The sequence below is a fragment of the Snodgrassella alvi genome, from assembly GCF_002777745.1.
GTDB classification, from domain to species: Bacteria; Pseudomonadota; Gammaproteobacteria; order Burkholderiales; family Neisseriaceae; genus Snodgrassella; species Snodgrassella alvi_D.
This window is the reverse complement of sequence record NZ_MEIO01000066.1, coordinates 57,672-98,746: the sequence shown is the minus strand read 5'-3', so window position 1 is coordinate 98,746 and position 41,075 is coordinate 57,672. Positions and strand designations below refer to the sequence as shown.

The 41,075-nt window shown below is 41.6% G+C and carries 32 protein-coding genes and 12 tRNA genes (1 of these 44 only partly in view); 27 read left to right on the top strand and 17 right to left on the bottom strand.

Annotation, left to right across the window (positions count from 1 at the left end; translation table 11 throughout):
• The 3 genes from BHC51_RS12320 to BHC51_RS12310 form a co-directional block, all read right to left on the bottom strand.
• A partial coding sequence (locus BHC51_RS12320) for an IS3 family transposase (RefSeq protein ID WP_100154161.1) occupies positions 1 to 766 on the bottom strand: 766 nt, incomplete at its 3' end.
• Entirely contained in the window at positions 766 to 1,023 is a 258-nt protein-coding gene (locus BHC51_RS12315; protein WP_100098913.1) for a transposase, read from the bottom strand. The genes BHC51_RS12320 and BHC51_RS12315, both read right to left, overlap by 1 nt.
• 341 nt (positions 1,024 to 1,364) lie before the next feature.
• Positions 1,365 to 1,547, bottom strand: coding sequence for a hypothetical protein (locus BHC51_RS12310; protein WP_100154160.1), 183 nt, complete (start codon positions 1,545 to 1,547; stop codon positions 1,365 to 1,367).
• A 418-nt stretch (positions 1,548 to 1,965) separates the two neighbouring features.
• Here BHC51_RS12310 and BHC51_RS12305 point away from each other — a divergent pair, with 418 nt between their 5' ends.
• Together BHC51_RS12305 and ribA are read left to right on the top strand one after the other, a co-directional pair.
• The gene (locus BHC51_RS12305; protein WP_100154159.1) at positions 1,966 to 2,670 is read left to right on the top strand and encodes a hypothetical protein; all 705 of its coding nucleotides are present in this window, start codon (positions 1,966 to 1,968) and stop codon (positions 2,668 to 2,670) included.
• A 5-nt stretch (positions 2,671 to 2,675) separates the two neighbouring features.
• Positions 2,676 to 3,299, top strand: coding sequence for a GTP cyclohydrolase II (ribA, locus tag BHC51_RS12300; RefSeq protein WP_100124396.1), 624 nt, complete (start codon positions 2,676 to 2,678; stop codon positions 3,297 to 3,299).
• 84 nt (positions 3,300 to 3,383) lie between these two features.
• On the opposite strand, the gene BHC51_RS12295 is transcribed toward ribA, so the two are convergent.
• Both BHC51_RS12295 and BHC51_RS12290 read right to left on the bottom strand, forming a co-directional pair.
• On the bottom strand, positions 3,384 to 6,878 hold the full coding sequence (locus tag BHC51_RS12295; RefSeq protein WP_100154158.1) for a PilC/PilY family type IV pilus protein: 3,495 nt from the start codon (positions 6,876 to 6,878) through the stop codon (positions 3,384 to 3,386).
• A 653-nt stretch (positions 6,879 to 7,531) separates the two neighbouring features.
• Positions 7,532 to 10,888 carry a PilC/PilY family type IV pilus protein gene (locus BHC51_RS12290; protein ID WP_100154157.1) on the bottom strand — a complete coding sequence of 1,119 codons (3,357 nt, stop codon included), beginning with the start codon at positions 10,886 to 10,888 and terminating at the stop codon, positions 7,532 to 7,534.
• A gap of 3,031 nt (positions 10,889 to 13,919) precedes the next feature.
• Here BHC51_RS12290 and BHC51_RS12285 point away from each other — a divergent pair.
• From BHC51_RS12285 to BHC51_RS12230, 12 genes are all read left to right on the top strand, one after another.
• Positions 13,920 to 13,995 (top strand) — tRNA-Val (locus BHC51_RS12285).
• A 32-nt stretch (positions 13,996 to 14,027) separates the two neighbouring features.
• Positions 14,028 to 14,104 (top strand) — tRNA-Asp (locus BHC51_RS12280).
• 26 nt (positions 14,105 to 14,130) lie between these two features.
• Positions 14,131 to 14,206: transfer RNA gene (locus BHC51_RS12275), tRNA-Val, on the top strand.
• Positions 14,207 to 14,238: 32 nt separating this feature from the next.
• Positions 14,239 to 14,315, top strand: a tRNA-Asp gene (locus tag BHC51_RS12270).
• A gap of 26 nt (positions 14,316 to 14,341) precedes the next feature.
• Positions 14,342 to 14,417, top strand: a tRNA-Val gene (locus tag BHC51_RS12265).
• Between the two features lie 32 nt (positions 14,418 to 14,449).
• A tRNA-Asp gene (locus BHC51_RS12260) sits at positions 14,450 to 14,526 on the top strand.
• 26 nt (positions 14,527 to 14,552) lie between these two features.
• Positions 14,553 to 14,628, top strand: a tRNA-Val gene (locus BHC51_RS12255).
• Between the two features lie 32 nt (positions 14,629 to 14,660).
• A tRNA-Asp gene (locus BHC51_RS12250) sits at positions 14,661 to 14,737 on the top strand.
• Positions 14,738 to 14,763: 26 nt separating this feature from the next.
• A tRNA-Val gene (locus tag BHC51_RS12245) sits at positions 14,764 to 14,839 on the top strand.
• Between the two features lie 32 nt (positions 14,840 to 14,871).
• Positions 14,872 to 14,948, top strand: a tRNA-Asp gene (locus tag BHC51_RS12240).
• Positions 14,949 to 14,974: 26 nt separating this feature from the next.
• Positions 14,975 to 15,050, top strand: a tRNA-Val gene (locus tag BHC51_RS12235).
• Between the two features lie 281 nt (positions 15,051 to 15,331).
• Positions 15,332 to 15,416, top strand: a tRNA-Leu gene (locus tag BHC51_RS12230).
• A gap of 561 nt (positions 15,417 to 15,977) precedes the next feature.
• On the opposite strand, the gene argS is transcribed toward BHC51_RS12230, so the two are convergent.
• The 3 genes from argS to metX all read right to left on the bottom strand — a co-directional run bounded on the left by argS (position 15,978) and on the right by metX (position 19,676).
• Positions 15,978 to 17,699 (bottom strand): arginine--tRNA ligase, encoded by a 1,722-nt coding sequence (gene argS / locus BHC51_RS12225; RefSeq protein ID WP_100099931.1) that lies wholly within the window; start codon positions 17,697 to 17,699, stop codon positions 15,978 to 15,980.
• A 244-nt stretch (positions 17,700 to 17,943) separates the two neighbouring features.
• The gene (metW, locus tag BHC51_RS12220; protein WP_100099932.1) at positions 17,944 to 18,540 is read right to left on the bottom strand and encodes a methionine biosynthesis protein MetW; all 597 of its coding nucleotides are present in this window, start codon (positions 18,538 to 18,540) and stop codon (positions 17,944 to 17,946) included.
• On the bottom strand, positions 18,537 to 19,676 hold the full coding sequence (gene metX / locus BHC51_RS12215; protein WP_100154156.1) for a homoserine O-succinyltransferase MetX: 1,140 nt from the start codon (positions 19,674 to 19,676) through the stop codon (positions 18,537 to 18,539). Before metX ends, metW begins: the two co-directional genes overlap by 4 nt.
• Before the next feature lie 81 nt (positions 19,677 to 19,757).
• Between metX and BHC51_RS13460 the strand changes: the two genes are divergently transcribed.
• Positions 19,758 to 19,940, top strand: a complete 183-nt coding sequence (locus BHC51_RS13460) for a protein MIGRI (RefSeq protein WP_100154155.1) — start codon at positions 19,758 to 19,760, stop codon at positions 19,938 to 19,940.
• Between the two features lie 88 nt (positions 19,941 to 20,028).
• Here the strand turns inward: BHC51_RS13460 and BHC51_RS12205 are convergent, their stop codons facing one another.
• Positions 20,029 to 21,006, bottom strand: coding sequence for a malate dehydrogenase (locus tag BHC51_RS12205; RefSeq protein WP_100099934.1), 978 nt, complete (start codon positions 21,004 to 21,006; stop codon positions 20,029 to 20,031).
• A 186-nt stretch (positions 21,007 to 21,192) separates the two neighbouring features.
• On the opposite strand from BHC51_RS12205, the gene BHC51_RS12200 reads away from it, so the two are divergent.
• The 11 genes from BHC51_RS12200 to BHC51_RS12145 all read left to right on the top strand — a co-directional run bounded on the left by BHC51_RS12200 (position 21,193) and on the right by BHC51_RS12145 (position 33,571).
• Positions 21,193 to 21,993 (top strand): GntR family transcriptional regulator, encoded by an 801-nt coding sequence (locus tag BHC51_RS12200; protein WP_100124403.1) that lies wholly within the window; start codon positions 21,193 to 21,195, stop codon positions 21,991 to 21,993.
• Positions 21,994 to 22,134: 141 nt separating this feature from the next.
• A complete protein-coding gene (sdhC, locus tag BHC51_RS12195; protein WP_100099936.1) occupies positions 22,135 to 22,515 on the top strand; it encodes a succinate dehydrogenase, cytochrome b556 subunit in 381 nt (126 codons plus the stop codon).
• On the top strand, positions 22,512 to 22,859 hold the full coding sequence (gene sdhD, locus BHC51_RS12190; RefSeq protein WP_100154154.1) for a succinate dehydrogenase, hydrophobic membrane anchor protein: 348 nt from the start codon (positions 22,512 to 22,514) through the stop codon (positions 22,857 to 22,859). Before sdhC ends, sdhD begins: the two co-directional genes overlap by 4 nt.
• A gap of 2 nt (positions 22,860 to 22,861) precedes the next feature.
• The gene (gene sdhA / locus BHC51_RS12185) at positions 22,862 to 24,631 is read left to right on the top strand and encodes a succinate dehydrogenase flavoprotein subunit (RefSeq protein WP_100099938.1); all 1,770 of its coding nucleotides are present in this window, start codon (positions 22,862 to 22,864) and stop codon (positions 24,629 to 24,631) included.
• Between the two features lie 12 nt (positions 24,632 to 24,643).
• Positions 24,644 to 25,348, top strand: a complete 705-nt coding sequence (locus BHC51_RS12180) for a succinate dehydrogenase iron-sulfur subunit (protein WP_100154153.1) — start codon at positions 24,644 to 24,646, stop codon at positions 25,346 to 25,348.
• Positions 25,348 to 25,605, top strand: a complete 258-nt coding sequence (locus tag BHC51_RS12175; RefSeq protein ID WP_100099940.1) for an FAD assembly factor SdhE — start codon at positions 25,348 to 25,350, stop codon at positions 25,603 to 25,605. The genes BHC51_RS12180 and BHC51_RS12175 overlap by 1 nt, the downstream gene beginning before the upstream one ends.
• A 73-nt stretch (positions 25,606 to 25,678) precedes the next feature.
• On the top strand, positions 25,679 to 26,962 hold the full coding sequence (gene gltA, locus BHC51_RS12170) for a citrate synthase (protein ID WP_100099941.1): 1,284 nt from the start codon (positions 25,679 to 25,681) through the stop codon (positions 26,960 to 26,962).
• 196 nt (positions 26,963 to 27,158) lie between these two features.
• Positions 27,159 to 29,984, top strand: coding sequence for a 2-oxoglutarate dehydrogenase E1 component (locus BHC51_RS12160; protein WP_100124405.1), 2,826 nt, complete (start codon positions 27,159 to 27,161; stop codon positions 29,982 to 29,984).
• A 65-nt stretch (positions 29,985 to 30,049) separates the two neighbouring features.
• Entirely contained in the window at positions 30,050 to 31,270 is a 1,221-nt protein-coding gene (odhB, locus tag BHC51_RS12155; RefSeq protein WP_100154152.1) for a 2-oxoglutarate dehydrogenase complex dihydrolipoyllysine-residue succinyltransferase, read from the top strand.
• A gap of 151 nt (positions 31,271 to 31,421) precedes the next feature.
• On the top strand, positions 31,422 to 32,834 hold the full coding sequence (gene lpdA, locus BHC51_RS12150; RefSeq protein ID WP_100154151.1) for a dihydrolipoyl dehydrogenase: 1,413 nt from the start codon (positions 31,422 to 31,424) through the stop codon (positions 32,832 to 32,834).
• 176 nt (positions 32,835 to 33,010) lie between these two features.
• A complete protein-coding gene (locus tag BHC51_RS12145; protein WP_100154150.1) occupies positions 33,011 to 33,571 on the top strand; it encodes a TIR domain-containing protein in 561 nt (186 codons plus the stop codon).
• A gap of 142 nt (positions 33,572 to 33,713) precedes the next feature.
• Here BHC51_RS12145 and BHC51_RS12140 read toward each other — a convergent pair whose 3' ends face one another.
• From BHC51_RS12140 to BHC51_RS12115, 6 genes are all read right to left on the bottom strand, one after another.
• A complete protein-coding gene (locus BHC51_RS12140; protein WP_180296510.1) occupies positions 33,714 to 34,124 on the bottom strand; it encodes an RNA-binding S4 domain-containing protein in 411 nt (136 codons plus the stop codon).
• 108 nt (positions 34,125 to 34,232) lie between these two features.
• Positions 34,233 to 35,471, bottom strand: coding sequence for a nicotinate phosphoribosyltransferase (gene pncB / locus BHC51_RS12135; protein ID WP_100154149.1), 1,239 nt, complete (start codon positions 35,469 to 35,471; stop codon positions 34,233 to 34,235).
• A 96-nt stretch (positions 35,472 to 35,567) separates the two neighbouring features.
• Entirely contained in the window at positions 35,568 to 36,005 is a 438-nt protein-coding gene (locus BHC51_RS12130) for a PaaI family thioesterase (protein ID WP_100099948.1), read from the bottom strand.
• Positions 36,002 to 36,481 carry a PaaI family thioesterase gene (locus tag BHC51_RS12125; RefSeq protein WP_100099949.1) on the bottom strand — a complete coding sequence of 160 codons (480 nt, stop codon included), beginning with the start codon at positions 36,479 to 36,481 and terminating at the stop codon, positions 36,002 to 36,004. Before BHC51_RS12125 ends, BHC51_RS12130 begins: the two co-directional genes overlap by 4 nt.
• Before the next feature lie 58 nt (positions 36,482 to 36,539).
• The gene (locus BHC51_RS12120) at positions 36,540 to 37,373 is read right to left on the bottom strand and encodes a segregation and condensation protein A (protein ID WP_100124412.1); all 834 of its coding nucleotides are present in this window, start codon (positions 37,371 to 37,373) and stop codon (positions 36,540 to 36,542) included.
• A gap of 8 nt (positions 37,374 to 37,381) precedes the next feature.
• Positions 37,382 to 38,155, bottom strand: coding sequence for a tRNA threonylcarbamoyladenosine dehydratase (locus BHC51_RS12115; protein ID WP_373885696.1), 774 nt, complete (start codon positions 38,153 to 38,155; stop codon positions 37,382 to 37,384).
• Between the two features lie 103 nt (positions 38,156 to 38,258).
• Here BHC51_RS12115 and BHC51_RS12110 point away from each other — a divergent pair, with 103 nt between their 5' ends.
• On the top strand, positions 38,259 to 38,723 hold the full coding sequence (locus BHC51_RS12110) for a universal stress protein (protein WP_100154148.1): 465 nt from the start codon (positions 38,259 to 38,261) through the stop codon (positions 38,721 to 38,723).
• A gap of 172 nt (positions 38,724 to 38,895) precedes the next feature.
• Here the strand turns inward: BHC51_RS12110 and BHC51_RS12105 are convergent, their stop codons facing one another.
• Together BHC51_RS12105 and BHC51_RS12100 are read right to left on the bottom strand one after the other, a co-directional pair.
• A complete protein-coding gene (locus BHC51_RS12105; RefSeq protein ID WP_100154147.1) occupies positions 38,896 to 39,438 on the bottom strand; it encodes an isochorismatase family protein in 543 nt (180 codons plus the stop codon).
• A gap of 107 nt (positions 39,439 to 39,545) precedes the next feature.
• A protein-coding gene (locus BHC51_RS12100) for a lytic transglycosylase domain-containing protein (protein ID WP_100154146.1) crosses the window boundary here: on the bottom strand, positions 39,546 to 41,075 show its 3' portion. Its footprint extends 339 nt past the window's final position; only the last 1,530 of its 1,869 coding nucleotides appear in the window; its start codon lies off the right edge, out of view — the gene reads right to left on this strand; it ends in the stop codon at positions 39,546 to 39,548.

Below are 41,075 nucleotides of genomic sequence, written 5' to 3'. Positions count from 1 at the left end.
GAGGCCTTTCCGTGTTATAAATGGTTAGCCATTCTTCGGTTACCTTTCTTGCTTGTTCCAGATTATTAAATAGATATAAATCTAGTACCTCTGTGCGATAGGTGCGATTAAATCGTTCAATATATCCGTTTTGATATGGGCTACCTGGTTGAATATAATCTATGGTTATACCATGTGACTTTGCCCAGTCGATGAATGTTTTTCCGGTAAATTCCGGTCCATTATCCACTCGTATTTTGAGTGGATAGCCATGATATTCGGCCAGTTTATCTAGGTAACGGGTAATCCTGCCAGCAGGTAAACTAACCGCAATATCAATGCCTAACGCCTCACGATTAAAGTCATCTATCACATTGAAGGTTCTAAAACGCTGTTGATTGCGACTGCTGTCACTCATAAAATCCATTGACCAGCATTCACCTTGTTTATTGGGTACTGATAGCCTTTCTGGGCTTCGTGGAGGAATGCGTTGTTTACGCTTTACCCTGAGATTAAGCTTTAATTCACAATACACCCGATACACACGTTTATGATTCCATTTATAGCCGAGCTTGCTGATGCGATTAAAACATTTAGGAAAGCCCCAGCGTAAATGCTTATCGGTAATAGCACTTAGTACCGACATAATCACTGAATCATCCGGTAATTTAGGTTGATAATAGTAAGCGCAGCGACTTAAGCTAACAATAGCGCAGCTCATGGCAATAGTAACAGAATGACTTTCTTGCAGTTGTACAGCCCAAGCTTTACGTGTTTGAGTAGGCACTATAGCTTTTTTATGATTTCCTCCTGAAGCTGAGATTTTAAACTCAGCTCAGCAAACATCTGCTTAAGCTTACGGTTTTCAGCCTCTAGCTCCTTTAAACGTTTGATATCGGACGTTTCCATACCACCGTATTTATCACGCCATTTATAAAAAGTTGAATTGCCGATGCCATATTTACGGCAGAGTTCTTTGACGGGGATACCGGCTTCAGCTTCTTTTAAAATAGATACGATTTGATGTTCAGTCATTTTTTTCATGCTTAAATCCTCAATGGGTTAATAAAGAGAATTTTCTACTTTTATGCTGTACTATTTTAGGGGATAGTTACAATAATATTGATTAGAAATAATGAACTGCTCGAATATTAATTAGCTTATTTAAAAATCGGTGTAATCTCAGACAAAGAAAAGAGGATGGAATATTATGAGAAATGCAGCCAATGATAACCAGAAGCTTAAGCGATGTTAAAGAGTTCATATATATTGATAATAATAAGCGCTATCTGATTGCCTGATATTGTGCTGCAATTATCAGAAGGGAGAAATTACTTTCTATATCATGCATCCATACAACCAGATAGCTTTTAACAAACATACAATCAATGCTTACTGTCTGGCGTCCTGTCTTTCAATCTCCAGCTATTACCTGCATGCTGGGTAGGAGGTGCTTTTTCATGATCTTTAATAGTGACATAGTTTTCCAAACCATGGCCATGCTGATCAACTTCCTGATAAATTCCGCCATTAGTGCCAGAATTATCACCGGGTTTTAGATTGCTCATATACCACTCCTTATATAATAGCTGCCGTGAAGCCACGGTATGATTATTATTAATTGAGTTTTTATATAATACAAGTACTTAATCTTAATTTAACTTACTGCAATTAAATTAACAGCATCTATCGTTTAAGGTAATTCATCATTATTTCAGATATTGTTAGTCAGAAGCTGAATAGATCGATTCCGCCAGTTATCAATGTGCCAATAACTTTCTTCTTAGAAGCAAATTACACTAACAAATATTTATAAGTTTATGATACAAATAATTTGATCTTAGTTGCTGATTTTCAGTATTCAGAAAAGGCCAGTATAAATAATAAAGAAATTCTTATTTGTCGTTGTACTTATAGCTTGTTATCCAGTATCCGGCCGATTTTCGGTTACAATAATCACTTGCAAAGAACAAAGTAAGGAAAAATATGGTATGCGCTCAGGTGCGTGATTACCTGCAAACGCAAGGATTAAAAGTACCAGCAGAAGAAGTACAGATGGCTATGCTGGCAGTCCAATCAGTATTAGAGCTGGCTCAGGCAGAAATCGATATGTCTATATTGTGGTATGAAGAAAACGGATTCAGTTTGGCACAAATATTTGGCTTGAATACAGAAGCATTGCGACAAATGCATCCAACTGATCTGTTTACAGCCAATAATAATAGTGCATACACATTGCGTCAGTTGTATCTCGCTTTAGATTCAATTTCAAGCCGTCATCATAATGATACCTTTGCTTTATATTTATATGAAGCTAATGATGAAGCAGGGCAGCTATACCGATTACTGGCTCGGGGCAGTAATTTGCCGGTTAAACTTGAATGTGAACAGCAACAGGTGCAACAGTACTTATTTGTCCGTACTGCATCAACCGGCTGGCTGAATCAGGTAAATAACGTACAGCAATGGCTAGCAGATGGCAGCCTGATTGGTGAACAGGTTAACGCTTCCCAGCTGGCTGTTCCCGTAACCAATGAGCAGGGGCAGGTGCTGGGTGTACTATATACTGCTCATCAGCACAATAATGCCATTACTGAAGCAGAATTAATCGATTGGACAGCTTTGGCCATTGTTATCACGCCATTGCTGCAAAATCTGCAAAACGCCAGTACCGCATTTATCAAGGGATAAATATCATGCCAACAACACATCAAAACCAGATTAAAGATCATAGCCCAGTACGTTTTATTGCCTCCTGCCGTTTGCCAACGCAGTGGGGTGAATTTACCATGTACGGGTTTGAGGACGTACGCAACAGGCAGGAACATATTGCACTCACTGTAGGCAATATTGCTAGTGGAGAAGCCGTTCTCGGACGAATTCATTCTGAATGTCTTACCGGCGATGCTTTGTTTTCTAAGCGTTGTGACTGTGGGCCGCAGCTTGAGGCTGCCATGAAAGCAGTGCAGCATGAAGGATGTGGCGTAATTGTGTATTTACGTCAGGAAGGGCGTGGCATTGGCTTACTGAATAAAATCTGTGCCTATAAACTTCAGGATGAAGGAATGGATACCGTTGAAGCAAATCTGGCATTAGGCTTGCCGGTTGACGCCCGTGACTTTTCTTTGGCCAAAGAAATTCTTGATTATCTGGGGGTGCAGTCAATACAGTTAATGACCAACAACCCACAGAAAGTAGCCACACTTAAAGCGCTTGGTATCAATGTAACTAATCGCGTACCCTTACATGTAGGCCAGAATCCTGAAAACCAGCAATATCTGCATACCAAAATGGAAAAAATGGGACATTTTACTAATTAAAGTCCCTATAATAGATTTATATTTTTTAGTGATATAAATAATCAACGGCTAGTATTGACTAGCCGTTGATTTTATAAAGTGAATTTAACCAGTATAGTCAGTTTTAACTTCTCTCCATGATAAGCGCTTGAATTTAATCGGGCATCTAGGAGCTATAATCGAAACCACATTGCCTTTTGTATCGGCTCCTTCTATAGGTGCACGGGTGCATTCTTCCGTAACCGTAAACTGTTCATCAGTACCATCATTAGAACCCCCATCATCAGCACTTCTTAGTACTTTTAATACTGACTGTGTCAAATCACCACCTATATCGATACGATCGTTACCAGTTACTTTAAGACCATATATTCCTTGAATAGATACCGCTGCGCCAGCTGGTGCATCATTATCTAAATATGGATTCTTTTCTCCCAGTTTGCCGCCCGTTTTAATATTGTACTGTATTACACTGCTGTAAACTTCGCTTTCCTCTTTGCGTTCAGTTGACTGGCAAGGATCAGGCAATTTATTATCTTTTGTGGTTTTATATTTTCGACTAATGATAATGCCACTATGAAGAATAGTAATAGGTTTGCTTACTACACGTTCACCCGTGCCGCTTTCCAGGTCGAAATACCAGCCTCGGTTAACTCTTGGGTTAAACGGGTTATCTGAAAGGTAGCGATAATCGCCACTGGGGGTTAGTTCCTGCTTCAGCAAAGACTGTTTTGAAATTTCAGTTGGTGTCTTTTCATTCAGATTATCATAGATACCATATACAGTCTGCTGATCTTTATTTGATAAATCAGACTGATAAATATCACTACCCGTACCAAAAGTAATAATCGCACTCTTCTGTGGATTGTTAACCAGAATTACACCAGGTGCAGAGGTGATGGGTGCGCCAGCCGAAAATAGTTTGTGCACAGTCCACTTAGCAGGATCAGGTGATCTCAGGTCAAAACGGTATAAGTTACCCGCATAATCTCCGGCATAAGCTATGTCTGCAACACCATCACCATTAATATCAATCACTGTCGGGCTGGAAAGTCCTCCAGTATGTTCATTCGAATCATCCTCAAAATCATCCGAATTGGGATCTTGTGTCGGAGACGGCTGCCTAACAATCTCAGGCGGAGTAAGTTTGGCAATCAGATCACCTTTTGCAAAGCCGGTTCTGGTATAGCCGTCAGTGCCTACGTCTACACCCAGAATATCGTAAATATAAAGCGCAGACTCTGAGGAGGGCTGACCTGCATTATCGCTGGCTAACGAAGAAGAATAGTTATATCCGTTACTGATAAATGCGGCTTCACGGATGTGGTTAGCTACAGAAGTAGGGGATGCATTAAGGTCTTCATTCACCCGTAGCCTTGCGATGGCTGGAGTACCCACGGTAAAGCCAAAGTAATTATTTGGTCCGGTGGGTGTCTGGAATAGGGATACGTCATTATACCAGCCAGAGCTGCCCATATTATCTACAGCAATTGCTCGGCCGGAAACCAGCTCATTCCCTCCGATGTTAATGGCAAACGCTCCGCGGCCGGCCTGTCCCATTGTTGAGACCATAAATGTCTGTTGCGGACGGTCATTGCCATTTCTATCTTTACTCTGCTCAGTTTGCTGTACCACCATTCCTCCATTCAGGAGGAAGCGATGCGGATGCAGGCTGTTTCTTCCATAATCATTATGGGTGAGATCTTTATAATAATGGGCAACCAGATCAGAACCATCATTGCTCTGACGTTCAATACCCATAGGCATGAAATTGAATTTCAAATCATAAGGATGTTTTTCATCATTAGTAGAGCGGAAAACATATACCATGCCATCGTTGGCAGAGGTAACCATGTATTTCTGCAGGCCGTTACTTTTATCTATATTACCCGCGGTAATGATCGGATTATCAATCATGTCACCCATATCGCGGGTTTCTCCAAATCCTGCCACAGGTGATGTGGTTCGCCGGCGGTAATCGAGTACAAAGTCATCAGTCTTAATGGCATTATCCGGTTTGGAACGGCTAAGCCAGGCCAGTAAACCATTTAACCATTCTGACTGGTTTTTGCCATTATTGCTGATCTTGAATGTATCATTGTTCAAACCAGTCAGACTTCCTGAATACAGGTAGGTACGAGTACCGTCATTCAATAAGAGCTGACGGTTGTTGAATGATGGCTGGGCAGTACACTCGTTATCTTTTTTATTTTTATCAATTTTGCGAATACAGATTTTACTGCTCCATGCGCCGGATTCAATTATGGCTGTAATGGATATATTGTCACTTTCAGAGCGGGATACGGCCACGGTTGGCGCAGTAGAAGTAGTGGTGGTAGTGGTAGTTTCGGAGGAACCTTTAATTGATTCGAAGATTTTTTGAAAAGCTTCTTGAATTTCTGCCTTGGTATTGGTATTAAAGAAATTTCCAGTCGGCATGGCACCATTTTCCAAATATGGAATAGCCTTTTTACCTAAGTTGGAAGTTTTCTGGCCTAAGCCCACGCCAATAGTAAATGTTTCTGCCGTTTGAGTGAAAGGACGCTGACCATTCAGAGCGTCAGGAGCATTCCACGGTTGACCTGCTTCATCGGTAGTACGTTTACTAGGGTGAAAAATAGCATTACCTATATCGTTATAAAAATTACCATTGTAAATATAAGGTCCGAAATTTTTTTCTTTTAATGTTTCGCTGTAAAACTTCAGACGGTAGGGCATAACATCTTTGTCTGAGTGTAAAAAATCTCTTCTTTTTCTTTTATCTAGCCATTTACCGGTATCATCAAAATAATCACGAACATTAAAAGCATTATTTTCAGGTTGCCATGCAAGCCTCCATGAACCAACTCCATCAAAATAACCATCATCATCGCCATTATCGTTTTCTCTGGCAAACTGTGATTTAGCCTCACCATCAGAAAGCAAAATTATATAAGATTTCTGACAGCGGTACTTTAATTTGTTCATCACTAAATTTCTGGCTACAACTGGAAATCGCTGTGTGGTTGGCGTAGAACCATGAGTCGGCATTTTTTTGATAAGTTCCGCCAGTGTATTGTATTGTGTTGAATCTGAAGTATCATAAAATGTATTATAACGCTCGTCGATACCGCCCTTGTGCAGAGGATGGAGAGCAAAATACATATCATTGTGATAGTTTGCCAGAATATTCAGCAAAACAGCTTTAACCCCATCGATTTTTCTATCTTGCCGGCATCTATATTGGATATCATTGGTGTTGGCTGGTACCTCTTCTATTCCATAGTTATAATCACTCCATGGAGACCAGGCTATGGTTCTTCCTCTTGCGTTTTTCCTTATTGATTTTCGGTTTCTACATCTATACGAGTAGCCCTCTTTAATTTTTTCTACCATACTGGCTGAATCGTCAATAAATAAGGTAATATTTGGCTTAACACCATAGGCAGTTGTAATCGTAGATGATTTTTGTAAATGTAGCGGGATGTCGGCAAATATATTAGCTTCTGCCTGAGCTTGCCATGCAGAAAAAGCAATCAGCGCAGCAATAACTGCTGAAGACAGTGTTTTTTGCCTTTTAAGAAATTTGTCTTTTTTATTTTCAACTAATCTATGGTGCATGTTAGTTACTCTCCACTAGGTGTAACAACAGTATAAACTTTAATACAATTTAACAAATTTACGGTATATATATAACTACTATACCTCTAAGTGTAACAATGATATCTAAGTTCACATAAAATAAATAATAAATTTAGCACTTTGATAACGCTTTTTTATATTATTACTCCTAAAGCAATATCTATTCAAATAAATAAAATAAATTTTTTGTAAAATTTAGTTAATTTTGTGTATTGTTACTATATAGGATCAATTGAGATTAAATTGAATATGCAAATACATTAATATATATGGAATATCTTTTATTCGGAAAATGTATAAATAAATATGCTTAAATCATAATATGGGTTGTAAAAGATATTATTTAAATATTTACTGATTAGGTATATATTAATGTTTTTATTAGTTAAATTTATATTTATTAACCCAGTGTTGTTTTATAATATGATAAATATTTTCATTAAAAATAATGATGGAATATTTATTTAATCTGCTGTTTTTAGTTATGATGCAGGATATTCAGAGTAATATTTTTCTATAAATTTATAATTTGAATTATCATAAAATAAGAGTGATTTAGTTAGACAATTTACAACAAAAGGTAAAAAATAAAACGGCTAGTATTGACTAGCCGTTGGTCTCATAAAGTGAATTTAGCCTGTATAGCTGGTTTTAATTTCTCTCCATGACAAACGCTTGAAGCTGATCGGGCATCTAGGCACGTTAATCGAAACTACGTTACCCTCTGTATCGATACCTTCCATTGGTGCTCGAGTGCACTCTTCAGTTCGTCTTGGATCTTTACCTAATGGAGATTGTGTCAGATTACCGCCCACATCCACACGATTATTACCAGAAACAGTGAAACTATATAGTCCTTGAATAGTTTTCACTGTACCAAGCGGAGCACCTACATTAAAATGAGGATCTTTCTCTCCCAGTCTGCCGCCAGTTTTAATATTATATTGTATTATACTACTGTATACTTCGCTTTCCTCTTTGCGTTCAGTTTCCTGACAAGGATCTGGTAATTTGTCATCTTTTGTGGTTTTATATTTTCGAGAAAAAACAACACCACCATAGGAAACAACAATAGGTTTGCTTACCACGCGTTCGCCCGTGCCGTTTTCCAGATTGAAATACCAGCCTCGGTTAACTTTTGGGTTAAACAGATTGTCTGAAAGTTGGCGATAATCTCCACTGGCGGTTAATTCCTGCTTCAGCAAAGACTGTTTTGAAACTTCAGTTGGTGTAGTGTCATTCAGATTGTCATAGATACCATATACAGCTTGCTGATCTTTATTTAATAAATCAGACTGATAAATATCACTACCTGTACCAAAAGTGATAACGGCAGTCATATTATCCTGATTGTTGTTATTGCCATTATTTGAATTGTTATTATCCTGTGTATTGTTAACCAGAATAACACCAGGTGCAGAAGTGATAGGTGCACCGGCCGAAAATAATTTGTGTACAGTCCATTGGGCAGGATCAGGCGATCTCAGATCAAAACGATACAAGTTACCTGCATAATCTCCGGCATAAGCCATATCTGCAACACCATCACCATCAATATCAATCACTGTCGGGCCGGAAAGTCCACCAGCATATTCTTCTGACTCGGGGTCTTGCTCTGGAGTAAGCTTGGCAATCAATTCACCTTTTCTATAGCCAGTTCTGGTATAGCCGTCAGTGCCTACATCCACACCCAGAATATCGTAAATATAAAGTGCAGACTCTGAGGAGGGCTGACCTGCATTATTGCTGGCCAACGTAGAAGAATAGTTATATCCGTTACTGATAAATGCGGCTTCACGGATGTGGTTGGCTACAGAAGTAGGGGATGCATCAGGGTCTTCATTTACCCGTAGCCTTGCGATGGCTGGAGTACCCACGGTAAAGCCAAAGTAATTATTTGGTCCAGTGGGTGTCTGGAACAGGGATACGTCATTATACCAGCCGGAGCTGCCCATATTATCTACAGCAATTGCTCGGCCGGAAACCAGCTCATTTCCTCCGATATTAATGGCAAACGCTCCGCGGCCGGCCTGTCCCATTGTTGAGACCATAAATGTCTGTTGCGGGCGGTCATTGCCATTTCTATCTTTACTCTGCTCAGTTTGCTGTACCACCATTCCTCCATTCAGGAGGAAGCGATGCGGATGCAGGCTGTTTCTTCCATAATCATTATGGGTGAGATCTTTATAATAATGGGCAACCAGATCAGAACCATCATTGCTCTGGCGTTCAATACCCATAGGCATGAAATTGAATTTCAAATCATAAGGATATTGTTCATTATTAGTAGAGCGGAAAACATATACCATGCCATCGTTAGCAGAGGTAACCATGTATTTCTGCAGGCCGTTACTCTCATCAATATTACCCGCGGTAATGATCGGATTATCAATCATATCACCTATATCGCGATTTGCATTGGGGCCAGCTATAGGTGATGCGGTTCGCTGACGGTAATCAAGTACAAAGTCATCAGTTTTGATGGCATCATCCGGTTTGGAACGGCTAAGCCAGGCCAGTAAACCATTTAACCATTCTGATTGGTTTTTACCATTATTGCTGATCTTGAATGTATCATTATTTAAACCGGTCAGATTTCCTGAATACAGGTAGGTACGAGTGCCGTTATTCAATAAGAGCTGACGGTTGTTGAATGATGGCTGGGCAGTACATTCATTATTGGTTTTATCTTTTATTTTGCGAATACATATTTTACTACTCCATGCGCCGGATTCAACTGTGGCTGTAATGGATATATTGTTGCTTTCAGAGCGAGATATGGCTACCGTTGGCGCAGTAGAAGTAGTGGTGGTAGTGGTAGTTTCGGAGGATCCTTTAATTGATTCGAAGATGTCTTTAAAAGCTTTTATAATCTCTGTTTGAGAATTGGTGTTAAAGAAATTACTGGACGGCATGGCACCGTTTTCCAGATATGGGATGGCAATCTGTCCGTTTGCATTGGTTTTCTGCCCTAAACCTACGCCAATAGTAAAGGTTTCAGCCGTTTGAGTGAAAGGAAGGTTGTTATTCAAAGGATCAGGGGAATCCCACGGTTGTCCGGCATTATCGGTAGTACGTTTATTAACATGAGTATAAATTGTACTCCCATCAGAATAATAAAATTTATTATCGTAAATATAGGGTCCGAAATTTTTTTCGTATAATATTCTTGTGTAATGTTCCAGACGGTGAGGTTTGTTTTGAGTCCGGTAATTGCCGCCACGAGTAAAAAAGTCATATCTTTCCTGATTTGTTTTCCATTTACTGTCAAAATAACCATCCATTATGGTATCTGATCTGGCAACAGTATTATCGGCCTCACCGTCTGAAAGCAGAACAATATATGATTTCTGACAGCGATACTGTAATTTGTTCATCACTAAATTTCTGGCTACAACAGCAATTTGCTCGGTAGTCGGTGTTCCGCCACCAGCGGCAATATCTTTGATGTGCTTAGTTAATGCATCGTATTGTTCAGGATCTGAGGTGTCATAAAAAGTATTATAGCGGTCATCGGTACCGAGCAGAGGACGGAATGCAAAATACATATCATTGCGGTAGTCTGCCAGAATATTCAGCAACACATCTTTTACACCATCAATTTTTTTGAATTGCCTGCATCTATATTGAATATCTTTGGTATTCGCCGGTGTTTCTTGAAACCCATACTTATACTCACTCCATGGAGACCATGCAGTGGTTACTCCCTCCGCATTTTTTCTTATAGATGTACGGTTTCTGCATTTAATTGAATCTCCCTGAAGTTTTTCATTCATACTGCCTGAAGAATCAATTAATAAGATGATATTAGGTTTGATATTATAAGAAGTTGTAACTGTAGAAGTATTTTGCAAATGCAGAGGGATATCGGCGAATATATTTACATCTGCCACTGCCTGAGTGCTTAATGCTCCTGCTACCGCAACAAATAGAAATTTTTTCCCTTTTTGAAATCTGGTTTTTTTATTGTTTGTACTTAAAGTGCTCATAGTTAATTACTTTCCAGTATGGGCAGATATGGCAAATCGATTTAAATATTATGCTATACACAAATTATCATAATTATATACTATTTTGTATATGTTAAATAAGATATCATTTTAAGCAGAATACATAATATAAATTGACACAAGAGTTATTTAGGCTTTGTTTAGGTTGAAATATTAATTAGATAATGGTTTTATTCTTATTTATAATATTATGATTATTAATGATTATTTGTAAATGTAATGGATTTTGCATAATCGGGTTAGGGAATTTTATTTATAAAATTTCATATATTGATGTATATTATAAATTTTTGTAATAAATATATTATCATATTGATTTATCAAATTAATTATTTCTTTGGAATTTTTTATGTATTGTTTTTTATATAGATTTGTAATTATTTATGTGGAAATAAGCAGATCAATTTTTGTTATTTGTAAATAATAAAAAAAATATGATAATTTATTTTGGCTGTCTTTATTGATTGAGTGCTTTCAATAAGCTGTTTTGATGTTTCAATTTCGGATACGGGACAGTCTAATCAGGCAGTGTATTACTTGAATGGTTAGCTTTTCTCTATCAATAGTGGTAACAACTGCTGTGCGGTGTGAACAGCTTTTGAAGGGCTGTGGTGAAGAAAAGGGGGAAGCCGATATTGCTTTCGTAATTATCCGGAACAGTAAAACGTCCTTTCAGTGTTGATACTGCTGCCAACAGAAGGCCTGTCTTAAAATATAAAGTTTAGATCTGCATTGTGTGCAATGTATTACCCAGTTTATGCAGGTAAGTTAAATTTTGCCGTGTGAAATATCAGCCCCGATGCATTGATGGATTAAGTAGATTATTGCTTAGCTGGTGACAGGTTCATTTTGTGTAAAATTGCATTGAAAGTTTATTATTTTTCTAATTTATTGATGATGTTGCCGGTTTAAATCATTTCCGATTCCGCATATGGTTTGTGCGTCTTTATTGTTCGGGTTAGACTGATAGATAGTGCTGCCAGCACCAAAAGTAAATATTATGTCTGGATATAGAATTTAGCGATAATAAACGTTGCTAACATTAGGGTTTACTATGGCTTTTGTCTGAAGTGTATCTGGAGCTGCTGTGACTGGTGCATCGGTGGTGTGAACTTTATATTTTGTCCAGTCTATAAGTGAGAAGCACGTAAATCAGGGCGGTATAGAGTGCGTTATAGTCGCCAGTATAGATACTATCAGTAGTGCCATTGCCATCTGTATCTATAACTATAGGCTGGACAGGCTATTGACATTGTTTGAAGTAAGCAGTTCCGTTTATCTGTGTTCTAATATGAGCAGAAGCTATGATGTCTATCTCTATGCTGAGAATATTGTAACTATATAATGCAGATAATGTCGTTGCTGGTCTTGCGGTAATATTCTGTGTCAGTTCAGTGGAGTAGTTGTAGCCGTTGCTGATAAATACTATCTGATGATGTTCTGTGATTAATGCATTCGCGGCGTCTGGATTAGAGTTAACTCGCACGCAGGAAATAATATTGGTGTTTCTGTTTATTTGCTGACAGATTACGGGCACTAACTGAAAATTGATGCATAGTTTGGTTATTAGAGAGAATTCTAGTTTTTAAATATTATCATGCGTGTTCTGAGAATTAGCTGGATTGGATGTGTATCGTGAAGCTTACTGCATTTTTCTAGCCTGATTAGTGGATCTGTATATTGGCTGGAAAGCAGGGTAAGTGTCATTATACAGTTGCTGGTGATGTCTGTTAAAACTTCTTTAACTCAATCTATATTTCGATATGTGTTCTGGCTATGCTGAGTTTCCGGAATGTTTTCGTCTCTACATTAAATTCGTATTTATAACGCTAAACGGCGCAGCTATGTGGCTCCATTGCCGTTGGAATTGGAAATTGATTCATTTACTCGGTATTTACAGGTAACAGGGGGTATGTTTATTAATATACTGTTGGTATGGTCGATATACAAGTTGAGATTTAGTCTAGCAGTATAAAATGAGACGCTAATGGATTTGTTTTTCTGGTGTAGCTGTATATCAGTAAAGTATTGGTTATGGCTGATGGAATAGCAAGCAGATTTAAAATGCTAAAACGGTATAATTCAGGATTTGAGAGAGAATACGAGATTTGGCTGCATGCGTTCGGATTGCATCTGGTTGCTTATTGATAGTTTTCTTAATTCTTTATGTTATATGTGATTTATATGGGTATTAAGATGAGCTGACGGTATATACAGGTATAGCAATAGTATCAGTTTGGTTGAATCCGCTTTTGTAATTTTAATAAGAATTGTTTACTGGTATTCAGATTGGAATTTAGTCCAAGAAAACAGAATATTAGTTGAGATTGATTTTAGTTTGTATTATTTATGTTAAAAGTATCTTTGTGAAAATTTATCCTCATTTGTTTCAATCCGAATAGTTATAAAATATGAATTTTTAGGATGAGGACGAAATTAAATCTGTTTAGTTAAGAGTGGGAAATTATCATAGAGGATAAATGTATGGCTACTATATCTGATTCTTGCTAATTAAAATTAATATATTCATATTTTGGTTTAAACAGTTATTTGTTGTTTGTTTATATTGTTTGTTTTTTAAATAATATATTATTAATTTATTTTTTAGCTGGTATTTGGCAATGTATTGTTTATTTTCTGATGAATGTTGTCTATATCTGTAGAGAAAATTATTTAATAACAGTTTTTTTATTTAATCTGTGTAGATGTAGAAAAGAAATCACTATATAGAGTAATATTTATTCATTAATAATGAAATCAAGATATTGGATGAATTTGTAAGTTTTGTTTTAATTTTAAAATATTAATTGTGCTGCGCTTTGAAGATGTGTATATCTGCTGAAAGGTGGTATCTGAAAATATGATTTGATGCACGCTGAGAATAATTAAATAGTAGCTAGGTTAAGTTTTATTTTTAAAACAATAAATTATAAAACAATTGCTCTGTATAAGAAAAAAAGAGCTTGCTGTGTTTCTTACTCTATGATTAAATACGCGCCTCAACAGCACAGGGTGATTAGCTCAGTTGGTAGAGCGTCTGCCTTACAAGCAGAATGTCGGCGGTTCGACTCCGTCATCACCCACCAGTTTTCTGTTTTATGCATAGCATGAAACTTGCGCGGTGGTAGCTCAGTTGGTTAGAGTACCGGCCTGTCACGCCGGGGGTCGCGGGTTCGAGCCCCGTCCGCCGCGCCAATTACGTTTTTGCTGTTTTCTTTTATGGGTGATTAGCTCAGTTGGTAGAGCGTCTGCCTTACAAGCAGAATGTCGGCGGTTCGACTCCGTCATCACCCACCAGTTTTCTATTTTATGCATAGCATGAAACTTGCGCGGTGGTAGCTCAGTTGGTTAGAGTACCGGCCTGTCACGCCGGGGGTCGCGGGTTCGAGCCCCGTCCGCCGCGCCAATTACGTTTTTGCTGTTTTCTTTTATGGGTGATTAGCTCAGTTGGTAGAGCGTCTGCCTTACAAGCAGAATGTCGGCGGTTCGACTCCGTCATCACCCACCAGTTTTCTATTTTATGCATAGCATGAAACTTGCGCGGTGGTAGCTCAGTTGGTTAGAGTACCGGCCTGTCACGCCGGGGGTCGCGGGTTCGAGCCCCGTCCGCCGCGCCAATTACGTTTTTGCTGTTTTCTTTTATGGGTGATTAGCTCAGTTGGTAGAGCGTCTGCCTTACAAGCAGAATGTCGGCGGTTCGACTCCGTCATCACCCACCAGTTTTCTATTTTATGCATAGCATGAAACTTGCGCGGTGGTAGCTCAGTTGGTTAGAGTACCGGCCTGTCACGCCGGGGGTCGCGGGTTCGAGCCCCGTCCGCCGCGCCAATTACGTTTTTGCTGTTTTCTTTTATGGGTGATTAGCTCAGTTGGTAGAGCGTCTGCCTTACAAGCAGAATGTCGGCGGTTCGACTCCGTCATCACCCACCAGTTTTCTATTTTATGCATAGCATGAAACTTGCGCGGTGGTAGCTCAGTTGGTTAGAGTACCGGCCTGTCACGCCGGGGGTCGCGGGTTCGAGCCCCGTCCGCCGCGCCAATTACGTTTTTGCTGTTTTCTTTTATGGGTGATTAGCTCAGTTGGTAGAGCGTCTGCCTTACAAGCAGAATGTCGGCGGTTCGACTCCGTCATCACCCACCAAACATTTGATCTCTCTCTCTATTATTTTATTCTGTTCGGTTAGATTGCTGTCTGAATTCATTGGCGTATTGGTTTTTGGATGCGGTATTTTGCTAGTGACACTATTTATCTGAAATGATATTTGCAATAGTAAACTTATTTCTACCACTGAGCTTACAATAAGAAGCTGTCAGACAGAATTATGTCTATGTGTATCTATTTGTATATTATTGAAATATTTCTCTTGGCATGGAATGCAAATTATCCTATAATTTAACGCTCAATCAGTTTTGATTGCTTGTGCGGATATGGCGAAATTGGTAGACGCACCAGATTTAGGTTCTGGCGCCGAAAGGTGTAAGAGTTCGAGTCTCTTTATCCGCACCATGAATTTTAAAAAGATATCTTAGAGATTAAGATATCTTTTTTTATTTTCTTTTTTTGCTATTCTAAGTTTTGTTCAAGTTTTTTTCTTCTATTGTTGAAATTATTTATTACCTATCTGCTCGATTAGTTGGGATAAGTTTGATCTAAGTTGTAATCCGCTTACTTTGGGTTTTGCATAATAGGTTTGCTTTCAAGATAAATCTTAGGTTAATTTCATCTTTTCTTTGGTAATAGTAGCTGATTGTCTGATTGGATAATAATTTCTAAGTCTATGTATTTATCTTAAAGTTTAGCTCTATGTTTATGCATTAGTGTTGCTTGTAAGACAGAACAATTGATCGACATTGTGAATGAGCTAATTTAGTTTATTTAACTATGCTATAGTTGTTAGTTTATGTTATTTAATATATTGATTCCAAGAATATTTATTTTTCTATTTGAATTAAAATACAAATTTGTTGACTACGGTTTACTGCTTTATTTTTATAAAAAAATTGCACTGTCTGAGGTAATGCTGACTCAGACAGTGCAATTTGTAATTTAGATAAATATTTGCTTAAATTACATGGTTTCTAGAGTATCTATACCTAATAAAATTAAACCTTGCTGTAAGGTTTTGCCGGTGAGGCTGGTTAGCTGTAAGCGACTATTGCGTGTGGCATCATCGGCTTTCAGTATCGGGCAGGCCTCATAGAAACGGCTGAAGAGGGTAGCAATCTGATACAGGTAGGCTGCCAGATAATGCGGATAGGTGGAATCAGCAACGCTATCTAGCACGTCTTCAAATCTGAGTAATTCTACGGCCAGTTGTTGTTCCAGTGGTTCATTGAGATTAATACTGGTATTTTTATCCCATGTACCTGCTTTACGGAAAACGCTCTGTACTCGAGTATAGGCATACTGTAAATAGGGTGCGGTATTGCCTTCAAATGATAGCATGCTGTCCCAGTCAAATATGTAATCGCTGGTTCGGTTTTTACTTAAATCTGCGTATTTCACCGCACCGATACCTACTACTTGTCCGATATGAGCTATCTCGGCTGGACTTAAGTCGGGGTTTTTGCTGGCGACTAGAGCGGATGCTCGGGTTACGGCTTCGTTGAGCAAGTCCATCAGTTTTACGGTATCACCACTGCGGGTTTTAAATGGTTTGCCGTCTTTGCCCATCATGGTGCCAAAAGGTACATGTTCAGCGTGTACGTTTTCTGGTAGCCAGCCTGCTTTGCGAGCTACGGTAAATAATTCATTAAAATGCAGGCTTTGGCGTGCATCTACAACATATAATAGGCGATTGGCGTGCAAGGTATTGATACGATAGCGCAAACAGGCTAAATCGGTACTTGCATACAGGAAACCGCCATCTTTTTTCTGAATAATGAATGGAGCCGGTTCATTATCTTGATTCTTGAATTCTTCAAGAAAAACGACTTTGGTGCCATCGCTGTCTACAGCAATGCCTTTGGCCAGCAGTTCGTTCACGGTAGGCTGTAGCTGGTCGTTATAGAATGATTCACCGGTTACATCACTAGGTAATAGTTTTAAGCCCAGTTTTTGGTAAACTGCCTGCGCGTGTTGCAATGATGTTTGTACAAACTGTTGCCACAAGGTCAGTACGCTGGAGTCACCGCTTTGTAATTTTACTACATATTCACGTGCAGTATTGGCGAAGTTTTCGTCTTCATCAAAACGTACTTTGGCGTTGCGGTAAAACTGCTCTAAATCGGCCAGTTCCAGATCGGCACGGCCATTTTGTTGTTGCTCAGTCAGGTAAGCTACCAGCATTCCAAATTGGGTACCCCAGTCTCCTACGTGATTCTGTGCAATAACTTTATGCCCTAGAAATGATAATACTCGATTTAAGCTGTCTCCGATAATGCTGGAGCGTAAATGCCCTACGTGCATTTCTTTAGCCAGATTAGGTGAAGAATAATCGATAACAATTGTTTGTGGTTCGCTGCTGCGAGTAATGCCTAAATGATCATCCTGTAATGCGCTTTCGATATATTGAACCAGTTTTTCCGGCCGCAGACGCAGATTGATAAAACCTGGTCCAGCGACTTCTGCTGTGGCTATCAGATGATTTTCCTGTAGTGCTTCGGCAACTTTCTGTGCCAGTTCGCGTGGATTCTGTCTGTTTTTTTTGGCTGCTCCCATTACGCCATTGATCTGATAATCACCAAAATCACGGTTTTTGGCAGGTTGTAGCACAATTGGATGTTCAGCAAGTCCTGTTGCGCTGAATGCTTTTTCAACTTCAGCTGCAACTTGTTGATGTAATTTCATGTTGGTTTAACAATTAAGAAAATGGCTAATTTTCGCATAAATACGCGTAAATCGCATTAACAGAGCATGGTAACTGATGGGTAATATTGTTGCTGGGTAGAAAATTTATTCTGTAATGGAATAAGAATGCTGTTGTGTGAGTGGGGGAAGTACCTGTCTGTTGGTTTGTTGTTGAGTTTGGCGTATATTGCTGTTACCTATCTGGATTGCAGACAGACAGGGGGTGTCTTACAGGTTGGCAAGATTAGCCAACGCGATAAAAGGCTAAGCTACCGAGTAAGTTTGGCCATAAGCGAATACGTTTATTGCCACTCATTACGGCACGCTGCAAAACTCTTAAATGGTTTTTGGTGCATAATTTGTCGAAATCATGAAGAGTACACCAGTGAATATTTGGGGTGTTATACCATTGGTAAGGCATGCGTTCCGATACTGGCATATGCCCATTCAAAGCGATTTGCAGGCGATTGCGCCAGTAGCCAAAGTTGGGGAATGTGACGATGGCTTCTCTGGCTACGCGTTTCATTTCCTGCAGGATGTTTTCGGTATTTTTCATAGCCTGAATGGTTTGGCTTAAGACTATAATATCAAAGCTGTTATCGTTAAAGTGTTGCAGGCCGGCTTCCAGATCGGCCTGTATAACATTGATACCACGCTGCATGGCGGCTAAAACACTGCTGGTGGCAATTTCCAGCCCGTAACCTTGACAATTTTTGTGTTTGACCAGCGCTGCCAGTAGTTCACCATCGCCACAGCCTAAGTCGAGTACACGGCTATTGGGTGTAATCCAGTCGAAAATCATTTGTAAGTCACCACGCAGTGGCGTTGATGAAGTATTCATTGTGTCAGTTCGGTGGCTATATTGTTAAAATAAATACGGATGGCTGTCTGATAGTCTGTGTCTTCCATTAAGAATGCATCATGGCCATGGGCAGACTTGAGTGCTATGTATTGTACAGGTTTGTTGGCTGCGACTAGTGCGTCAAGTAATTCTTGTGAACGTCTGGGTGAGAAACGCCAGTCGCTGCTGAAGCTGGCAATCAGTATTTTGGCTTGGATTGCTGATACGGCAGCAACTAGATCATCAGCATATTCGCGCGCCGGATCGAAGTAATCAAGTGCTTTTGTCATCAGTAAATAGCTGTTGGCATCGAAAACGTTGGCAAATTTGTCACCCTGATAACGAAGGTATGATTCAACTTCAAATTCTACGTTGTAATTATACTGATAGTTTGGCTGACGCATTTGACGCCCAAATTTTTTGCCCAGTCCGTCTTCTGCTAGATAGGTGATATGCCCCATCATGCGCGCTATACGTAAGCCACGGCGCGGAATTTGTTGTTGCTGTGCATAATGTCCCTCACAAAATTCGGGATCAGTCAGGATGGCTTGTCGGGCTACATCGTTAAAAGCAATATTTTGTGTTGATAAGCGTGGAGCGGAGGCTATGATCAATGCATGACGCAGACGCTGTGGTTGATCAATTGCCCATTGTAATGCCTGCATTCCGCCTAAGCTGCCGCCCATTACTGCTGCCCATTGCTGGATACCAAGCCGGTCAGCCAGCATGGCTTGGCTCTGAACCCAGTCTTTTACTGTAACAATGGGAAAGTCGGCACCATATGCTTTGTTGGTGGCCGGATTAATACTAAGCGGTCCGGTACTGCCGTGACAGCCACCCAGATTATTCAGGCCAACGACAAAGAAGCGGTTGGTATCGACCGGTTTACCGGGACCAACCATGTTATCCCACCAGCCGGGATGTTTGTCGGTACTGCTATGGTAACCGGCAACATGATGATTTCCAGAAAGTGCATGGCATATCAGTACTGCATTAGTTTTGTCTGTATTAAGGGTGCCATATGTTTCAACCATTAATTCAAACTGTGGTAAAACACAACCGTTCTGCAAGGTTAACGGACAGTTGAAAGACCACTTTTGCGGAGTAACAATGCCAATACTATCTATTTCTTTCATGGGAATAGGTAAAAGAATAGAAAACTGGCATTATAGCGGCTTTGTCTGATTTGCACAGATTTAACGTGTTTTGGAAAGTATATGATAGGACGATTACTGCGTCTGTTTGCTATTGTAATTTTATTGGGTGTGTTGTTAAGGCATGTGCTTGGAAGACGGCAAAAGCAGACTCTGGGTTATTGGGTAAATTGTCTTGCTCTGATATTGTTGGTAGTTACTTTGTTAATGTGGCTGTTATATGTATTTAAATTGGTTTTCTGGTAAATGGGAAAGTGTTGTAGTTTTGATTAATTAAAAATATCCGGCCAGTTGTTCAGGCTGGCCGGATATTTTAGGATATTTTATTTGTATTTTATAATAAGCTGCTAACTTCAGCTTTTTCTTCTTCAAGTTCTGCTAAAGTATGGTTGATACGCTGCTGACTGAATTCATCAATTGGCAAATCTTTAACAATTGTGTATTGACCATTTTCACAAGTCATTGGAAAGCCAAATACAATTCCTTCTGGAATGCCGTAAGAACCATCAGATGGTACTCCCATGGTAACCCATTCACCATCACTACCGATTATCCAGTCATGAATCTGGTCGATGATGGCGTTGGCGGCACTTGCTGCTGAAGAGAGGCCACGGGCTTCGATAATCGCAGAACCGCGTTTACCTACTTTAGGCAGATATTCGTTTTTATACCAGTCCTGATCATTGATCATTTCCGCTATGTTTTCATTGTCTAAGGTGGCAAAACGGTAATCGGTGTACATGGTAGGGCTGTGATTTCCCCATATACACAGTTTTTTAATTTTACTTACTGGTTTGCCGGTTTTTTCGGCCAGCTGGCTGAGTGCGCGGTTTTGGTCCAGACGCATCAGCGCGGTAAAATTTTTAGCCGGTAAGTCTGGTGCGGATTGCATGGCTATATAGGCATTGGTATTGGCCGGATTGCCCACTACCACGACTTTTACATCACGGCTGGCTACTTTATTTAGAGCCGCACCTTGAGTGGTGAATATTGCTGCATTTGCCTGTAGTAAATCGCTGCGTTCCATACCTTTGGTGCGCGGGCGGGCACCAACGAGGATGGCTATGTCCGCATCTTTGAATGCTACTTCAGGATCGTCTGTAGCGAACATGTCGACCAGCAGGGGAAAGGCGCAATCTTGTAATTCCATCATTACGCCCTTAGCAGCGGTTTGGGACTGGGGTAAATCTAAAAGTTGCAGAATAACCGGAGTATCAGTTCCAAGCATATCGCCACTGGCAATGCGAAAAAGCAGAGCATAACCAATCTGGCCGGTAGCACCCGTTACGGCGATGCGTACAGGTTTTTTCATAACTTATCCTCTTAAAAAATAAAAACACGACTACAAATATTTTTTCTTGTCTTTGAAGGTGGTTGGTTTGTCAGTACTACAAGAATTTGGTGCGTATGATAACAAGATTTTGTTCAAAATTAAATTAATTGGAGTAAATAGATTGATGTTTTTCGAGAATATAAAGGTAGTTTTTTATGTTATCTTATGTCTTATATAAGACTTTATTTACATAGGTTTGAAATGCCGTACAATAGATTGAAAAGTAGTCCGCTCAAAAGGCGTATTCCGTTATATCAGTCAGTCATGCAAAGGGTTGTACATTTACTTGTGGATGGTGATTTCAAGCCTGGGCAGCCATTACCCAGTGAATGGGATCTGGCGGCGCACTGGGGTGTGAGTCAGGGTACGATACGCAAGGGGCTGAATGAGCTGGTATCACGAGGTATTTTACGGCGTCATCAGGGGGTAGGTACTTTTGTTACTCAGCAAAACTGGGATTGGGGCTGTTACCCTTTTACTGAGATGCCTGTACTACAAGAAGGTAAAACGAGGCAGGTCTGGCCCGTGGCGGAAGTACTGAGTCTGGTAGTGACTGCTGCTGATGAGGAAACCGCCGTACAGTTAGGTTTAAAAAAAGCTGAACTGGTGTGGAAAATTATGTTGCTATGGCGTACTGGTTATGCTGAGGTGGCAGTAGATGAAATATTTTTACCTGTTGCATTATTACCAGATTTAAATGTGCGGTTTATACGTCGTCGTCGCAGTTTTTATGCTTTTTTATTGCTTGAATATGATGTTCTGGTGGATACTGCCCAACAATGGCTCTGGCAGACAGTTTTGCATCCAGAAACAGCCAGACTGTTAAAAGCGGATATGGCTCTGCCTGCATTGTGTCTTGGACGCTTGAGTCAGAGTGTTGACGGTGTACTCTATGAGTGGCGCCGGCGTTATTTACGGTTAGGAAATCAAGCCATGCAGTTAAGTGGTTTTACTGCTGAGTTTTGAGGGATGAATTGTAAATAATTTGTGTGTTGTGTTTTTGCATATTTGCTAAAAACTAAGTCAATTGCTGTAAATTTCGGTTGTAGGCGACTTAGGTCGCTGGTTTTGAGTTTTATATCACCTAATAATCAAGAGGAGTTACCGATGCAAAAAGAAAGGCCAGTGTATCTGGATATACATAAGATACGACTACCCATACCGGGTATTGTATCTATTTTTCATCGTTTTAGTGGTGTAGCACTTTTTATCTGTATTCCGCTGTTTTTATGGCTGTTTTCAGGTACGCTGTCTCATGAGTCTGCGTTTGATACATATTATGCGCTTGTGCAAAATCCTTTGGTGAAGTGCATTCTTTTTCTTTTGCTGCTGGCTTATGTTTATCACAGTTTGGCTGGTGTTCGTTTTCTGCTTCTGGATATTCATAAAGGTACAGAGCTTAAAACAGCACGGGCTTCTGCTAAGGCTGTGATTGTCTGCGCAATTGTATTGACCGTTATTATCTATGGAGCGTGCTTGTTATCATGATTGATCGTAATTTGGCTGGTGCGCACTATGGTTTGCGCGACTGGATTATGCAGCGTATTACAGCGGTAGTTATGCTGGTGTACTCAGTACTGTTCTTAATCATGATTATCTGTTTACCTCATAGTTATCAGCAATGGCAGTGTTTCTTTGCTCAAACTTGGGTACGTCTGGTAACACAGATTTTTATACTGGCTTTGACATTACATGCCTGGGTTGGTATTCGTGATTTGTGGATGGACTATATTAAACCTGCAGGTTTACGTCTGTTTTTGCATGTAGCCACAATTTTATGGCTAGTTGGCTGTCTGATTTATTCTGTTCAAGTGATTTGGGGGTTAGCATGAGTATGCCCAAGAGTTTGCCGGTACGTCGTTTTGATGCAGTAATTGTTGGCGGCGGTGGCGCAGGGCTTCGTGCAGCTCTGCAATTATCTAAAGCGGGTTTGAGTACAGTGGTGTTGTCTAAGGTTTTTCCAACACGTTCGCATACGGTAGCGGCTCAGGGGGGTATTTCTGCCTCTCTTGGCAATGTGCAGGAAGACCACTGGAACTGGCATATGTACGATACGGTTAAAGGTTCTGACTGGCTAGGTGATCAGGATGCGATTGAATTTATGACGCGCCGTGCACCTGATGCCGTTGTGGAACTGGAGCATATGGGTATGCCGTTTGACCGTGTTGAATCCGGCAAGATTTATCAGCGTCCTTTTGGCGGACATACTGCTGAATTCGGTAAACGTGCAGTGGAGCGTGCCTGTGCTGTGGCAGACCGTACGGGTCACGCTATGTTACATACGTTGTATCAGCAAAATGTACATGCAGAAACTCAGTTTTTTGTTGAATGGGCTGCCCTTGATCTGATTCGTGATTCTGAGGGGGTGGTTATTGGTGTTATCGCCATGGAAATGGAAACAGGTGAGGTTTTCATTTTGCATGCTAAAGCGGTGTTATTTGCCACTGGTGGTGCGGGTCGTATTTATGCATCTTCTACCAATGCCTATATGAATACTGGTGATGGTCTGGGTATGGCTGCACGAGCTGGTATTCCTCTTGAGGATATGGAATTCTGGCAGTTCCATCCTACTGGCGTTGCTGGTGCTGGTGTTTTGATCACTGAAGGGGTGCGTGGCGAAGGCGGGATTCTGCTGAACAGTGAGGGTGAGCGTTTTATGGAACGTTATGCGCCTACTGTAAAAGATTTGGCTTGTCGTGATGTGGTTTCGCGGGCTATGTCGATTGAAATCCATGAAGGTCGTGGTGTAGGCAAAAACAAGGATCACGTTCTGCTGAAAGTAGATCATCTTGGTGCCGAAAAAATTATGGAAAAGCTGCCGGGTATTCGCGAAATTTCTATTCAGTTTGCAGGTGTTGACCCGATTAAAGACCCTATTCCAGTGGTGCCAACCTGTCACTATATGATGGGTGGCATTCCCACTAATTATCATGGTCAGGTGGTCATGGCCAAAGGTGATGATCTGGAAGCTCCGGTACCGGGTTTTTATGCTGCTGGTGAATGTGCCTGTGCTTCGGTGCATGGTGCCAATCGTCTGGGTACCAATTCATTACTGGATCTGGTGGTGTTTGGTAAGGCAGCAGGTGATCATATGATTGATTATATTAAAAAACAGGTTGCACATCGTGAATTGCCTGCTGATGTTGGCGAGAAAACACTTGCTCGTCTCAGCCGTCTTGAAAATCAAACTAATGGCGAGGAGGTGGCTGAAGTACGTAATGATTTGCAGCGGTGTGTTCAGTCGCATGCTGGTGTATTCCGTACTGATGCTCTGTTGCAGGAAGGCATTGAAAAAATCAATGAAATTGCTGAACGTGTAGCCAAAACACAGATTCATGACAAGAGTAAGGTGTGGAATACAGCACGGCTTGAAGCACTGGAACTGGATAATCTGATTGAAGTGGCTCAGGCAACTCTGGTTTCTGCTGCTGCACGTAAGGAATCACGTGGAGCACATGCTTCAGATGATCATCCGCAACGTGACGATGAAAACTGGATGAAACACACATTGTACTACGCTGAAGACCAGCATTTGGAATATAAACCGGTACACACCAAACCTTTGAGTGTGGAATATATAAAACCGGCCGAACGCGTTTACTAAGGAACTATCAAGATGGAAAAAATCCACTTCCAGGTGTACCGCTATAATCCCGATGTGGATGCCAAGCCGTACATGAAAGATTACGAACTCGAAATTGAACCTACAGATGTGAAGCTATTGGATGCGCTGATTAAGCTTAAGGCGCAGGATGACAGCTTATCTTTCCGCCGCTCTTGCCGTGAAGGTATTTGTGGTTCTGATGGTATGAATATTAATGGCAAAAACGGTTTGGCCTGTCTGACTGATATTCGTAGTCTGAAGCAGCCAATTGTTTTGAAACCTTTACCTGCTTTGCCTGTTATTCGTGATCTGATTGTTGATTTTACGCAGTTTTTTAATCAATATCATTCAATTAAACCCTATATGATTAATGATACGGTGGCACCAACGCGTGAACGTTTACAGTCGCAGGCAGAGCGCAAAGAGCTGGACGGTCTGTATGAATGTATTCTGTGTGCCTGCTGTTCTACGTCATGTCCTTCATTCTGGTGGAATCCAGATAAATTTGTTGGTCCGTCCGGACTGCTGAATGCTTATCGTTTTATTGCTGATACTCGTGATACTCGTACTAATGAGCGTCTGGATAATCTGAACGATCCTTACAGGTTGTTCCGGTGCCATACGATTATGAACTGTGTTGATGTTTGTCCGAAACATCTAAATCCAACGCGAGCCATCGGTAAGATTAAAGACTTAATGTTAAGAAGAGCAATCTGATGCAGCATTTTGATGATAATGCCAAACGTCGCATACGCTGGTTAACCCGTCGTGGTTTGCTTGAGCTGGATATTATTTTGGGTCGTTTTATGTCGCAATTCTTTGACCAGCTTTCTGATGCTGATTTAAATGCATTTGTGGCGTTAATGGATCTACCCGATCCGGAAATTCTGGCATTGATCAATCGGTCTGAAAACTGTTTCAGTTCTCAGTTTGAGCCTGTTCTTGAAAAAATAAGGCAGGCTCAACTTTTGTGAAATGCTTTTCTTTTGTTAATGTTTTTAAGTTTATTTTATTTAAATAGAAAAATTGAAAATTAAGGAGTTAGAGATGACCAAGAAAGCTATACTCAGCATTGAGGGGCAAGAACCTTTTGAGATGCCGGTATTATCTGGCAGTCTAGGACCGGACGTAGTTGATATTCATAAACTGTATTCTGGAACCAGCATGTTTATGTTTGATCCAGGGTTCACATCAACCGCATCCTGTGAATCGAAAATCACCTTCATTGATGGTGAAAAGGGGCAGCTTTATTATCGGGGATACCCCATTGAACAGCTTGCAGAGCACAGTGATTATCTGGAAACCTGCTATTTGCTGATATATGGTGAGTTACCCGATGCAGTCGAGAAACAGAAATTTGAGCTGGGTGTGTTGCGTCATAATATGGTGCATGAACAGCTTACTTGGTTTTTCCGTGGCTTTCGACGTGATGCTCATCCGATGTCAATGATGGTAGGGGTAGTAGGTGCACTAGCAGCATTCTATCAGGACAGTTTGGATATCAATAATCCAGATCACCGTCGAATTGCTGAATACCGCATGATTGCCAAGGTGCCAACTCTGGCAGCCATGTGTTATCGCTACTCAAAAGGCTTGCCATTTAATTACCCGCGTAACAATCTGTCTTATTCTGGCAATTTTATGCATATGATGTTTGCCAAACCAACGGAGGACTATGTAGTAAATCCTGTGCTTGAACGTGCTTTGGATCGAATTTTGATTTTGCATGCAGATCATGAGCAGAATGCTTCGACATCTACTGTGCGTTTGGCAGGTTCATCTGGTGCCAATCCTTTTGCCTGTATTGCAGCGGGTATAGCCTGTCTGTGGGGGCCGGCTCATGGTGGTGCCAATGAGGCAGTTTTGAAAATGCTGGATGAAATTGGTGATGTATCCCGTGTTGAAGAATTTATGCAGGGGGTTAAAGAAAAACGTTATCGTCTGATGGGTTTTGGACATCGTGTATACAAAAATATGGATCCACGTGCCAAGATTATGAAACAGACTTGTGATGAAGTGTTAAATGAATTGGGATTGCTTGATAGTCCTAAATTCAAGCTGGCAATGGCTCTGGAAAAAATTGCTCTGGAAGACCCATATTTCATTGAACGCAAGCTTTATCCGAACGTTGATTTTTACTCTGGTATTGTTCTAAGTGCATTGGGTATTCCGACCACAATGTTTACTGTGTTGTTTGCTGTGGCACGTACAGTTGGCTGGGTATCACACTGGCACGAAATGATTGCTGACCCAAATCAGAAAATTGGCCGTCCGCGACAGCTATATACTGGTTCTGGTCGACGCGATTATCTACCTGTAGATAAACGCTGATTATTTGTGTGTGTGTACAGGCAGCTGTAAAGCTGCCTGAAACATATACTGATGCTTCATCCTCATGTTGTACACGTGGTGATCTGGAATCGGTATGTTGATATGCGGTAATCTGGAATCGGCATTCGATTTGAATATTGGTAGGGGATAGTAATATTCCTGTTTTATTAGTTTAAGGTAAAAAAGGGTTTTTACCATGATGGAAGAACAAACCAGTCTTTCTTATTTATATGGTGCCAATGCTCCTTACATTGAGGAGCTTTATGAGAGCTACCTGAAAGATCGAGATTCAGTTGATGAATACTGGAAAGATTATTTTGACAAAGTAGCGGCATTGCCTGGCTACGTTGCCAAAGATATACCGCAATTACCGATTCAGGAATCTTTTGTCAATCTGTCCAGACAGCATGGTACTGCTGCGCAGGGTAGTGTTGATTTAAATATATTACAAAAGCAGGTATCAGTATTGAAGCTGATGAATGCTTATCGTACTCTGGGTAGTCGCAATGCTAATCTGGATCCGCTAAAACGCCGTTCTAAAGAATATTTGGCTGAACTTGATCCGGCACAATATGGTTTGACAGATGCTGATATGTCTACCAAATTCTATACTGGTAGCGATTTTGCATGCAGTCCGAAGCTGCCTTTATGTGAAATTATCAATAAGCTGGATCAGACTTATTGTGGTACGGTTGGTGTGGAATTTATGCACATCACGCGTCCGGATGAACGCAACTGGGTTCAGGAGCGGGTAGAAAAAGATTTATCAGCCAGCAATTATACTCCTGAACATAAACGCCGCATTCTGAAACAGTTGACTGCTGCTGAAACGCTGGAACGTTATTTACATACTCGTTATGTCGGCCAGAAACGTTTCTCGCTTGAAGGTGGCGAAAGCACGATTGTTGCTTTGGATTATCTGATGCAGCATTGCGGCAATCACGGTGTTGAAGAGGTTATGATTGGTATGGCTCACCGTGGCCGTCTGAATGTGCTTGTGAATATCCTTGGTAAGGAGCCGCGCGATTTATTCAGCGAATTTGAGGGTAAATATACAACTACTCTGCCTAGCGGTGACGTGAAATACCACATGGGCTTTACCTCTGATCTGGCTACCAGCAATGGCCCGCTACATGTTTCACTGGCTTTTAACCCATCTCATCTGGAAATTGTTAATCCGGTAGTGGAGGGTGCTGTACGTGCACGCCAGAAACGTCGTGGTGAATCTGGCCGTAAAGCTGTATTACCAGTATTGATTCATGGGGACTCTGCATTTATCGGTCTGGGTGTAAATCAGGCTAATTTCAATCTTTCCCAGACACGTGGCTATACTACTGGCGGTACTATTCATATTGTGATCAATAACCAGATTGGTTTTACCACTTCTGATTTACGTGATACCCGTTCTACTGTGTACTGTACAGATCTGGCTAAAATGGTTGATGCACCGATTTTCCATGTGAATGGTGATGATCCTGAAGCGGTGAGCTATGTGGTAAGTCTGGCGATGGATTATCGCAAGTCATTCGGTAAAGATGTGGTAGTGGATATTGTTTGCTTCCGTAAGCTGGGCCATAACGAAGGTGATGACCCAATGCTGACACAGCCGATGATGTATAACAAAATTCATCAGCATCCTGGAACACGTGCGCTGTATTCAGATCGCTTGGTAAATGAAAATGTGATTACTAAAGAACAAGCGGATGGATTGATTCAGGCTTATCGTGATGCGCTGGATAAAGGTGAACATGTTGAACAGACTACGCTGACTGATTACAACCATAAGTACGCGGTAGACTGGACACCTTATATGGGTACTCACTGGAATCATCCGGTTGAAACTGGTATTCCTGCCGCAGATATTCAACGCCTGACTGCTAAATTTACTACGCTTCCTGAAGATTTTACTCCACATAATACTGTAAAGAGAATGCTGGCTAACCGTATTGCTATGGCAGAAGGTACACAGCCTATTGACTGGGGTATGGCTGAGACACTGGCTTATGCCAGTTTGGTAACCAATGGCAATGGTGTTCGGATTTCAGGTGAAGATTCCGGCCGTGGTACTTTCTCTCACCGTCATGCTGTATTGCACGACCAGAAACGCGAAAAGAGTGATGCCGGTGCCTATGTGCCTTTACGCAATCTGAGTGAAAATCAGGCATCATTCTTGGTAATTGATTCTATCCTGAATGAAGAAGCTGTATTGGCCTATGAATATGGCTTTGCTTGCAGTGCACCTGATCAACTTGTTATCTGGGAAGCACAGTTTGGTGATTTTGCCAATGGAGCTCAGGTAGCAATTGACCAATTTATTACTTCTGGTGAAACCAAATGGGGTCGCTTGTGTGGCTTAACTGTGATTTTACCTCATGGCTATGATGGTCAAGGTCCTGAACATTCTTCTGGCCGTTTGGAGCGCTGGCTGCAATTGTGTTCTGAAGATAATATTCAGGTTGTGATGCCGTCTGAAGCTTCTCAGATGTTCCATGTGTTACGCCGTCAAGTATTGCGTCCATACCGTAAACCACTGGTTATTTTCATGTCCAAACGCTTGCTGCGTTTCAATGAATCCATGAGTCCGCTCAGTGATTTCACTGAAGGCCATGCTTTCCGTCCGGTAATTGGCGATCAGGTTGAAGGTAATGAAAATAGCGTTAAACGGGTGATTCTGTGTGCTGGCCAAGTGTACTACGATATCAATAAGGCGCGTTTGGAACGTGATCTTGGTAAAGATATTGCTATTGTGCGTGTGGAACAGTTGTATCCGTTCCCATACGAACAGCTGGCTGCTGAATTGAGCCGTTACCCCAATGCAACTGAAATTCTGTGGGCTCAGGAAGAACCAAAAAATCAGGGTGCATGGTTCCAGATTCGTCATCGTATTGAGAAAATTGCTGGTAGCAAGCAAAAAGTTATTTTTGCCGGTCGTCCGGCCAGTGCTTCACCAGCCGTGGGTTATATGAGTAAACACGTTGCTCAGCTCAAACAACTGGTTGATGATGCTCTGGAATTAAAATAATCCAAATCCATTCTGAATAACTGGCCACCTTGGTGGTGGCCTTTGCCCTTTTTTAGGAGTAATCCATGATTATTGATGTAACCGTTCCCATGCTTCCAGAAAGTGTGACTGAAGCCACTCTGATGACTTGGAATAAAAAAGTAGGGGATTTCGTACAGCGTGACGAAAACCTGATTGATCTGGAAACGGATAAAGTTGTATTAGAATTGCCAGCTCAGCAGGCAGGTAAATTGGTGGAAATTATTGAAGCTGATGGTGCAACCGTGACAGCGGGTCAGTTGCTGGCTAAAATTGATACTTCAGCTACTGCAGAAGCTACAGCTCCCGCTGCGGCAGCACCACAGGAGGCTACTCCTGCGGCAGCTGCTCCGGTAAGTACCGCTCCTGCCAATCAAACTCAAGCTGGTGTTGCTATGCCTGCTGCTGCCAAATTGGCTGCGGAAAAAGGTGTGAATACAGCTACTATTCAGGGTTCCGGTCGTGATGGCCGTGTACTGAAAGAAGATGTTGCTGCCGCTGCCTCTGCACTGGCTTCTGCACCTACTATGGCTACCAGCAAAGCCGCTGCGCCTTCTACCGCCGGCGACCGCGTAGAACAACGTGTACCGATGTCTCGTTTGCGTTCTCGTGTTGCTGAACGTTTGTTGCAGTCACAGCATGAAAATGCGATTTTGACTACATTTAACGAAGTGAATATGAAACCGGTTATGGATTTGCGTAACCGTTATAAAGATCAGTTCCAGAAAGAATATGGGGTTAAACTGGGCTTTATGTCTTTCTTCGTTAAAGCTGCTGTTGCTGCTTTGAAGAAATACCCTGTTGTAAATGCTTCTATTGATGGCACTGATGTTGTTTATCACGGCTATTTTGATATTGGTATCGCAATTGGCAGTCCGCGTGGTCTGGTGGTACCGATTCTGCGTGATGCTGATCAGATGAGTATTGCTGACATCGAACAGGCTATTCATGATTATGCGGTAAAAGCCAAAGATGGTAAACTGGCACTTGAAGATTTGACTGGCGGTACTTTCAGTATTACTAATGGCGGTACTTTCGGTTCAATGATGTCTACACCAATTATCAATCCTCCTCAATCGGCTATTTTGGGCATGCATGCTACTAAAGAACGTGCTGTGGTTGAAAATGGTCAGGTTGTGGTACGTCCAATGATGTATCTGGCTCTTTCTTATGACCATCGTCTGATTGATGGACGTGAAGCAGTATTAACTCTGGTTGCTATTAAAGATGCCTTGGAAGATCCTGCACGTTTGCTGCTGGAGCTGTAAGCAAATTATTGATTGCTGTATTCTGTTTTGTGACAGAGTACTCTAAGAAATAACAACCGTAATGATGGCCATACCCGGATAATATGGCGTTTGTGCCACATTACGGTTTGGTTTTATCAGTCTGAAATTTTCATGATTGAAAGGAATTTTGATGTCTCAATTTGACGTTGTGGTAATTGGTGCGGGTCCTGGTGGCTATGTTGCGGCTATTCGTGCTGCTGAGCTGGGATTTAAAACAGCTTGTATTGATGCTGGATTAAATAAAAAGGGTGATGGACCTGCTTTGGGCGGTACATGTCTGAATGTAGGTTGTATTCCTTCTAAAGCTTTGTTGCAAACCAGTGAAAATTATCATGCTGCTCAAGCTGAATTTGCTGAACATGGGATTGATGTTGAGGTTAAAGGCTTCAATGCCAAAAAAATGATTGAACGTAAAGATGCTATTGTTAGTAAGTTGACTAATGGTATTGGTTTTCTGTTCAAAAAAGAAAAAGTAGAAAGTATTTTTGGTAAAGGTTCTCTGCAAGGTCAGGTTGATGGCTTATGGCAGATTGAAGTGGATACCAATGGTACTAAACAGTTGGTTACTGCTAAACATGTAATTATAGCAACTGGTTCTTTGCCACGTCCGCTGCCTCTGACTGAAATTGATAATGTTAATGTACTGGATAATGAGGGTGCACTGAATCTTGAAGCTGTACCAGCCAAACTAGGTATGATTGGTTCTGGTGTGATTGGTCTGGAAATGGGCTCTGTGTGGAATCGTCTGGGTGCGGAAGTTACCATTCTGGAAGCTATGCCTACATTTCTAGCCGCTGCTGACCAGCAGGTAGCCAAGGAAGCTTTCAAGGTTTTCACTAAAGAACAAGGTCTGAATATCCATCTTGGTGTAACGGTTAATGAAATTGTTAAAGGTGAAAACAATGTGACTGTTAAGTACACTGTTGCCGGTGAAGAAAAAACGGAAACCTTTGATAAGCTGGTTATTGCAATTGGCCGTATTCCCAACACTAATGGTCTGAATGCTGAAGGTGCTGGTCTGCAAAAAGATGATCGCGGCTTCGTTGTGGTTGATGATGAATGTCGTACCAGTCTGCCAAATGTATGGGCGATTGGTGATGTGGTTCGTGGTCCGATGCTGGCACATAAGGCTTCTGCGGAAGGTGTGGCTGTGGCTGAACGTATTGCAGGACAGAAACCTTTTGTAGATATGAATACCATTCCGGCAGTTATGTATACTCATCCAGAAATTGCGTGGGTTGGTCAAACTGAGGAGCAGTTAAAAGCTGCTGGTGTGAATTATAAAAAAGGACAGTCCAGCTTTGCTGCTAATGGTCGTGCTCTTGGTATGGGGCAAGCAAAAGGATTTGTTAAGATTCTGGCTGATGCGACTACTGATCGTGTATTGGGTGTGCATATCATCGGACCTGTAGCTTCTGAACTGATCGCCGAAGCAGTGATGGCTATGGACTTTAAGGCTTCTAGCGAAGATATTACCCGTATTGTTCACGCTCATCCGACATTATCTGAAGCAATGCATGAGGCTGCCTCTTCAGTTAAATAATACTGATTGTTGTACAGATTTAACCCGTATTCTTCTGGATACGGGTTTTTTATTTTTAGTATGATTGAATATATATATATTTGATATTAAAGTATTTTATTGTATTAAGGTGCTGTTTGGGGTAATATACGTTAATTGATGTTTTTTCCTGTAATGCATAAATTGGGGGAAATTCTATGCCTAATAATTATTGTGTTTTTTATGTGGATGAACCCTTTAATGAATTTTCTGCTGGTGCGTTAATTCAGAAAGATTATTTTTATTATAATCAATTGAGAACATGGAAAGCTCAAGATGCACTTTTTCCGTTTCAAGATTTACATCATGAAAGATATGATGTCCGTGATGGTAGCGATTGGGGAAGTGTTTTAAGACCACGCATTAGAGAGCGTTTAAAGTGTGCTGATAATATAGTTTTGATTTTAAGTGAGGATACTTTTCAATCACGAAGTGTGAAAGAAGAGATTGAATATGGTATTGGATATTTAAAATTACCAGTCATCGTAATTTATACTGAACTACTGGAAAAAAAGGATATGCTGGTTACTGGAAAAAACAATATAAATTTTAAAGTCCATTATTTCTGCAATAAATTACCTATATTCAAACAGTTAAAGGCTCAGGTTCCGGTTTTACATGTACCATTCAATAAAGAAATGATTGCCAAGGCATTTAAGAAAAATAATTTTGTTAAAAATAGCCATATCAGGCCGAATAATTATATGGTGACGACCTGATATTGATTAGATTTATCAGTATGCAATGTTTGCTGATATAACATAAAAATATCTTGATCACGTTGCTGGAGCAGACCAATGTAGATTAGCAGAGCTGAAAAAGTGAATTTTTCTGTTTAAGCTAAGCCTATACTCTAATAGTTTATTCTTTCCACTGTCTTTTTACTTTATCAAGTGCCCGGCGATCGCGTTTGGTGGGTCTGCCATCAGGATATGCGGCACTTATCTTACTAGCCTGATTAAGTGCTTTCAGTTCTGCCCGTTTGGCAGCGATAGTGCTGTCTTCGCTGTAAAGTAAACGGGCTTCCGGTGCAGGGCGACGCATTTGATTGAGTTGCTGTACTTGAATTCTATAGGGCAGGGAATTGAGGGTTAAATCAATAATGTCACCGATCTGGATATTTTTGCTATTTTTAACTTTGGCGCCATTTACCTGAACGCGTCCTAATTCGATGTGTTTTTGTGCCAGCGCCCGAGTTTTAAAAAATCGTGCTGCCCACAGCCATTTATCTAGACGCATGCTTGTTGTGCTGATGCTGTTGTTTTTATTCATGGATTTATATTGTCCTGATGTTGGTCTGTAATTATCTTAAATGCTGTTGAGTGATAGGTTAAATTATTTAATAATTTTATGACATAAATTTTTTCCTGTTGATATGATTTAATCCAGTTTTACAACGGTGTTTTCTGGTATGTCAAAAATTTGCCGCAGATAAGCCAGAAATGTATTGTTGTCTGTCATGGTTTTACCGGGTGAATCAGATATCTTAGCTACAGACTGTCCGTTGCATTCAACTAGTTTTAATACGATATTTAATGGCGTTAAGCCCATATCGCAGGTGAAATTGGTACCAATTCCAAAACTGGTTTTGAAACGGTTGTTAAAGTGGATATATAAATCCCAGGCACGCTGTAAATCGAGTCCGTCACTAAAGGTCAACATTTTGGTACGGGAATCTATTTTTAGTTTCTGGTAATGAGCATATGCTTTTTCTCCCCAGATATAGGGATCGCCGCTGTCATGCCGCAGTCCGTCAAACAGTTTGGCAAAATACAGATCGAAATCGCGCAGGAAGGCATCCATGCCAACTACGTCAGTTAAAGCTATGCCTAGATCGCCACGGTATTCATGTACCCATGCTTCCAAGGCAGCTTTCTGAAAATCACGTAAACGCACATCCAGAGCCTGAAAGGCCTGTAAGAATTCATGAGCCATGGTGCCAATAGGAATCAGTCCAAGTTCTTTGGCAATATATACGTTGCTGGTTCCGCGAAAAACACTGGGTGCTGCTTCGTGGAGGGTTCTTACAACATGTTTCTGCCATGAATAGCGATAGCGACGCCGGGTACCAAAATCGGAAACAATAAATGGTGAGTTGTAATGCTGTTGTTCTGATGCGTAGCGGTGTATCAGCTTAGCTTTGGCTTGAAGACGTCGTTCGCCTTCTGCCAGTATTTCGGATGTTTCCAGTCGGTGAAAATACAATTCATTGACAATGGATAGAACAAATATTTCAAAAAACATTGCCTGAATAATAGGGCCTTCAATACGGATATTCAGGTACTGATTATTATCTATGGATGTTTTGATAAAACGGCGCTTTAATTGAAACAGCTCCATATAGTCAACGAAATCGCTTTTGATAAAGCGCAGGCTGCGCAGATATTGCAATTCGTCTTTGCTGAATCTCATCTGGCAGAGACGATCCAGCTCCCAGTTTAGTTCTTCCAGAATATCGCCCAGCGGATATTCTGTTTCATGGTTGTTACGACAGCGAAATTCATAGACACCAGTTGCTTGGGGAAATTGGTGCAGGACAACCTGAAGCATAGTGAATTTGTATAAATCTGTATCCAGTAGTGACTGGATAATCGGTGGTCGGTTGGTATTTATGGCCATATCGCTGATTCAACTCTTGCAAAAAAGTGAAAGTGTAAAGCTATTTCAGAAGAATATGTCTTCGGTGTTCGGGTATGGGCTAGCAGTTTATTTTTTTCATTCGGCTATTGCAGGCATTTGCAGGTGTGCACGTGCAAAAGCAATAGGTTTATCTGACTGGTTTTGCCACATTGTTACGGTAACATGTGAAATACGCTTGCCTGCATGCATAATCTGGCATTGGGCATAGCTATCCAGCGCCTTGCCACTCAATAAATAATCTGTTGTGTAGTCAATTATCCGAGCTGGCTTAGACAAGTTTTGCTGTTCCATCAAATATAAATTGATACAGCTTTGTAAAAAGCCGCCAATTAGGCCACCATGAAGTGCAGGCAGGAAAATATTACCAATATTTTGTGGAGCAAAAGGTAAGCTGTATAGACGTCTGTTCTGGCTATCTGTACCAATTTGCAGATTTATTGCTGCACTGTAAGGCATAAGCTGATAAGCCTTGCTGGTTAATTGTTCATCTAGCTGGAAAATAGTCGGACTCATTTGGCTTGCTCCTGTTGCAGATATGCCTGTAATGCCCGTTGTTCTGTTTCACCTAACGGAGTGTGAATAAAGGTAGCCATACCTAGAGCAAAGGGTTGATTTTCATCTTCCTGAAAGCAGTGGCTGCGGATAAAGGCAATCTGTCCTTCTTGGCGGTAACAATGTGCGCGAACATGAATTGGCTGTTTGGCTGTGGGCTGTTTCAGGTAATCTATGCGCATATCCAGTGTGGCTGTGGTTTCAAACTGTTGAAACAATGCGGCCAGTGAGCAGGCAGAAGCCATATCAACAAGTGTAGTGATTACACCGCCATGAATATTGCCACTGTCAGTGTTTTCAAGCAGTTCATCGCGCCAGTCAACAGAGATGACTGGTTCACCGGAGCTACAGTCTCCATAAATTCTTAACCAGCGGCAATGCGGTAAATTCAGATAGTGATTAAACAGGGTTTTAAATAACCCGGGCTGGGCAGGCATGATAGTATCCTGATGTAAATATTAATTGTTATATTAGGGTTTTTCACTGTGCTTGTCACTATGGAGCTGATTCATTAACCGGTGTTGAATCGGTGCCGGCTTCCACGCCAGCAGTCTGAATGGTAATCGGTTCTTCGGTACTATACTGGGTAATGTAGACAAGTCCTTCCTTTGCCAGTTCTAGTAATGCAATAAAGGTAGTGACAACCAGTGCCAAGCTATCGTTACGGCCGAAAAGTTCAGTGAAATAACAGTGCTGACGGGTTTGCAGATAGCGTAAAACAGCTGTCATCTGGGCGCGTACGGATAAGGTTTCTTTGACCACATTATGGCTGCGCTTGTGCTGGGCGCGTGCCAGAATCGCCAGCCATGCACGAGTTAGATCTGCTACCTGTACTTGCGGTGGCTGGGTAATGGCAACCAATTCTACCGGCAGCCACGCCCAGGCAAAATCTCGTCCTGCCCGGGGTAAAGCATCCAGTTCGGTGGCTGCCAGCTTCATCTGTTCATAGGCAAGCAGGCGACGTACCAGTTCGGCGCGCGGATCGGCAGCTTCTTCCTCGCTGGCGGGCGGGGTGGGTAGAAGTAACCGGGTTTTAATTTCAATCAGTACTGCTGCCATTAACAAATATTCAGCCGTTAAATCCAGTTCGTGCTGCTGCATCTGATGTATATAAGACAGATATTGCTCGGTTACCGTAAGCATAGGAATATCGAGTACATCGATATTTTGTTTGCGAATCAGATATAGCAGTAAATCCAGTGGACCTTCAAAACTCTGTAAAACTATTTGCAGTGCATCTGGTGGAATAAACAAGTCTCGCGGAATTTCTGTAACAGGCTGTCCGAAAAGCACAGCAACTGTTTTTTCCGCAGTAGTTTCTATACTCATGCTTATGTTCAGTTCTTGCACAGATGTTCCAGGCATGCTTGAGCACAACGCAGACCAAAGCTGGCGGTGACAACCATGGCAGCACCATAGCCAGCACAGGACAGTCCTTGCGGAGCAGTTTGTTCTGTATTACAGATACCTGCCTGAGGCAGGGTGATATTTTCGCTGGAATAGATGCAGGGTATATGCATTTTGTCAGTTGGCCGGCGACTGAATCCATGTCGTTTGCGTAATGTATACCGCATATTGGCCAGCATGCGGTCGTTGGTTACGCGGCTTAAATCAGCACACTGAATCAGCGCAGCATCTTTTTGTCCGCCCGCACCTCCTGAAACGATAAAAGATTGGTGCTGGGTGATAAAAAAAGCGGCCATTGCTGCTTTGACACGTACTTGATCGATAGCATCAATGACAAAATCAAATGGCTGGCTAAATATTTGGCTAAGATTGTCTGTATCTACAAAATCCTCTATACAGGTGACCTGACATTCGGGATTAATATCGGCAATGCGTTCTGCCAGAGCTTCGACTTTAGGCTTGCCGATCAGGCTGATTAAAGCTGGCAGCTGGCGATTGATATTCGATTCGGCCACGTTATCTAAGTCAATCAGTGTCAGAGCACCGATGCCACTGCGTGCCAGTGCTTCTATTGCCCATGAACCTACACCACCCACGCCAACTACACAGACGTGTGCCGAAGCGAAACGTTGCAGGCAGTCTTCGCCGTACAATCGTGCGATGCCACCGAAGCGGCGTTGATAGTTTGCTGAAAAATTGAATATCTGCGACACGTAATAAAATCCGGAAAGCCGTTTTAAGCAGGTAGTGGTATTATACTGTATCTGCTAAATGATTCGAATTGCTAAAAAGGATAAGGAGAGTTTCATGTATAAACATTTACTGGTGGCAGTAGATGGCAGCCATACTTCAGAAAATGCTTTAGATCATGCTATTGGTCTGGCCAAGAGTGAAGATGCTGATTTAACTGTTGTCAATGTAGCCAATCCAACTGAATATATGGCTCTGGCTCCTGAGTTTTTGCAACATGAAAGTTATGAAGCAGCTGCCTTGTCAGAGGGTAATACGGTACTGGATGCAGCGGTGGAAAAAGCCGAAGCAGCTTTGCCGGAGGGTAGGGTACATCGTCATTTGCTGATTGCCAACAAAGGGGCAAAAGAAATGGCACAGATGCTGGTTGATTATGCTGATGGGCATGGTAGTGATCTTATTATTCTGGGTACCCATGGACGTAGTGGTCTGATGCATTTACTGATGGGCAGTTTTGCTGAAACTGTTATGCGAGAGACTACTCTGCCATTGTTGATTATTCGCGATAAAATAGATAGCTAATTATAATCAAGTAGATAAGCGAAATTGAGCTTTTGAAAATTGCGATAGGTTTTGTATAGATAAAATCTGAATCGGCTTTAAAGCCGATTCAGATTTTTGACAGGTATTACTGTTATGCTATGAAACCGCACTTTTGATGTGAATCGTATTATTGCTGGATACACAGACTAAGTTAACGGATGTATTTTTTGTGAATCTCTCTGAATTGCGGGTTATTTGCACTACCTAACCATTCAAATGCAATCATTTCACGACTAACGATTTCACAACCACTGGCCTGCATGCGTGCCAAACCCAATTCAACATCACGTTGCCGACGTGAACATACAGCATCTGCAACCACAAAAACTTCATAACCATGTGCACGCAAGTCCAGAGCAGTCTGTAAAACGCAGATATGAGCTTCTATACCGGAAATAATAATCTGGTTGGCATGGTGCAGGCTGTCTTCAGTCAGAACACCGGCGGAAAATACGGAAAAACTTTGTTTCTGGACGATTCTGGCTTGTGGTGCAGCTGTAATAATTTCTTCTCGGGTCGCGCCAATTTTATCAACACAGTGCTCGCTGATTAAGGTAGGAATAGCCATATCATTTGCCAGTCCTGCCAGCCATATATTATTGGTCAGCAGTTCGTCTGTATTATTCAAGGCTGGTAACAGGCGTGTCTGTAAATCAATCATTAATACTGCGGAGCGTTTGCTGTCTAATAACATAATGTGCTTTCAATAATGGTTGAGTAATATGCATGTAAATTGTGCGATATATAGTAGTCGAAAGTTAGCTCAGGTTAACCAAGGCAAGGCCGATACCGGTAAAGCATTTAGCGCGCAGGCACTGTACCCATACGTTCTGTTAGTGTGGTTCGGGGCTCTCCAAAAAGATTGGCATAATAGGTAGTATTGGCCATTACGTTTTTGACATAGGTGCGAGTTTCATCAAAGGGGATGGTTTCGGCGTAAATAGCTCCTTCCAGCGGGATATTTGCCTGCCAGCGTCGGGCGCGACCTGGGCCGGCATTGTAACCAGCTGTAGCCAATACTTCATCGGCAAACTGTTTGCGTACATTGCTCATATACCATGTACCCATGCGGATGTTTCCGCGCATGGTATACAGCTCGTTGCTGTCCATACCCAGCCGTTTGGCTATATCACGGGCAGTAGCGGGCATAACCTGCATCAGGCCGGTAGCACCGACATTTGAACGAACGCCTATCATAAAGCGGCTTTCCTGCCGAATTAAGCCATAAACCCAAGCCGGATCGATGCCAGCTTGCTGGGCAAGTGGAACAGTTAATTCCTTGAATGGTGCAGGATAGCGCAGTTCATAGTTTAGTTGATTATCGGCTTTGTCTGCACTATAAATGCCCATCTCATAAAAGCCATTGCTTTCCGCCAATGTTGCAGCGGCAATCTGCGTATCATCGTTGTAGTTGCGTGTGGCATAGCGCCATTCCTGTTGTGCCTGACGACGCATTAGCCAGTTGTTCTCTGACTGTGCAGTCTTAAACAGGGTTAAAGCGCGGTAAATATTCCCGTCCGCTGCTATTTTACTTTGTACCGGCTGGCTGCTTTTGGCTACAGTGCTCTGGGTATTTGCCTTTCTGCCTAATGCCTCTTTCGCCAGCAGAGAGTAAAAGTTGTGTCCTCGTTGTGCTGTCTGCTCGAATATATTCTGAGCTTGGCTGTTTTGTCCGAGGGCACGATAACTGCGTGCCAGCCAGTATTGCCATGTAACTTGTTGTCGGAGTGCCGGTGGCATGCTGTGAATAATATTGCTGAGTTTTTGCCAGCGCTGTAAACGCAGTGCTGATCGGGCATACCATTCCCACATTTCATTATTCATCTGTGTTGGTTCGGCACGATCAAAATAATTTAGCGCATTGACGGCATTGAGGTTATAAGCCTGTGCCAGACCCAGTTGTGCCCAGCCAAAACCGGTTTGTTCTTTTGTTAAACTTGCAGATAACTGCTGTAAAGTAGTTGCCGCGCTGTCTTTACTGCGGTTTTCTTTCTTAATCACCTGATACAGTAATGCTTCCTGTGCTCCCTGACTACCACCCGTGCTGCTGCCAAGTGAGTCGGGTAAGGGGCTTCCCAATGCCTGAGCCAGATTGCGCGCATTGGTAATTTGATTCTGCGCTAATAAGTAGCGTACACGCCGCCAGCCATTTTGCGCACTGATTTGCTGGCGAGCTGCGGCCTGTTCCAACCAGCGATTACAGCCTTGCGGAAGATTGCCTGTTTCCATGCTCAAGCTAGCAAGTAAGTCTGAATCATTGTCTATGCCTGCCAATGCGGCGTAGCAGCGTGTTTCCTGATCTTGAGAATTCTTGTCTAGTAGGGCGTATTG

Excerpts from the sequence above, each read along its gene's own strand:
- BHC51_RS12315 (WP_100098913.1), bottom strand. The coding sequence starts at position 1,023 with ATGAAAAAAATGACTGAACATCAAATCGTATCTATTTTAAAAGAAGCT.
- BHC51_RS12310 (WP_100154160.1), bottom strand. The coding sequence starts at position 1,547 with ATGAGCAATCTAAAACCCGGTGATAATTCTGGCACTAATGGCGGAATT.
- BHC51_RS12305 (WP_100154159.1), top strand. The coding sequence starts at position 1,966 with ATGGTATGCGCTCAGGTGCGTGATTACCTGCAAACGCAAGGATTAAAA.
- ribA (WP_100124396.1), top strand. The coding sequence starts at position 2,676 with ATGCCAACAACACATCAAAACCAGATTAAAGATCATAGCCCAGTACGT.
- BHC51_RS12295 (WP_100154158.1), bottom strand. The coding sequence starts at position 6,878 with ATGCACCATAGATTAGTTGAAAATAAAAAAGACAAATTTCTTAAAAGG.
- BHC51_RS12290 (WP_100154157.1), bottom strand. The coding sequence starts at position 10,888 with ATGAGCACTTTAAGTACAAACAATAAAAAAACCAGATTTCAAAAAGGG.
- argS (WP_100099931.1), bottom strand. The coding sequence starts at position 17,699 with ATGAAATTACATCAACAAGTTGCAGCTGAAGTTGAAAAAGCATTCAGC.
- metW (WP_100099932.1), bottom strand. The coding sequence starts at position 18,540 with ATGAATACTTCATCAACGCCACTGCGTGGTGACTTACAAATGATTTTC.
- metX (WP_100154156.1), bottom strand. The coding sequence starts at position 19,676 with ATGAAAGAAATAGATAGTATTGGCATTGTTACTCCGCAAAAGTGGTCT.
- BHC51_RS13460 (WP_100154155.1), top strand. The coding sequence starts at position 19,758 with ATGATAGGACGATTACTGCGTCTGTTTGCTATTGTAATTTTATTGGGT.
- BHC51_RS12205 (WP_100099934.1), bottom strand. The coding sequence starts at position 21,006 with ATGAAAAAACCTGTACGCATCGCCGTAACGGGTGCTACCGGCCAGATT.
- BHC51_RS12200 (WP_100124403.1), top strand. The coding sequence starts at position 21,193 with ATGTCTTATATAAGACTTTATTTACATAGGTTTGAAATGCCGTACAAT.
- sdhC (WP_100099936.1), top strand. The coding sequence starts at position 22,135 with ATGCAAAAAGAAAGGCCAGTGTATCTGGATATACATAAGATACGACTA.
- sdhD (WP_100154154.1), top strand. The coding sequence starts at position 22,512 with ATGATTGATCGTAATTTGGCTGGTGCGCACTATGGTTTGCGCGACTGG.
- sdhA (WP_100099938.1), top strand. The coding sequence starts at position 22,862 with ATGCCCAAGAGTTTGCCGGTACGTCGTTTTGATGCAGTAATTGTTGGC.
- BHC51_RS12180 (WP_100154153.1), top strand. The coding sequence starts at position 24,644 with ATGGAAAAAATCCACTTCCAGGTGTACCGCTATAATCCCGATGTGGAT.
- BHC51_RS12175 (WP_100099940.1), top strand. The coding sequence starts at position 25,348 with ATGCAGCATTTTGATGATAATGCCAAACGTCGCATACGCTGGTTAACC.
- gltA (WP_100099941.1), top strand. The coding sequence starts at position 25,679 with ATGACCAAGAAAGCTATACTCAGCATTGAGGGGCAAGAACCTTTTGAG.
- BHC51_RS12160 (WP_100124405.1), top strand. The coding sequence starts at position 27,159 with ATGATGGAAGAACAAACCAGTCTTTCTTATTTATATGGTGCCAATGCT.
- odhB (WP_100154152.1), top strand. The coding sequence starts at position 30,050 with ATGATTATTGATGTAACCGTTCCCATGCTTCCAGAAAGTGTGACTGAA.
- lpdA (WP_100154151.1), top strand. The coding sequence starts at position 31,422 with ATGTCTCAATTTGACGTTGTGGTAATTGGTGCGGGTCCTGGTGGCTAT.
- BHC51_RS12145 (WP_100154150.1), top strand. The coding sequence starts at position 33,011 with ATGCCTAATAATTATTGTGTTTTTTATGTGGATGAACCCTTTAATGAA.
- BHC51_RS12140 (WP_180296510.1), bottom strand. The coding sequence starts at position 34,124 with ATGAATAAAAACAACAGCATCAGCACAACAAGCATGCGTCTAGATAAA.
- pncB (WP_100154149.1), bottom strand. The coding sequence starts at position 35,471 with ATGGCCATAAATACCAACCGACCACCGATTATCCAGTCACTACTGGAT.
- BHC51_RS12130 (WP_100099948.1), bottom strand. The coding sequence starts at position 36,005 with ATGAGTCCGACTATTTTCCAGCTAGATGAACAATTAACCAGCAAGGCT.
- BHC51_RS12125 (WP_100099949.1), bottom strand. The coding sequence starts at position 36,481 with ATGCCTGCCCAGCCCGGGTTATTTAAAACCCTGTTTAATCACTATCTG.
- BHC51_RS12120 (WP_100124412.1), bottom strand. The coding sequence starts at position 37,373 with ATGAGTATAGAAACTACTGCGGAAAAAACAGTTGCTGTGCTTTTCGGA.
- BHC51_RS12110 (WP_100154148.1), top strand. The coding sequence starts at position 38,259 with ATGTATAAACATTTACTGGTGGCAGTAGATGGCAGCCATACTTCAGAA.
- BHC51_RS12105 (WP_100154147.1), bottom strand. The coding sequence starts at position 39,438 with ATGTTATTAGACAGCAAACGCTCCGCAGTATTAATGATTGATTTACAG.